Raw genomic sequence first — 55,894 nt, 5'->3', positions numbered from 1 at the left:
GATATCAGGACTTTCGATCTTCGACTTTCATTTTTCGATCTCGAGCAGCAACCCGCCATCAAGGAAATTTGTGCCAGTTTTCTATCCGAACACGGGTCGCTGACGGTGTCGTGATTGGAAGTGATGTAAAAATCGTTTAGGTTGTTCGTATGAGCGAGATCTTGGGGCTGGCTAATCGGTATTTCTAAACATATATATTTGTCAGGCAAAATCGCTGCTTTGCTCATTTGCCTGATTAGGTGGTTCGGCAAAACCGGGAACGAAGAATGACTGCTAGAAAAATACTGCTCGTTGATGATGATTCCGAATTGCGGGAAGCGTTGATTGAACAGCTCTCCCTTTATGAAGAATTTGAAATTGTTTGGGAAGAATGTGCCGCCAAGGCCATTCAAACCGCTCGATCAGATCATTTTGACTTGCTGATCATGGATGTCGGATTGCCGGATATGGATGGCCGCGAAGCGGTGAAACTGCTGCGCAAGGGTGACTTCAAGGTGCCGATCATCATGCTGACCGGTCATGATACAGACTCAGACACCATTCTGGGACTGGAGGCGGGCGCGAATGACTATGTTTCCAAACCCTTTCGCTTTGCTGTGTTGCTCGCGCGTATCAGGGCGCAATTGCGCCAGCATGAAAATAGCGAGGATGCGACCTTTTCCATCGGACGTTTCACCTTCAAGCCGGCTTCGAAGCTTCTTTCCGATGAGGAGGGCGGCAAGGTTCGCCTGACGGAGAAGGAAACCTCGATTCTCAAATATCTGTATCGCTCTGGCGACAAGCCGGTCAGCCGGGACGTGCTTCTGCATGAGGTTTGGGGCTACAATTCCGGGGTGACAACCCATACGCTGGAAACCCATATCTATCGGTTGCGACAGAAGATCGAGAAAAATCCCTCCAATGCCGAATTGCTGATCACCGAGGCAGGCGGTTACAAGCTTGTTCCCTGAGGGATCGCATGAACGGCTTTGCGCCAGATCTGATCTCCTGCCAGGGGTGATGCGGCTTGACATGGCATATGTTTCAGCGGCTATAGTGACGATGCCCTCAAGCATTGATTTGCTAAATGAGTGTATGGGCTCGCAAGGTCTTTATTTCTCTTTTGCATAAGTCTTTGCGACACTGGTCGATAGGGTTTCATCGGCCTAATATGGGCCAGTTTCACGCTTGATGTGTTTATACGGTGTGAGAACTCTTTCGAAAACAAGCCCGGGATTGGTGCCTATCCATGAGTCTGACAACCGACATCGATCTTCTCAGAAAAGTGTCCTTTTTTTCCGAATTCAATGATGATCAGCTGCGCTTGCTGGCATTCGGAGCCGAATCCCGGATGTATCGTGCCAAGCAGGTGATATTTCGCCAGGGTGATCTGGCTGATTCGGGTTTTGTCATCACTCAAGGGCAAGTGCGCATGACAATCTCGGAAAACGGATTTGATCAGCATAGCCAGATATTGGGCGTGGGGAGCCTCATGGGCGAAATGGCGCTCATGGCGGAAATCCGCCGCTCAGCGATGGCAACCGCAATTGAAGATGTCAAGGTCATCCAGATTCGTCGGGTGACCTTTCGGCGGGTCATGGATGAATATCCCGACCTTGCTGTCAGGATTCATGACCGTTTGGCCGTTCGGCTAACGGCTCTGGTTGAGGATCTCGATTCCATTCAGAGCCGTCTGGACAAGGTTCCTTCAGAACCGCTGTCTCTGGAAGAGATTGCCGAATTCATCAAGCGTGAGGGTTAGGCTGATTGGGTAGGAAGGGCCGTTATGGCAATGTCTTTTTGCTTAAGATCTGCAACTGTTCGCGATATGGATGCCTTGACCGAGCTTAGCAGGCTTTCCTTTGCTGCCGGACTTGTGGCGGATTATGACCCCCATATCCTTGCGGAAGCTCTGCCTTTTGTGAGCCAGATCTCTGAAAGCCTCGTTCAGTCCGGACAACTTTATGTGGCTGAAGGTGAAAAAGGGCGTCTTGTCGGAGCTGGAGGCTGGAGCCGGGATTATCATGGCTTGCCACCGGTTCCGGGTGTCGGTCACATTCGGCAATTTGTGGTGCATCCCGATCATATGAGACAGGGAATCGGGCGCGTCCTGTTTCAGCGCTGTCTTGAAGAAGCGGATGATATTCTTCAGTTTGATAGTCAGGCCTCTCTTTCCGCCATCGCCTTTTATAGCTCTCTTGGCTTTGAAAGCATCAAGGAGGACAAGGTTATCCTGCCAAATGGAATTGAATTCCCAACCTGTTTGATGCGTTTTGACAGGTATTGATATTTCCTTGTTTTGATTGAATGCATGGTGGGATAGGTGACTTGGTCACATGGACCGGGTGGCTCATTTGTAAAGGATCGGGCAAATATTCAGGATTGTCAAAGATGCCTGACCGCATTTTGCTCGTAACCCGCTTGATCGTCAGACTTTTTCTGCTCTGGCCATACTGTTGTTTGATCTGCCTTTCTGTTTTGGCTATGGCAATCCCCTGTCTTTTATCAATCCAGGCTATAGCTGGATCGAGAATATCTGGCTGTCATTGTTGCCCCTGATGTTTGTCGGGCTGCTGATTGGTTGGCGCTTTGAAAAATTCGGGGGCTATTTGGCGGTCATACCAGCGCTATGGGAGCATCGGGGGGCTGAGATTTTGCCGCATGACTCCCTTTTGGTTTTTGCTGGAAATGCCATTTGCCTTGCGTCATAGCTTTTCCAATCTCGGGTCAGTTTTGTTGCAAGGTTCAAAAAATGTACTCAGTTTCAGATGTTGCATCGCTGGTGCAGAGGCATCCAAAGACGGTTTTGCGGCATATTCATACCGGTCAACTCAAAGCGGATCGAGTTGGGCGCACCTGGCAGATTTCTCGCGATGCGTTGCGTTCCTATACCCATGCAGAATTGGCAGGCGCATCTCAAGATCGTTTTGATGCTGCACTGGATGAAAAAATGCAGACATCAGCGCAGATTGTTCTTCGGAAAGGCGATTGCCCCGATGGTGAGAGGCTGATTGCCAGTATTACTGCGTTGCTTAATAGCCATCGGGAAGAGGAAAACCGGTCTGACATGCGTGTTGATTTTGAGCAGGGGTCTGGAGATTGCCGCATATTACTCCATGGAAGCCCGTCTTTCTTGGCAGTGGTTTTTGCTTCACTAGATGCCTTTGTGAAAGGGCGAGACGTATGAGTGTTTTTCGGTCCGAAGAGTCCGCGGCAAAAATCAGCCAATTTGTTGAAATGCGCTATGAGCAATCGGGTTTGGCTCGTCGAGTAGTGAAGACGTCTTTTGGCCCGACCCATTTGCTTGAGGCGGGACGTGAGACCGCGCCTGTGGTGATTTTGTTGCATGGGTCTTCGAGCAACGGTATGGCCTGGTTGGGCGATATCGCCCTCCTATCTGCGCAATTCAGGGTGATTGTGCCTGATATGCCCGGCGAGCCTGGTTTGTCTGTCGATCGAAGGCTGTCTTTTGCGAGAGGCGAGCCACAGGATTGGCTCGCTGAGGTCATGGCAACATGCGAGGTTCATCGTGCTGCGCTGGTGGGGAATTCGCTCGGTGGCTGGCTGGCTTTGCATTTTGCAGCCCGAAATTCTGAACGCGTATCGGCCTTGGCTCTAATTGCACCTTCGGGGCTTTGTCCACCGCGTGCAGGCTTTCTGTTCAAGGCCATGTTCTGGATGCTATTTGGCGCCTTCGGGATTGACCGGATTAACAAGTTGGTTTTCGGTGATGTTGCTATCCCGAAAGATGTTACGCTGTTCTCCCATTTGGTTGCCCGTGGTTTCAAGCCGATGATGGAGGCATTGCCATTATTGGGTGATGAGGATCTGGAACAGATAAAAAAGCTACCGACGTTATATATCGCCGGATTGCATGATGCGTTGTTGAATAGTGAGCTTTCAGCCAAGCGGCTTGAGGGACAAGCTGTTATCGATGTTCGTCCCGATCAGGGGCATGTCATTATGGATGCTGGCAGGCAAGTTGAGGAATTTCTGTTAGGGGCTTTGATCAAGTAGTTAAAATGTAAGACCTTTTCGTGCCCTCGCTTGAGGTACAAGCGAGGGCAGTTTTGGTTTGGTTTCTGGGTTCTTATCGATTCTGACGATTGTCAATCAGATCTTCCACCACGGTTGGGTCCGCAAGGGTGGAGGTGTCGCCAAGTGAAGCGAAATCATCTTCTGCGATCTTGCGCAGAATACGGCGCATGATCTTGCCGGAGCGGGTTTTTGGCAGGCCCGGCGCAAACTGGATGAGGTCCGGTGAGGCAATAGGGCCAATTTCATGGCGAACCCAATCGCGCAACTCCTTGCGCAATTCTTCAGATTCCTCTTCGCCTTCCATCAGGGTGACATAGACATAGATGCCCTGACCCTTGATGTCATGGGGATAGCCCACCACAGCAGCTTCGGAGACCTTTTCATGCGCGACAAGAGCGCTTTCAACTTCGGCGGTGCCCATTCGGTGGCCGGAGACGTTGATCACGTCATCGACGCGGCCAGTGATCCAGTAATAGCCGTCGGCATCGCGACGAGCACCGTCACCGGTGAAGTAGTAGCCCTTGAAGGTCTCGAAATAGGTTGAGACGAAACGATCATGGTCGCCATAGACGGTGCGCATCTGGCCCGGCCAGCTGTCGGCGATGCAGAGCACGCCTTCACATTGGGTCTCAAGGATTTCATTGCCCATATTGTCGAGCATGACCGGCTGGACGCCAAAGAAGGGGCGCGTTGCCGAGCCGGGCTTGAGGTTTGTTGCACCGGGCAATGGGGTGATCAGAATGCCGCCGGTTTCCGTCTGCCACCAGGTGTCGACGATCGGGCAGCGTTTGTTGCCGACCACTTCGTAATACCATTTCCAGGCTTCCGGGTTGATGGGCTCACCAACCGAACCCAGAATGCGCAGCGAAGAAAGATCAGCTTTTTCAACATGCTCGGTACCGGCGCCCATCAGAGAGCGGATCGCTGTCGGAGCCGTGTAGAAGATATTGACCTTGTGCTTTTCGCACACATCCCAGAAGCGGGACGGGGATGGATAGGTCGGTACACCCTCGAACATCAGCGTTGTTGCACCGTTGGCAAGGGGGCCATAAACGATATAGGAATGGCCCGTGACCCAACCCACATCGGCGGTGCACCAGTAGACATCGCCATCATGATAGTCAAAGACATATTGATGGGTCATGGAGGCGTAAACCAGATAACCACCTGTGGTGTGAACCACTCCCTTGGGCTTGCCGGTCGAGCCGGAGGTGTAAAGGATGAAAAGGGGATCTTCCGCATTCATCGCTTCTGGCTGGCAGTCGGTGGCTGCCTGTTCGATCATGTCGTGATACCAGTAATCACGGCCCTCGATGATTGGAATGTCGCCACCGGTCCGGCGGACCACCAGAGTCTTGATGTCATGCTCAACTTTTTCCAGCGCCGCATCCACGTTGGTCTTGAGCGGAACCTTGCGGCCGCCGCGCAGGCCCTGATCTGCGGTAACCACCAGTTTGGCTTCCGAGCCATTGATACGGTCTGCCAGAGCGTCTGGCGAAAAACCGCCGAAAACGATGGAATGGATTGCGCCAATCCGGGCACAGGCCAGCATGGCATAAGCTGCTTCCGGAATCATCGGAAGATAAAGAATGACCCGATCACCCTTGCTGACACCCATGTCCTTATAGGCATTTGCCAGTTTGCAAACCCGTTCGTAGAGCTGGCGGTAGGTGATATGTTCATGCTCGGACGGATCATCGCCTTCCCAGATGATGGCGGTCTGGTCGCCGCGGCTTTCCAGATGGCGGTCGATGCAATTGGCGGCGACATTGAGCTCGCCATCTTCAAACCATTTGATGGAAACATTGTGATAATCGTAGGATGTATCTTTTACCTTGGTGAAAGGTTTGATCCAGTCAACGCGTTTGCCGTGTTCTGCCCAGAAGCCTTCCGGATCCTCCACGGATTGCTTGTACATGGCAAGATATTTGTCATTGTCGATCAAGGCATGTGATGCCACATCCGTCGGCACGGGATAGACGTTCTCCGACATGCGTTCCTCCCAGAACTAGTGCAATTCAAATGCACATCCCCCTCATGGTCGCTTTGCGGCGCAGCGATGTGCACTAAGTATTTTCGCGCCTATTATGCTTAGCGGATAGCAAAGCGTCTAGCGGAGCGATATTGCTCTTTGGTATGTAATAAGAAGATAAAAGGGATAAAACGCGGTGGTTTAGTGATGCTACATTACACTAACGAATTAGAAATCGGAAATTGATCCCTATATGCTGGTACAATTTCGTGTAACAGTGTTTTTCTATTTCCTTTAATTCTTGGTAGGTTTCTATGGCTTTCGATTATTATTTATACGAAGGAATGAGTATTTAGGCTTTTGTCTAAATTACGGATTGCTGATGGAACACAAAAAAAAACCCAGATATCTGGCGGGAATCTCACCAAATATCAGGGTTTTCTCGTGTTACTCGGATCTTCGGAAAATCGTCAGGACAGTATATCAGAGGCTTGGCTGTTTGGCGGCGCGGCGCACCATGCCATAAAGATCCCGTGGCTCATCAGGGTCCGCGAGCATGTCGAGATTCTCAAAAAAGTCCGTGTCCTTGATGACGTCATAGATATAGCGCAGGGCTGAAAAATCCTCGATGGCGAAGCCGACGGAATCAAAGAGCGTAATCTGACTATCGGAGGTGCGGCCCTGTTCCTGTCCGGTTATGACGTGCCAGAGCTCCTTGACCGGATGATTTTCATCGAGCTGCTGAATTTCACCTTCGATGCGGGTTTGTGGTGGATATTCGACAAAGATGTCAGAGCGCAGGAGAATGTCCTTGTGCAATTCTGTCTTGCCGGGGCAGTCGCCGCCAATGGCGTTGATATGCTGGCCCGTTCCAACCATATTGTCTGTCAGAATCGTGGCATATTGCTTGTCGGCCGTGCAGGTGGTGATGATGTCCGCGCCGGATACGCATTCCTGATGGCTGTTTGTCCTGATGACCTTCAGGCCGGAATCCTGCAAGTTGAACACGGCCTTGTCGGTGGCTATCGGGTCGATGTCGAACAGACGCACCGTGTCGATGTTGCAAATGCGCTTGAAGGCCAGAGCCTGAAATTCACATTGCGCTCCGTTACCGATCATTGCCATGGTGCGGGCATGTTTCGGTGCGAGATATTTGGCGGCAAGGGCTGATGTGGCAGCCGTGCGCAGGGCGGTCAGAATCGTCATCTCTGTCAAGAGTGCAGGATATCCGGTATCGACATCGGCCAGAAGTCCGAAAGCGGTAACGGTCTGCAAACCGTCCTTGGTGTTTTTGGGATGGCCGTTGACATATTTGAAGCCATAGGTTTCGCCGTCACTTGTCGGCATCAGCTCGATCACCCCTTCTTTGGAGTGAGAGGCAAGGCGTGGGGTCTTGTCAAAGCTCTCCCATCGCTTGAAGTCGCTTTCGATCTGCGCAGCGATACCTTCAATGGCGTCTTCCACGCCAATGGACAGGATCAGCTTCATCATGTTGTCGACGCTGACAAAAGGGACGAGATTGAGATGTTCTTTTCTGGGTGCGGGCATGATGAACAATCCTGATAGGCTTCTGGTCTTTTGTGATCGCGTTGTTTCATTCACCGTGATCAGTCGGATTGGAATCAGAATATAGGTGAGAAGAACCAGACAAAATGGCAAAAGTCTTCAAGTTTGAGCAAGATTTTGATAAATTTTGAAGTGGAGATTGTACAAATCGCCAAATAGCAAGGATTTTTCAGGAAGGGCGGACATGCAGCAAGGCAAACATGTTTTTGATCAGCTGGATCGGGATTTGATTTCCCTTTTGAGAAATGACGGGCGAGCGCCCTTGTCAAAACTGGCCGATATCCTGCGTGTTTCGCGCGGAACGGTGCAGAACAGGCTTGATCGGCTGCTTGAATCCGGTGCGATTCTTGGATTTACGGTTCGCGTTCGCGAGGATTATGAACTGGATGGCATCAAGGCGATCATGCTGGTCGAGGTTGTCGGCAAATCGACATCGCAGGTGATCCGCAAGCTCAGAGGGATACCCGAATTGCACACCGTTCACACGACAAATGGGGCCTGGGATCTGGTTGCCGAGATTCAGGCCGCCTCCTTGTCCGATTTTGATCGGGTCTTGAGAGAGGTTCGCCTGATCGACGGGGTTCTGAACAGTGAGACAAGCCTTCTGCTCAGTACCATTTGATTTCCTTGCAACAGGGAAATCTCCAATTGTCTCCCGTCTGCTTTTTGTCCAATCGCAGCAGAGGCCCGGAGAGGCCTGCCTTTAATTTGGGGCTCGGCTTTGCTGCGATCGGACCATGCCGGTTCTTGCCTCAGATCGTGGCGAGAGAAAATGGCCCTTCGGAATAGACCGGTTTGCCTTCAACAAAGGTTGCTTTGACATGGCCTACGCCACTGTCATCGGCGATGACAAGATCGGCGCGCTTGTCGATGGCGATTTCGCCGCGGTCTGTCAGGCCCATTGCAATGGCCGGATTGACGGACGCCAGGCGGGTTGCTCCGGGCAGGCCTTCAGGGTTGCTTTTGGCAAGGATCAGGATGGCGGGCAGCATCGAGGAGGGGTGATAGTCGGCCATGAGAATGTCAAGCAAGCCTTCGTCATGGGCTTGGCGGACGGAAAGATTCCCAGAATAGCTCTGTCCCCTCAGTGCGTTGGGCGCACCCATGGCGTTCATCAGCCCAAGCGCATGGGCGGCGTGGGCAGCGTCGGTCGTAACCGGGAATTCGCTGATGGACGCGCCGACCTCATTCATCAGTTCCACTTTCTCGATGGTATCATCGTCATGACTCGCAAGGGGAATGGCCGCCTTGTGGCAGGTTTGGGCGATGGAGCGAATGGTCGCCAAGGTGTCACCGGCCCCTTCGGTATAGGAGCGGATCCGTTCGGTCACATAGGCTTCGGCTTCTTCTCTGTCCATGCCCTTTTTTTGCCCAGACTTGATCAGGCGTTCGATATCGCGAAACTGGCCCTGACCCGGTGTGTGGTCTGTGAGGGAGACAAGATCGATGGTGCCATCAGCAATGAGCTCTTCGATAACCGACATGGCGTTGGGAAAATTGACCTCAAATCGGGCATGCACCCTGTGATCAACGGCCAGCTTGTTCCGCATTTCTCTGAGAGCATGCAGCATGCGTTTGGAATGTTCGTAGCTGCGCAAGCGGCCATCAGACATGGCGGGATTAAAGGCGACGGAAGCATAGGCGGTGGTGATGCCAGACATCTTGAGTCGGCGATCCAGATCCCGGATTCCAAGTTCAAATGGCATGGTGACCTGAGGGCGCGGTTCCACTTCCTGTTCGATCATGTCGCCGTGCAGATCGATCAAGCCGGGCATGAGCAAGAGGCCATGGCCATCGATATCGGGATTGGAAACCGGGCTTCTTGAAATCTCGAGAATCTTTCCATCCATGATTTTAATGGCGCCATGGTCGAGAATTTCATTGGCCAATATAACGCGAAAATTACTAAGCCACATAACGGTTTGTTCCTTTATAGCAGCAGGGAGGGCAAAGTGTTTGGCAGGCTCCTTTGCAAGGAGCCGATAAAATGAGGAAGGTGAGTTTTGTTATTTGGAAGGTTGAAGGCGTTCAGCTTTCGGTATTCTCAAAGCTGAAACGAACGCGTCTGGCAGCCCAGATATGTTCGGCATAGCCAATCGGTTCGCCATCGGAGGTGCCGTCGATTTTTTCCTGTTCAATGACAGGGCTGTCCATGGTTTGGTTCAGAAGGCGCGCTTCCCATTTTTCCGGCATTCTGGCCGAAAGCGTGGTTTCGCGCCTCACATAATCCTCTATGCCATAGCTGCGATAGATTTCAGTGATTGACTGGCCGTGCTGGCGTTTTTCACTCATGGCCGGGAAGCGCACTGCGCAATACCAGCCACAACTGATGCTGATTGGAACGTCATTGGCCAAACCGCGGTGGATGTGTCGGGTTACCGGCATTCCGCTCTCGATTTTGAGAATGTTTGCCACATGCTCAGGTGCCGGTATGATTTCAGCCTTTATCGTTTCGTTGCGGGGCGCAAGGCCCTGAGATCTCAAAATGTCGCTGAAACGGGTGCGACGCCCGATCTGATAGATGACGTGTGGTGGTTCGGTAACAAGGGCCTCGCGCCCCTGAGCGATGGAGACTCTGCCTTCGGCAGACAGGGCGGAGAGGGCTTTTCTCACCGAATGGCGTCCCACACCGACAATTTGAGACAGCTCAGGTTCGCTTGGCAAGGCGTCACCAATGGATAACTCGCCTTTGTTGATGCGCTCGATCAGCCAATTGCGCGCCACTTCCCAGTTTCTGTTACCATTTTTCAAAGTGTTTGCCTTTTCTTCGATTGAGATCAACTCATTCGGATGAGTGAGTGAGCCCAAGAATTTGGATCGCAAAGAGTCCTTTAAAGTTGACGCGAGCATAGAATGGGAGTGTCTCAGATTTGTGACATTCGAATAAAAGAAACTCATTCGAATGAGTGTTGAGCAGTTCAGAGTCGGGAAAAGAGGGGGGCGGGAGAAGACAGGGTAGCGAAAAGGCGGCAGATGAGGAGGAGAAGAGAAAGGTGTCCGGTCAAGGCATCGGATGTGAAAAGGCCCCGAATTCGTGCTGTGTGCAAAGAGCCGGGGCCTGTTGGCGGCAAGTCGATAGTGTTGGCTGAAACGGAGACGGTCAGGCCTTGTCTGACTTTTTGACCCATTTCCAACCGGTGATCATGGGCGTGATCAGGTTTTCACGTTTCCAGACCTTGTAGAAGGCAATGGCCGCGATATGAATGACAACCATCAGCAGGATCAGTTTTGCGACAATGGCATGGATGCGGTTGGCCATGACCGAATTGTCATAACCGACATAGCTTGCCAAGGGGCCAACATTGACAAAGTCGTCCGGATCAGCGGTGAGCCCTGTTGCAACTTGGGCTATGAGCAGGCCGAGCAAGGCAAAGGCGGCAAGCGCCCCAACAGGATTGTGGCCGCGCCAGTAGCTTGGTTCGCGACGGAACATTTTCGCAGCATAGCCGAGCGTCGTTTTCGGGCCATAGATGAAGTGAATGAAACGTGCCGCTTTTGGGCCTACCAGGCCCCAGACAAGCCGGAAAACAAGCAAGGCACAAATGGCATAACCGAAATAGAAATGAAGCGTCATGATATCCGGGCCGAATTCACCCAGGCCCCAGGCCGCAACGACACAGAGGAACAACAACCAGTGAAAGGCTCGTAGAGCCGGGTCCCACAGACGGACATGTTCGAGTGTCTTATCCTCTTCAGGGTCTTGCGAGATTGGGGATCTGTCAGTCATGGCAAAAACTCGTTTTCAAGAGAAAATCCAGGGGGGAGAAAGGCAACTTTGAAAAAAACGGAGAGCCGGGACAGGAAAACCCGGCTCTCTTTTCTAGATTATTTGGTGCGATAGCTGTCGTGACAGCCTTTGCAAGACATGCCAACCATGCCAAGGGCTTTGCCCAATTCAGCAGCGCCTTTGCCAGCTTCTGCCTGAATGGTCATGGCGGCTTCAGCAAATTTGGCACCAGCAGCACCAACGCCCGGGAAATCTTCCCAGATTTTGGCGCTCGCCCGAGTCACGCCGGGCATGTCGCTTGAAGAGGTGCCTTCAAGGAACAGGAAGCCGATATTGTTTTTGGAAAGCGTAGCCAGGTTGTCGGCATGCATCTGGGCTGTCTTGGCATCATAGTCAATCTGACCCTTTGCCATTGCTGACAGGGCGCCCATATTGGCACCAAGCAGTTTGTAGTGGCCCTGACGAGCCGCGATTGCATCTTCTTTTGGTCCCGCAAGGGACGGGGCTGCGAGCAGTGACAAAGCGATTGTTGCTAAAGCAAGTTTGCGCATGATCTGGTCCTCATAAACATGGTTGATCTGGTTTCCAAGAGATTTTCAACGTCCAACGATACTAGCATCAGATATAATACGTATTGGATGAAATTTGTTCATCTGTGCAATGAATTTTCCGTGAGCATCGCCGGAAATTGCGTCGTCGTCTTATGAGTAAAAGGGTAATTTCTATTTTGCGAAAGTAAAGGCGGAGGGGATTGGACATTAGTTTGTTGGAGCCGTTCTAGAATACAAAAAGGGCGCGGTTTTTTGCCGCGCCCTGTGAAATCTACGATGTATTTCGGCTTATGAGCTGATGCTACAGCCCCGCCTTTTCACGAATTGTCGTGAACTTGGCTTCGGCGTTTTTCCATGCCACGCCATTGGGGAATGCCAAAAGAGGCTTAATGAACTGATCAGAGAATTCTTCCGCGGCCTGCATTGGCAACAGGGAAGGCAAATTGTCGATGCTTGTCACTTCCACCGCGTCTCCTGAGCCATTTTGACAAACTTCAATCACCGGCTCCGTCCAGCTTGTCGGTTCGCTATAGATTGGCAGTGGATTGAAATCGGAAAATGGATCGCAGGAAACGTCCGAGATCACTTTCATTTGGCTGCCTTGTGCCGCGAGGTGGCTTTTATTTGCCAGCAATAAGCCAGGGCCAAACATCAACACGCAATTGACCATCAGATCATGGGCGAGCAAAGCCTGCCTGTCCAGAAGTCTGGTTTCCTCGATATCCCACTTGGTGACCTGCATGCCGATGGCTTCAAGGCATTCGGTGGCCCCTGTTCCAGAGCGACCCTTTGCGCCGATCACGATTGCTGTTGGCAGAGCACCTTCCTTTTCCGCAGCAAGGGCCTTGAGTTTGTCGATGATTACCTGCTGGCTTTCGAACGGTGAAACCCCCTTGGTGATTTCATCGCGGCCAGCTCTGCGTTCGAGCAAGCGATGTGCCCCCAAGGCAGCACCCATCCAACCAGCCCAGTAGCCGAATGCTGCAACGCGGCGGCCCTGCTCATTGGTAAGGAACTCGATGTCGTAGAGCATTCCGCCACCATTGACAAAGCGGGCCATCTCCTTTTGCCAACCCGTCTGGTCCTTGTAGATATGCGCGAAATGAATCATGCGGTGACGCAGTTCGGTCGGTGTTTCAGCGAGTTCCTTGAGCCCCAGAATGACGGTTTGTTCAGGAGCATCAACCCAGGATCGGGACTCGGCCAGCGCGCAGCCAACGGCCTCATAGGCAGAATCTTCGAACACGCGTTTGTTGCTTTTTTCAACGGTAACGGAGAAACCCGCATCAATCAGCACTTTGGCATTTTTAGGCGTAAGGGCGGTGCGGCGTTCTGTGCCGCGGTCTTCATCGCGCAGCCAGATATGCTCTTTTTGTGTTGTCGGATTGGGTGACATCCATGGTCTCCGTAGTTTTGGGCTTGATGCTTGTTATTTCAACTTGCTGCACCACATCGATCTTGTTGAGTGCCAGATTAGCGTTTTGTGTAGAAAAAGATAGGGGCGTCATGGCGATGAAATGTCAAATGTCCATGCCAATTTTTCATGGTAGGGGAATCTGTGTGAGGTTTGATCCCGTCTTACAGAAACGGACAGTAATTGTTATATTTAACTAGTATAAAAGAAAGGTTTTTGAATGATTTAGCCCATTTTATGGCTATCTATTATGACTCTTTTCATGCTTTGTCGGTAACCTTCTTTTTGGCGAGGAATGGTTATGCTTAATGCTCTGGACATCACTACAATTTATTTTTGTCTGTTCTTGTCAATGTTCATTTCAGCAGTGACCATGATTTTCGTCTGGTTGGGCAATTTCAAGGAAAAAGCCGCCGGTTACTGGTCGTTGACCTATGTTCTGGCCGTTATCGCGTCTGTCATTTTGGCGAATCTGGACGCCCTGGGTCCGCAGGCCGTGGCGATCAGCACCACATTTTCGATCAGTGCCTATATGTTCAGCTGGGCCGGATTTCGCGCTTTCAATGGCCAATCGGTTTCCATAAAAAGTGTTATTGTCGTTCCCACTCTTTATCTGATTGTTGTGGTTCCTGTTTTGGACTACTACGCCCATTATAATCTGAATGTCGCCATGCAATCTCTTGTGGTTGCTGCGATCGCTCTTGTCAGCGCGTTCTATCTTGTTACCAATCCGCGCAATCGCGGTCTTTCAATGGTCTATCCGGCGGCTGTCATGCTGGTTGTCCATGGTGCTTTTCGCCTGACGCTGATCTATTTCATCTTTTCAATGCCGGCTACCATGGTGGATGGCCGGTTGGAAGTGGGTTGGTGGAAATTCTATCTGCTCGAGAGTTTCCTGAGCACGATCATGATCATGATCGGCATGATCGTCTTGATCAAGGATCGGGTGGAACAAAGATATAAAATCGCTTCCGAAACGGATATGTTGACCGGAATTGCCAATCGCCGTGCTTTTGTGAATAAGGCCGAGCAAAGGCTGAACGATGCCTCCGAGGAGACGACACTGGCGATTTTCGACATTGATTTCTTCAAGAAGATCAATGATACGTTCGGCCATGCCGGAGGCGACCAAATCCTGATCGACTTTGCAAAACTGGTGCGCAAGGCGTTGCCTCGTGATGCGTTGTTCGGGCGGATGGGTGGCGAGGAATTTGCAGTTCTGTTGTCTGGCCGATGTGCCGATCATGAGAGCATCCTTGAGAGAGTAAGACATACAATCGCCGTGACATCCTTTTCCTATAACGACATGCCCATCACTCTGACAACGAGTGCGGGTTTCGCGTCTGTGAAAATCGCAGGCGATACGTTTGACCAGCTGTTTACGGCGGCCGATTGTGCGCTGTATCTTGCCAAGAGGAACGGGCGCAACAAAGTCATGGTGTTTGTCCCAAGCCTGCGGATCAGAGAATTGCTTGATGAAGAGAGACTTCTTTATGGCGATCTGCCCGATCCACGTCTTGCGGTCAGCGCTGTTTGAGTCGCCTTTGATTTATCAACTGTGATCAGGATCTTCTGATGACTTCGATCTTTTTCGATCTCGATGGGACGTTGACCGATCCCAAAACCGGCATTGTCGGATCCGTGCAATATGCCTTGAACAAACTGGGAATCGACGATATCCCCGAGGATCTTGACTGGGTGATCGGTCCTCCCTTGCAGGAAAGTGCCGCAAAGCTGGCAGGGGACGCGCGCAAGGATGAGCTGGTTGCTGCTTATCGCGAGCGTTATTCAAGGGATGGGCTTTTTGAAAACTCGGTCTATAACGGTATTCCCGACATGCTGGAAGAGCTGCAAAAAGCCGGGAATGCTCTTTTTGTCGCAACATCCAAGCCTCATCCGTTTGCCAACCAGATTCTGGAGCATTTCGATCTGTCCCGATATTTCGTGAAGGTTTTTGGAGCCGAGCTTGATGGCACGCGTTCGAACAAGGCCGAGCTTTTGGCCCACGCTCTTGATGTCAGCGGATCCGATGCCCGCTCTTCGATCATGGTTGGGGATCGCAAGCATGACATTTTGGGAGCCAAGGCGAACGGAATGAAGAGCGTCGGAGTGCTCTGGGGCTATGGCGGTGAGGACGAATTGCGCGAAGCCGGGGCAGATGAAATAGCCAGTATTATCGGGTCGCTGCCGTCGCTTTTTTCTTCCATGTGATCTGCTTCTGATCGATGACAGTCTGAAAAATGTCGAGCAGGTCAGGGCACTGGGTTGGGAGGTTTTTCATTTCACGCAAGGCACACGGTCTCATCTTGTGGCGTTTCTTGCCGATTGTTGCAGCTCGATTCTTTATAATCTGCCTGAATTCGGCCAATAGTGAGTCAAACCCGGTTGACGAAAGGCCGATTTCCGCGTAAATACCGCCCATTCTCATCTTGCAGAATGAAAATTTGAGCCACTGACCCGGTCCCGCAAAGGTGTAAAGAGAACCGGGAAGTCCACATCCGACAGCGCGTTGCGCCCTCGGGTGATTTTCTGCTATGCGGCCTTTTGCGGTTGCTCTGGTTGGCAGATCGGTTGGAAAGGCCCAAATTGAGTTTTGCAGCTCGATGGGAAGAAACGAAGGAGCAATGGATGTTTGAATCGCTATCAGATCGCTTAAGCGGCATTTTTGACAAGCTCTCCAAGCGTGGTGCGCTATCGGAGGCTGATGTCAATTCTGCGCTGCGCGAGGTCAGACGCGCACTGATCGAGGCCGATGTTGCTCTGGATGTGGTCAGGACCTTTACGGAAAAAGTGAAGGAAAAGGCTGTTGGCGTTGAAGTCATCAAGTCGGTCAGTCCGGCGCAGATGGTGGTCAAGCTGGTGCATGACCAGTTGGTCGAAATGCTGGGCTCCAATGCTCAGGTGATCGATCTGAATGCGGCAGCGCCTGTCCCCATCATGATGGTTGGTCTTCAGGGCTCCGGTAAAACCACCTCGACAGCCAAGATTTCTCTTCGCCTTCAAAACCGGGATCGCAAAAAGGTCTTGATGGCGTCTCTTGATACCCGCCGCCCGGCGGCGCAGGAACAGCTGCGCGTTCTGGGTGAGCAGAACGGGATCGAGACCCTGCCAATCGTTGCCGGACAAAGCCCGACCCAGATTGCCAAACGCGCGATCACTGCCGCAAAGCTTGGCGGCTTTGATGTTGTCATGCTCGATACCGCTGGCCGTACCCATGTGGATGAGCCGCTGATGGTCGAGATGGAAGAGATCCGCAAGGTGACCAACCCGCACGAGATCCTTCTGGTTGCTGACAGCCTGACCGGTCAGGATGCGGTGAATGTGGCCAAGAGTTTCGATGAGCGCTGCGATGTCACCGGTATCGTTCTCACCCGAGTTGACGGGGATGGCCGTGGTGGTGCTGCGCTTTCGATGCGCGCGGTAACGGGCAAGCCGATCAAGTTGATGGGTGTTGGCGAGAAGGCCGATGCGCTGGAAGAATTTCATCCCGAGCGTATTGCTGGCCGTATTCTGGGCATGGGCGACATTGTCTCGCTGGTAGAAAAAGCCGCAGAGACGATTGACGCTGAAAAAGCGGCGCTTGCAGCAGAGAAAATGCGCAAGGGCAAGTTTGATCTTGAGGATTTGAAAGATCAGCTTGGCCAGATGGCAAAACTTGGCGGCATGAGCGGCATCATGGGATTGATGCCCGGTGTCGGCAAGCTCAAGAAGCAGATGTCTGCGGCCAATCTGGATGATTCCATCGTCAATCGTCAGGTGGCCATTATCAATTCCATGACCCGCAAAGAACGTCGTAATCCCGAAATCTTGAAAGCCAGCCGCAAGAAGCGTGTGGCAGCAGGTGCCGGGGTAGAAGTGTCCGAGGTCAACAAGCTTTTGAAAATGCATCGCCAGATGGCGGACATGATGAAAAAGCTTGGCAAACAGAAGGGCGGCCTTGGTGGTCTGTTCGGTGGCGGAATGCCAAAGATCGATCCGGCAGAGCTCGAGGCGATGCAGAAATCCGGCCAAATGCCTGATATGGGCGATTTGGCAAAAGGAATGGGTGGCGGAATGCCCGGTGGCTTCCCCAACTCGCTTTCCGGGGGTCTTCCAGGAGGATTGCCAGGCGGTATGCCGGGTCTTCCGGGACTGGGTGGCCCAAAACTTCCCGGCATGGGTGGAATGCCCGGCGGGAAAGGGAAAAAGAAGAAACGCTAGACCGGTCCTTCCGGACTGGTTGAAGAATAAGGAACAAGGCCAAGGGCTGAGCGCAGCCGTCAAAAAGTTGGCCGTTTGAAACAATAAAGCCGAATTTGGAAAGGAAACTCCATGGCTCTGAAACTTCGTTTGGCCCGCGGTGGCTCCAAAAAACGTCCTTACTATCGTATCGTTGTTGCTGATGTTCGCTCTCCACGCGATGGCCGCTTCATCGAGAAAGTTGGTTCTTATAGCCCACTGCTGCCAAAAGATTCCGAAGATCGCGTGCAGCTCGATGTTGAGCGCATTCAGCATTGGATTGCTCAGGGTGCAAAACCAACCGACCGTGTTTTGCGCTTCCTTGATGCCGCCGGTCTGGCAAAACGTCCTGCTCGCAACAACCCGAACAAAGCAAAACCGGGCGCGAAAGCTCAGGAACGTCTTGAAGAACAGCGCATGAAAGAAGAAGAAGCTGCTGCCGCTGCCGCCGAGGCTGCTGCCGCACCTGCTGAAGAAAGCGCCGAGTAATCTGGCCTTTTTAAAGGGGAGTTTGGGCCATCCGCCCGGACTCCCTTTTTTTATTGAACTCGGATTAAGGGGAAGATCGGAATGGCCAAACAAGGCTCTGAGCCAAAGGACAAGATCTGCATCGCCCAGATCGGGGCAGCTCATGGTGTGCGGGGCGAGGTGCGGCTGAAACTGTTTTCCGATGATCCCGATGCCTTTTTTCAATATGGTCCGTTGGAAAATGCGGATGGCTCGCGCCGTTTTGAAATCCAGTCTGCCCGTCTTTCAAAAACTGTTTACGTCTGCCGGATCAAGGGTCTGAATGATCGCAATGAAGCGGAATCGCTCAATGGCGTGCGGCTCTATGTCGATCGGGACAAATTGCCCGAGCTTGAGGAAGAAGAGTTTTACCATTCCGATCTGATTGGACTTGAGGCGCGGCTTGAAGATGGCACGTCTCTCGGTTCGATTGTCGCCATTCAGGACTTTGGTGCCGGAGATATGCTTGATGTCATGCCCGCACGGGGCAAGGGCTATTATATTCCTTTCACACGGGAAGCCGTGCCCGAGATTCATGTCTCTGAAGGCTATGTTCTGATTGTGCCACCCGAAGGGCTGCTTGATGAAGTCGATGAGGCGGAAAAGGCTCTGGAAGGTGAGGGCGTTGATTTCAGTCAAACGCCGGAATTGCTTGAAGGGCTCAAAAAGGATCAGGATTAAGATCAATCATGTCGGATGTGAATCCAATCGATGAAGGTCAGAATGAAGCGCAGATTGCACCCTGGCGGGCGACGGTCCTGACCCTTTTTCCGGACATGTTTCCCGGACCCCTGGGTACGACGCTTGCAGGTCGAGCGCTTGAAAATGGTCTCTGGTCGCTTGATACGCTGCATATTCGTGATTTCGCGGAAGGAAAGCATCGCAATGTCGATGACACACCAGCCGGTGGTGGTGCCGGTATGGTTTTGCGGCCCGACGTGCTGGCCCGCGCCATTGATCATGCCACCGGCGAGGGTGATCAAAGGCCGCGCATTCTGCTTTCACCGCGCGGCAAGCCCCTGACGCAGGAAAAGGTGCGGGAGCTCAAAGATGCTGATGGCGTCATTCTTCTTTGCGGTCGCTTCGAAGGGGTCGATCAGCGGGTGATCGACGGGCGGCAACTGGAAGAGATTTCCATTGGCGACTATATCCTGTCCGGTGGCGAATTGGGGGCGATGGTGCTGATGGATGCGGTGGTGCGATTGTTGCCCGGCGTCATGGGCAAGGTTGCCTCCGGCGAAGACGAGAGCTTTGAAAGCGGTCTTCTGGAATATCCTCATTATACCCGTCCAACCGAGTGGGAGGGACGGGACATTCCCGAAATCTTGACATCGGGGCATCATGGCAACATAGCGAAATGGCGCCATGAGCAATCGGTGGCTCTCACGAAAGAGCGCCGACCAGACCTGTATGAGGCCTGGGAACGGGAGAAGGAGTGAGGAGGTGTTGATTTGAGCAACTTTACTCTATCCACGGCGCGCTTGAAGATCCGCTCATGGAGACAATCGGACAGCGAACCTTACGCCAGTATCAATGCTGATCCACGTGTGAGGGAATTCTTGGGCGACCCACTGACGCGATTACAAAGTGATGCGCAGATCCGCGAATTTGACAGGCATGAGCGCCGACATGGTTTCACATTTTGGGCAATGGAGATCCCCAATGTAAAGCCTTGCATTGGCTTTGTTGGTCTTCAGAGAACCGATTACGAATCACATTTCACCCCAGCAATAGAAATTGGATGGCGACTTGATCCGTCTTGCTGGGGGCATGGATACGCCACTGAAGGCGCATCGGCGGTCCTGAGGCATGCTTTTGAAAAGCTGGGATTGGAAGAGGTCGTCGCTGTGACGGTGCCTCAAAATGTCAAGTCGCAATCGGTCATGAAGCGGCTTGGTATGACATATTCGCCGGAAGACGATTTTGATCATCCCGAAGAAGAGACGGGTCATCCGCTCCAGAGGAGTGTTCTTTATCGCATCCGGCGCGACCAGTTTGTGACAAAAATAGTCCGATCTCGTTAGCGGCCTTGTCAGATTCCCTTTTTTACGTACCTCAAACCGGCGCATGGCATTGAACGTCTTGACGGCCCGGATGGGTGTCATTTGGTTTGGCCATTGGCCCGGCCACATTTTTCTTGTTCGCTCCATGTTAATGCGCCAAATCCCAAAAAACCTTCATTTTGAATCACTTTTAGGGGTGACAAACGGACATATATTGGGTATTACGCCCCACAATCTGATTTCCAACAAGTACGGCGAAACCGGCCCTTGTGGCATGTCGGGTGGTCAATGACCCGGCGGGACTGCATTGGACGCTCTGGTCGTAGTGATACAACAAGAGTGAACATCATGAATATCATTGAAGAGCTCGAACAAGAGCAAATGGCTGAAATCAAAGCTCAGCGCGAGATTCCTGAATTTTCTCCCGGTGACACCGTTCGTGTGAATGTGCGTGTGACCGAAGGCACCCGTAACCGTGTTCAGGCCTATGAAGGCGTTTGCATTGCGCGTACCGGCGGTGGCCTGAATGAAAGCTTCACCGTTCGCAAGATTTCCTATGGCGAAGGTGTTGAGCGTGTTTTCCCGATCTATTCTCCGATGCTTGACAGCGTGGAAGTGGTTCGCCGCGGTAAAGTTCGTCGTGCGAAACTCTACTATCTGCGCGGTCGTCGCGGTAAATCTGCCCGTATCGTTGAAGCAACCAACTCGCGCGCCCGTCGTCTTAACGATGTGGCAAAAGCAAAAGCTGCTGAAGAGCGCGCAGCGAAAAAAGCCGAAGCCAAAGCCGCTTCCGAAGGCAACGCCGAATAGGGGCAGACCGGTTTTACCGTATTTGCCAGAAATTGCCCGGTGCGATTGCGCATCGGGCTTTTTTGTATCGAAATTGCGGTAGATCGAGTCTTTTCATAAGATTCTTGCTTGACCTTGACCAAGGAACTATCGCAATTAAAAGCAAAAGAAAGCTGATCTCGCGTTTTGATCACCGGCGGGATCTGCGCTTGATGAATTTACTCTAAGAGGACTGGTACCAAGCATGTGCGCAGCAAAGACCCTTTACGATAAAATCTGGGATTCCCATGTGGCCGATCAACAGGAAGACGGTACCTGCCTGCTCTATATTGATCGTCACCTCGTTCATGAAGTGACTTCTCCGCAGGCGTTTGAAGGTTTGCGCATGACCGGTCGCAAAGTGAGATCACCCCAGCGGACCCTGGCTGTGGTTGACCACAATGTTCCGACAACCGACCGGACCAAGGGCATTGATGATCCTGAATCCAAATTGCAGGTGGAAACTCTGGCTGCCAATGCGAATGAGTTCGGCGTCGAGTATTTCAATGAGCTGGACAAGCGTCAGGGCGTTGTTCATATCGTAGGCCCGGAACAGGGGTTCACCTTGCCCGGTATGACCATTGTCTGTGGTGATTCTCATACCTCGACCCATGGTGCGTTCGGTTCGCTGGCGCACGGTATCGGCACCTCCGAAGTCGAGCATGTTCTGGCGACCCAGACTCTGGTTCAGAAAAAAGCCAAAAACATGAAGGTGGAAGTCACCGGCAAGCTTGGCGAAGGGGTTACGGCGAAAGACATCGTGCTGGCTATCATCGGTAAGATCGGTACCGGTGGTGGTACTGGCCATGTGATCGAATTCTGCGGTGAAGCGATTCGCGACCTGTCGATGGAAGGGCGCATGACCATTTGCAACATGACCATCGAGGCTGGCGCTCGTGCCGGTCTGATCGCACCGGACGAAAAAACCTTTGCCTATATCAAGGGTCGCCCGAAAGCTCCGACCGGGGCTGACTGGGACAAGGCGCTGGAATTCTGGAAAACCCTCTATACCGATGAGGGTGCCGAATTCGATACCATCGTGACGCTTGATGCCGCTTCCCTGCCACCAATCGTTTCTTGGGGCACCAGCCCGGAAAATGTCACCACAATTGACGGAACGACACCGGATCCGGAAAAAATCGAGGACGAAGCTCGCAAAGCAGCGGTCATTCGTGCGCTCGACTATATGGGTCTTGCGCCCAACACCAAGATGACCGACATCGCTGTCGATCGCATTTTCATCGGTTCCTGCACCAACGGTCGCATCGAAGATTTGCGCGCCGCTGCCGATATTTTCAAGGGCCGCAAGGTGAAAGACGGTATCAATGCGATGATCGTGCCGGGCTCTGGTCTGGTCAAGGAACAGGCTGAAGCCGAAGGTCTGGACAAGATCTTCGTTGAAGCCGGTTGCGAGTGGCGTGAGCCGGGCTGCTCCATGTGTCTTGCAATGAATGCGGACAAGCTGGAGCCGGGTGAACGGTGTGCGTCCACTTCGAACCGCAACTTCGAAGGCCGTCAGGGTTTCAAGGGCCGCACGCATCTGGTCTCGCCAGCAATGGCTGCGGCTGCCGCGGTGGCTGGTCACTTCATTGACGTGCGTGATCTCGACTAGGACTATTCTCCTCAATTCATGGACAAAAAGCCGGGTTTTACGATCCGGCTTTTTTTGTTCTTATTCTTTGGGCGAGGAAGCTATTGGATAAATGGGGAAGGTGCGACAGTATGGATTGAGTAATTTGTCGCGCGTTCTACGATAGCTCTCTTAAGCAATGCATGCTGTCGAGGCGCGAGAGCTGCTTGATATTGGTCACGGCGGGTTTGAATGCCATAGCAAGAGAAGAGATGGGAGTGAGAATGAGCGAGTTTGACATCAAGAAATTGGAACTGGATGCTGCCCTTGAGTTGGCTCCCCTGATTTCCGCTTATGCGCAAGAGCGTAAACGTGGTGCACCACGTCAGCCTGACATGTTTTATGCCGAGATTTTGCTAACGGACCGCACGGCAGAGGTCATGGGGGCTTATGTGGGTGGAAAGCTCAGTGCTTTCTGCACTTTCTTTGATCTGCCGGAAACCATTTCGGGCAAACGGGTCGGTCATGTCGATATTCTTTATGTCGATTATGAAGCCCGGGGCATTGGGGTGACCAAGGCCATGATCGAAGCGCTGATCCAGATTGGGGATGAACGCAATTGGCTTGAATTGCAGTGGAATGATCCCAATGAAGTGCAGCAGGAGAAAATCGCCGAGATCTCGCGTCTCTCAACGACCGAATCCACGCGTTTGTCCATCGGTATTCACGAAGAGCATACCAAGGTGAAGTAATTGTTCCGACTGTGAATGAGCGTCTTGAGGGGAAGGCATCTTGGGCGGATGTCTTCCCTTTTTGCTTTCTGATTGTCTTGTTCGATCAGGCTTTGACGCCAGCCATTTGGCAGACGATCATCCATTCCTCATCGGTTACCGGCTGAACCGACAGACGGGAATTGTTGATCAGCATCATCTTGCCCAGTTCCGGATGGGCCTTGCAATCCTCAAGCGTGACAGGCGTCTTGACCGGTTCGATGGCCTTGATGTCAACGCATTCCCATTTGCCGCTGTCGTCTGTGCTGTCGGGATGGATTTCCTTGCAGACCTCGACAATGCCGACGATGCGTTTCTCTTTGACCGAATGATAAAAGAAACCACGGTCACCAAGGGCCATTTTCCGCATATTGTTGCGGGCCTGATAGTTGCGCACGCCGTTCCATTCTTCGCCCGCTTCCCCTTTGGCGACCTGGTCGTCCCAGCTCCATGTGTTGGGTTCAGATTTGAAAAGCCAGTAAGCCATATGCCTCTCCGGGTGCCTTATTCTGGTTTGCCAAGGACCCATTTCCAGGGCAGGATGGTGACAGAGCTGAAGAGGCCCGCCTTGGCATATGGGTCTTGGGCGAGGAAGGCTTCGAGAGCTTGTTTGTCATCGGCTTCGCAGATCAGGCAGGAGCCGATCATATCGCCGCTGTCAGACAGCAACGGGCCGCCCACTTGCAGGGTTGCAGCATTTTCCTTTGCGAAGGCAAGATGGGCATCACGGTTTGCCTTGCGAATGTCGAGGGCACCTTCCTTGTCTGTACAGGTGACGATGAAATGCATGGGGCTGCTCCTTTTTCTGTTTGATTGCTATTGGATGTGATCACTTTCCGCTCTTAATGGGCGGCTCATGAGTTTGGTGACGGCTTCGTCTATGGTGGTGTTTTGTTCGAGCACATCGGCGACCGCCTGGGCGATCGGCAATTCGATGCCGTTCCGGTTGGCCAGTTCCACCGCTACTCGTGCGGTATAGGCGCCTTCGGACAGTTTGGCAGTTGGTGCCATCAGGTTACTCAAGTCGTGTCCTTCACCGAGGGCGTAGCCAAAGGAGAAATTGCGGCTTTGTCTGCTCGAACAGGAAAGGGCAACATCGCCAAACCCGGACAGGCCCATCAAGGTGTCGGGACGGGCACCAAGCTTGAGGGCAAGACGCTGGATTTCAGCAAAGCCTCTGGTCATCAGCGCTGCATGGGCACTGGCGCCCAATTGCTTGCCCATGACGATACCACAGGCTATGGCCAGGATGTTTTTCAGGGCACCACCGAGCTGAACGCCAACAAGATCGGTGCTGGCATAGGGGCGAAAAGACCGGCTCGAAAGGCTGGCGCAGAGCTCTTCGGCTAGCGTCATCCGGGGGGCTGCAATGGTGACGGCCGTTGGCAAACCGCGCGCCACGTCGGCGGCAAAGGATGGACCGGACAGAATGGCCGGAACAGCCTGAGGCAGATAGTCTGACAGCACCTCGCTCATCATGCGTTGGGTACCCTTCTCCAGTCCCTTTGCGGCCAGAATGATCGGTGTGCCTTTTGCAACATAAAGGCCGATCGTCTCGGCAATCTTGGCCGTTGTCTGGGCCGGAGCGACCAGCAAGATACAATCGGCGTCTGCCGCTTCGGTGATGTCGGTTGTCGTTTCAATCGGCTTGTCGAAGGTGATGCCCGGCAGATAGGCTGGCAAGGCGTGTCTGCAACTGATTGACTCAAGGTTTTCGCTGTTGCGACCCCAGAGTAGGACGTCACGTCCGGCCCGCACCGCAGTAAGAGCAAGGGCAGTGCCCCAGGCCCCTGCACCCAGTACCGAGATGCGTTGAAACCGTTTTTTATCCGATCCGGTTGTCATGCCTTGGCTCCTTTGCGTCCGGCGCCGATTTTGGCTTGGGCATTCTTGTCGAGCGGCCAGCGTGGACGGGCGGGTGTGTTGAGCGGGCTCGTCAAGCCAAGGGCCAGTCTTTCGGCTCCGGCCCAGGCGATCATGACGCCATTATCCGTGCAAAGTCTGATCGGTGGCGCAACCAATTCGGCCTGTTGTTCCGACAGGGTTTGTTCGAGCATGGCACGAATCGCCTTATTGGCAGCCACACCGCCAGCCACGATCAATTGCGGATTGGCAATGTCGGGAAAGCGCTCCTTGAAAGTTGAAATGGCCTTGCCGATGCGGTCCGCAAGGATTTCACAAATTGCTGCCTGGAAGGAGGCACAGAGGTCGCAAACATCCTGCTCACTGAGTGGCGCGATCTTTTCCGCTTCCCGTCGTACCGCGCTTTTAAGACCGGAAAACGAGAAGTCAAAGCCATCTCGACCTTTCATCGAGCGTGGCAGGGCAAAGCGTTTGGGATCACCCGAGGCCGCAGCCTTTTCCACTTCCGGCCCTCCGGGATAGGGCAGGCCAAGCAATTTTGCCGTCTTGTCAAAGGCTTCGCCAAGCGCGTCGTCAATGGTGGTGCCCCAGCGTTCATACTCACCGACATTCCTGACAAGCAGAATCTGGCTGTGTCCGCCTGATACCAGCAGAAGCAGATGCGGGAAGGGGGCATTGTTGGTCAGGCGCGCGGTGAGGGCGTGGCCCTCGAGATGGTTCACCGCGATGAGCGGCAGATTATGGGCGGCCGCGATGGCTTTGGCACTCATAAGCCCGACCAGGACCCCGCCGATCAGGCCCGGACCGGCTGTCGCTGCCACGCCGTCGAGCTGATCAAAGCCAAGGCCTGCTTCCTGCATGGCCTTTTTGATGATTCCATCGAGCATGTCGACATGGGCGCGGGCAGCAATTTCTGGCACCACACCGCCGTAGATTGCATGATCCTCGATCTGGCTCAACACAATGTTTGAGAGAATTTCTCCCTGTGCGGTTCCAGTTTGCTGCGGGTCATTATCAAATCGTCTAATGATTGCCGCAGCAGTTTCATCACAACTTGTTTCTATGCCTAAAACGATCATTGCACGGATTGCTTGCTTGCCTTTATTGTGAGGATCCAGATCGGGTCGCGAATGTGAAAGTTTGATTGGCCTGACTATTAGAACAATCGAGGAAAAATGGCATCCCCTTTTTTCGAGCAGGCCCCAAAGGGGCATCTTGCAAAATGGAATGAGGGCAACAAGAGCATGAAGGCCTGATCAATGCAATCCAAACTCATAAAAATCGGCACCCGGGGCAGCAAGTTGGCGCTCGCTCAAGCCTACGAGACACGAAAGCGTTTGATGGATGCGCATGGTCTTGAAGAGGATGCGTTCGAAATCATGGTCATCAAGACGACCGGCGATCAGATTCTTGACAAGCCCCTCTCGGAAGCTGGCGGCAAGGGGCTGTTCACCAAGGAAATCGAGGAAGCCTTGCTCGATGGGCGGATTGATCTTGCCGTGCATTCGTCAAAAGACATGCCGACCTATTTGCCCGATGGCCTGGAGCTTTCGGTCTTCTTGCCACGGGAGGATGTGCGAGACGCCTTCATTTCCCGCAAATATGGATCGCTTGCGGAGATGCCCGCAGGGGCCATTGTCGGAACTTCGTCTTTGCGGCGGCAGGCGATGGTCAGGAAATTGCGCCCTGATCTTGAGGTTGTCATGTATCGCGGCAATGTGCAGCGTCGGCTTGAAAAGCTGGAGGAAGGCGTGGCCGATGCGACCTTGCTGGCCTGTGCCGGTTTGAAACGGCTTGGTGACGAGGATGTCATTACATCGGCGATCGAGGTCACCGATTTCCTGCCAGCGGTTGGCCAGGGTGCAATTGGTATTGAATCGCGGGTGGGTGATGATGCGATCAATCAGTTGCTTGCGCCCATTCATCATGAACCAACGGCAAGGGCGCTTGTTTGCGAACGGGCATTTCTTCGGGTTCTTGACGGATCTTGCCGGACACCGATTGCCGGTTTTGCCAAGGTCGATGGGGATCGTCTATCCTTTGCCGGGCTTGTCCTGATGCCTGATGGCAGCGCCTTTTATGATATTTCAGATATGGGGGCCGCTTCAGATGCCGAGGCTATCGGGGAGCGGGCTGCCTATTCTTTGCGCGAGAAGGCGGGTGCAGCGTTTTTTGCCGCAGTTCTGGCCGCAAGCCAATAGGGCGAGAGCGTCGTTGATCATCGTTTCCATTGTCAAACTGAGCGTCATCCGGGGGAGCTGTCGTTGAAACTGTTGGTAACCCGACCGGAGATTGATCAGCAGCAAACCGTGCAAGCTCTGAAGGATCTTGGCGTTGTTGCGATATCTTCACCGCTGATGGATATCGTACCGCTGGATTTTTCATTGCCGGTCAAAGATTGGCAAGCCGTGATTGTCACGTCGCGAAATAGCCTTCGGTTGCTCGACCCGGCTGATCTTGAGGGGTTGATTCACCGTCCCCTCTTTTGCGTTGGATCTCGAACTGCACAATTGGCACGGACACTCGGCTTTACCGATATTCGGACTCATGGGCAAAATAGCGATGCTCTGATTGACATGATTCTGGAAAGTCTTCACGCCGATAATGGGCCCCTTCTCTATCTGGCGGGCAAATTCAGGGCGGGTCGGTTGCAAGATGTGTTGCAGACGCATGCTTTTGAAATATCGCTCTTGGAAGTCTATGAAGCGCGGGCAAGAAACAGGCTGACAGAAGACGCAGCAAATGCACTCAGGGAGCGTTCGCTTGACGGGGTCTTGCTCTATTCGGAGAGAAGTTGCCGATTGCTGCTTTCCTTGCTTGAGAGGGAAGAGCTTGCCGAGTTTGCAAAAACCATAATTTACTATTGCCTTTCGGAAGCTGTTGCGTTTCCATTGCGTCAGCTAGGCTATCCTTTGGTCGTGGCGAAGGTAGCAAATGAGACTTCTTTGCTTGATTGTGTGAGGCTTAGCCATAACTAATTAATCTATTGATGCATAATTTGGTGATGACGCTGTTGCTCTCGGAAACAAGACTATAGGCTTGTCTGAGATTCTGAAAAACTGTTATTGCGTATGAGTGATAGGGGCTTGCAAGAATCCCTTGTTCGGCATTCAAATAGGTCTCAGAGTTGCATTTTCTGATCCGCCCGGTCTGTGACCAGAAAAAGCCACTCGATGTGATTGGGAGTTCGGCTGTGATCATCGGGTCGAAGCCGTGAAATGATCGTCCCGCCCGGCGGGAATTGAGGAATGGTATGACAGTTCGCAAATCTACCACCGGCTTCGATGCCGAAGGAAATCCGGTTAAAACCATTGAATTGACCGCAGAAGACATAACCAAGAGCGAGCCCGAAGAGCCGCAAGCGGACACCGTTGCCGATCAGGATCAGATACCTCCGTCTGAGGAGCAAACGGCAACAGATGGTTTCGGGGACGAGGAAAAACACACCGAAGCCATGGACGCCACCCAAACCGAGGGCGAGGTGAATGACACCGACAGGTCCGAGGAGACAGAACAGGAAAAGGCAGAGGAAGCGGTAAGCGAGGCTGGCTCTTCATCGGATGACTATGAGAGCGGACTATCGGAAGCTCCCCAGGAGGACCAGGCGGATCGGGAGACGGAGAGTGGCGAACCCACAAGCCCAGAGAAAGCGCTGCCCGCTTCCGGGATGCAAGCGGACACGATCGCCGTGAGTGATACGCCAAGACAGAAGGGTGGATTTTTCCCCGGCCTTGTCGGTGGTTTGCTCGGTGGCGCTGCAATTCTGGCGTTGGCCTATGGTGGTCTGCAACAGGGATATGTTCAGTTGCCGTCTTCTGATGTCCAATCCTCTGAGCAGGCAACACAGATCGCCCAGTTGCAAAGCGAATTATCCTCGATCAAATCAGAGTTGGTTGAAGTGTCTGGTCCGGATATCGGATCGCTTGTCAATCGTCTTTCCGAATTGGAAAGCAAGGTGGACAATCTTGGCACCGAGCTGATCGAACAACCCACAGACGGTCCGCAAGTCGAGGCCGATGCAACACAGGATGCAGGCGCTGAGGAAGCGGCCGGGTTGCCATTGGCGGGGACGTCTCTGGCCTTGCAGTTTGAAGGGCTGACAGCGCGGATTGACGAACTCAAGGGAAGGCTTGATACTGTCGAGACCTTGAGAACCGACCTGATCGCAACCAATGCAAAGGTTGCAGCTCTGGAGTTGGGTCTGGTCGAGCAGGCAAAAGATATCGAAACCAAAGCGGCTGAGCAAACTGCAAAACTCAATGAAGCTCTGAAGGCCAGCAAGAATGACATTCTGTCGTCTTCTGATCGGCGTTTCAATGATGTGGTGGTTGATCTGACCAAGCTTGATGAAAAGGTGACCACGGAGGCCAAGGCGCTTCGCGAGCGTGTAACCTCGCTCGAGGAAAACAATCTCTCCGAAGAAATGCAGAATTCGGCGCGGACCATCGCCCTTGCCAGCCTTGAAAATGCGGTGGCGTCCGGTTCCAGCTTCCAAATGGCTCTCAATACTTTCTCCGAAGTCGTCGGTGAGCATGAGGCGGTGGCAAGCCTTGCGCCATATGCCGATGGTGCGCCAACCAGCAAGCAACTGGTGGATGGCTATCGCGCCATTTATGATGACATTTTGCGGCAAGCAGAAGATGCAGGGGCAACGACCATGCTCGACAAGTTTCTGCTGAGCGCCCAGAGCCTTGTGAAGGTTCGCTCCTTGAGTGGCGAGAAAAAGGGCGAGAGCCTCACTAGCCGTCTCGGGGTCATCGACTATTTTGTCGGAAAAGGCGATTTGACGAAAGCGGCTGAAGAATGGGATGGTTTGCCAGACGCCGCCAAAGAGTCCGAGGCCGCCAAGCAGTGGATCAACGGATTGAAGGCACGCATCGCAGTCGATGCCGCCATGGACACCATTCGCGCTGAGTTTGGCAAAGGCGCCAGCAATTCTGCGAGTTAAGGTGGGGAATGGAATGTTATGATTAAAACGCTCATCTTTTTTGCTTTTTTGCTGGCCATTGCATTTGGTGGTGCCTGGCTTGCGGACCGGCCAGGTGAAATCGTCATCAACTGGCCATGGCTCGATATGGGGTTTGAGATTTCCCTGCTTATGGGATTCCTTCTTGTTGTGGCTGCGATGGCTTTGGCCGTCATCCTTTGGGTCTTTGTCAAGGGGATCTGGAATTCTCCGAAGTCGGTGGCGGGTTTCTTTTCGGGTCGTCGTCGTGACAAAGGTTACAAGGCACTGTCTACCGGCATGATTGCTGTCGGTGTGGGGGATCTTGCCCTTGCCCGCAAACAGGCAATCAAGGCTCGCAAGCTGATCGGTGAAGAACCGATGACGCTGATGCTCGAAGCGCAGACCGCGCAGTTGGCTGGAGACGTGACCAAGGCACGGCAAAGCTTCGAATCGATGCTTGAACTTGATGAAACCCGCGCCCTCGGTCACAGGGGCCTTTACATTGAAGCGCAGCGGCGCGGAGATGTGGAGGAAGCCATGGAGATGGCAAAGGCAGCGACGGGCGAGGGGCAGAAATCTCCTGGATGGGCGGGCACCGCACTCTTTGATATGCAGACGGCATCAGAAGACTGGCAAGGGGCGCTGATTACCCTGTCGCAGAATTTCACCAACAAGCATATTTCCCGCGTTGACTTCCGCCGCAAACGTGCGGTCATTCTTACCGCTCAGGCGCAGGCTCTGGAGGGTGAAGACAATGGCGACGCGTCCATGCGGTCGCTTTTGCAGGAAGCCTGCAAACTGGCTCCCAACCTTGTTCCCGCCGTTTCCCGCTACGCCCAGCTTCTCAATGATGTCAAAGACTATCGCAAGGCTTCCAAACTTGTTGAAGCCGCTTGGCGAGCTTCTCCCCATCCAGATCTTGCTCGCGTCTATGCATATATCAAGGATGGAGAAACGGCGGTTGATCGCCTTAAACGCATACGGGTTCTCTATGGCCTGATGCCTGATCATGTCGAATCCAAGCTTGCCATGGCGCGTGCTTTCATTGATGCCCGTGAATGGGCCGAAGCCAGAAATGTCCTTGGCGATCTGGCCAGAGATAATCTCACTCCGCGTGTTTGCATGTTGATGGCCGAGCTGGAAGAAGGCGAAAATAATGATTTCGGTAGAGTGCGGCAGTGGCTGGCGCGGTCTGTTGGCGCTCATCGTGATCCTGTCTGGACCGCTGATGGTCAGGTTAGCAATGTCTGGAAACCGATCTCGCCAGTGACGGGCAAAATTGATGCCTTTGAATGGAAAGTGCCAGTTCGCGAGCTGGCGCAGTCCGAGCAGCCGGTTCTGGATAGCCGCGATATTCCTGCTTCAGAAGATGAGCTATCCGATGAGGACATGGTTTTGTTGCCTCTGGCAAGAGATGCAGAAAAGAAGGCCGCTGATGAGGCGGGGGCTGCATCCAAGGCATCCTTTGCAAAGGATGAAGAGCCCGAGGACATTGTGGTCGAGCCGGTCGCCGAGACAGACGTCAAGGATACCGTTTCAACGGGCGACGAGGTAAAGGTTGCTGCCAAGGATGCGTCGGCGGTTGAGGTCGGGGAAGCCGAACTCTCCGAGCCTGATTCAGAGGAAGAAGGTCAAGTTTCCGAGCCAACATCTCAAGAAGACGAGGTCGTGGCAGAGGCTGACGCCGAACCGGTGCAAAAGGGCGATGACAAAGCGATTGAGGCGGAAGCCTTGCGCTCGAGGATCGAAGCCAAGAAGCCGCATGAGGTTGAATTTCCGTTGCCAAGTCCACCCGATGATCCGGGCCCGAGGCAAGATCCATTGCCAGGCTCTCCGGAAAAGCGTTTCCGCCTGTTCTAGGAAATGGTTTTCGCCGATACCAGTCTGGTAACAGGGTGGGCAAGGCCTGTCACAGGACATGGGAATTGGGATGCAGAATTGTTGTTGTGTTTTCCCAATTCTCACCAAAATGAGGGATTGCCTCTTGCTCTTCTCAGTGGAATTGGCTAAGAGAGGCCACCCAAATTCTTATGGTTCGATCAAGTGTGCTTTCAGAAAGCTGACTTGATCCATAAGATCCTGATTCATCTTGGTTGCTTGCCTGGCAAGTCGATTATTCAGGATATGGCAAGCTGCTGTAGCTCAGTTGGTAGAGCAACGCATTCGTAATGCGTGGGTCGTAGGTTCAAGTCCTATCAGCAGCACCATTTACTCATCCCTTTCTGCCTGCCAGCCCAAAGGATAGAGGTTGGGTTCAAGGGGTCTCCTCTCACCAGTCCGATAGTTGCAATCTCACGAAATGCTTGGTCGATGGCCTCGGCGCGGCTTATCGAGCCTTTGTCGCCATGATTTTTTCTCAGCTGCGTTATTTGCCCTGTGGTCTGCTTACCATATGGAGATAAAGGGATTGCATGGTTGAAGCGAAGTATCGTAGTTAGTTGGAAATTCCATGAAAGGGCCCATTTACTCCGGCCTTCCTTCTTGCTGGACAAGTAGTTTCAAAATGACCTTTACGGACCAGAACAAGACCAGCGTTTCTGCGAACATTCAAAATATCCTCAATCGGGATCGCAGCGGCAGGATTTGCATTTCGCTCGTGGTGCCTGTTTATAATGAAGAAGCTGGTATTGAGCCATTTCTGGATGCTGTTCTACCGATCTTGATTGCAACGGGTCAGGCTTACGAAATCGTGTTTGTCAATGATGGCAGCCGGGATCAGACGGCCTCGGCGCTTCATTCCGCAGTGCTCTCGCATGATCATGTGCGGATGGTCGATCTGTCGCGGAATTTTGGCAAGGAAGCCGCGCTGTCTGCCGGGCTTGATTTTTCCGAAGGGGATGTCGTCATTCCCATGGATGTCGATTTGCAAGACCCTCCGGAACTTGTTCCGCAGTTTCTGGAAAAATGGCGTGAGGGCTATGATGTCGTCAATGGCGTTCGGGTGGACCGTTCGACCGACACGACCATGAAACGGAATAGCGCCGGTCTTTTCTATTGGTTGTTCAACAAGTTGTCACCGACCGATTTACCCAGCAATGTTGGCGACTATCGTCTGCTGGATCGCGGGGTGGTTGAAGCCATCAAGCAAATGCCGGAGCGTAATCGCTTTCTGAAGGGCATTTTCGCATGGGTCGGATTCCGCACAACGGAGATTCCCTTCACGCGGCCGGAAAGACATGTCGGCACGTCGAGCTGGAACTACTGGAAGCTCTGGAATTTTGCCCTTGATGGCGTGATCGGATATTCAACGGTTCCCTTGCGGGTCTGGACTTATGCCGGTTTTGCGCTGGCCCTTTTGTCATTTCTCTATGGGGTATTGACGGTGCTCAAGACCCTTGTCATGGGCGTTGATGTTCCCGGTTATGCCTCGTTGATAACCGTGATCCTGTTTCTGAGCGGCATTCAGATCATTTCGCTTGGCATCATCGGGGAGTATATCAGCCGCATTTTCATCGAGGTCAAACAACGTCCGCTCTATCTGGTACGTGAGGTGTTTGCGAAAAATGATCTGCGTGCTCCCGAGATTGATTCGGAAGATGCGGGAGATGAAGGTTGAAGCCCTCCTTTTTCTCCCTGCATGAAATCTGGATGATCCTGCGGTTTGGAATTGTCGGTGTCATGGCAACCCTTATTCACATGTCGGTTGCCTCGGGTTTGGTGCATTTCGCCTCGGTGAATGTTTTCACCGCCAATCTTGCCGCTTATCTGATTGCTTTCATTTTTGCCTTTTCCGGCCATTTCTTCTGGACCTTCCAGACCGGCGGTGCCTTGCGACAAGCGCTTTGGCGCTATTTCGTGATTTCCGCCAGCGCCTTTGCCGTCAACAATCTGGTTTTGCTGGCGCTTGTGAAGAGCGGGGTGCTGAGCAAGGTGATGAGTGTGCTGATCGCGGCAGCGATTGTCCCGGCGATTTCCTATTTTGCCAGTCGCTTCTGGGGATTCAAGCAGGCTCAAACAGATCATGGGGTCGTTTGATGTCCGAGACCGCGACTGAAACAGGCTTTGGTTCTTCTGTTTCACTTTATGATTTTTTTGCGCTCAGGGCGGCACGCGTTTTCTGGCTTTTTTGTGCGTTTCATCTGGTGCTCTGGAGTCTTGTACCTGCGCTCGTCTATGGCAATCTGCCGCTTGATGTCATCGAACTGGCAACCTGGGGGCATGCCTGGCAACTGGGCTATTTCAAACATCCCCCGCTTCCTTCCTGGATCCTTGAAGCTGCAACCCTTTTGTTCGGATCGGCAGACTGGCCAGCCTATCTGATCAGCCAGACTTGCATTCTGCTGTCATTTGCGGCTGTGTGGCGACTGGGGCGACAATTGCTCGGCTCGGTTCCGGCGCTGGTTGCGGTCTTTCTTACATCGCTCATCTATTTCTACAATTATCCGACACCGGAATTTAATCACAATGTCCTGCAAATTCCGGTTTGGGGCTGGATGGCGGTTTTTGCCTGGCAGGCGCTCAAAAAGGATCGGATTGCCGATTGGCTGCTGCTGGGTGGTCTGGTCGGGATTTCGGTCTATATCAAATATTCGATGGCGATCTTCGTGTTCGTGCTTCTGGCTTTTCTGATCATCGAACCGACAGCACGGCCGAGGTTGCGGTCTCGTGGTTTGTGGCTGTCGGCGTTTCTGGCCTTTCTGATTGGAATGCCGCATCTCTATTGGCTTTTTGCCAATGATTTTATCACGCTTACCTATGCAACGGGGCGCTCATCGGCGCTTGAGGGGATCGCATCCCGCTTTGTGGCGCCTCTGGTCTTTTTGGCCACACAAATTGCGCACCATGGGGGGATGCTTCTGGTCGTGGCGCTGGGGTGTGTCACATGGCCGATTTCGATGCAAAAACAGAATTTGCATCCTGTTTCCTTTCAGCTCACTGACAAGGTGAAGCGCCGCTATCTGTTGTGGATCGCCTTGGCTCCGGTTTTGATGACAGCGCTTTTGTCGGTTGTCGCGGGGATGGAAATGCGCCCGATGTGGGCTGCGCCGATGTTTTCCTTCAGCGCACTTGCTCTTTTGGCCGTGATGAAAACCGCTCTTTACAAGGCCCGTTTCAGAGTGATGGTTTTGGGGTGGGCGCTGCTCTATTTCGGCGTGCTGGCAGCTGTTGCCGGATCAGGGCTGTTTGGCTCCTATTTCATTCGCAAGCCATTGCGGATGGATTGGCCGGGACGAGCCATGGCGATGCGGTTTGAAAAATTGTGGGAGGACAAGACCGGGGTTCCCTTTCGGTTTGTCGGGGGTGATGCGTGGATTGCCGGCAATGTGTCCTATTACTCGAAAGAGCGGCCCTTTCTCGTTCATCTTGAAGATTTTACGAAAAGTCCGTGGGCAAAGGAAAGTGATTTTGCCTGTGCCGGTGGGTTGATTGTGTGGGATCAGAAGAAGAGCGGTGCTCCGGTGCTGCCCTCTCGTTATCAGCTCGACAAGACAAGAATCAGCGCCAAGGGTCTGGAAAGCTTTGTCTGGAAGGTGAAAGACCGTCCCTTCCATATTGGTTGGGCTCTCCAGGAACCGGACCCGCAAAGCTGCCGCTAGCGGTAGTTTTTCATGCGAGACATTTGCCCGATACCGGGGTTGAGGCTATTGGTCGGATCGCTCTGACGGTAAAAGGCCTTGAGGGCGTCTTTTGCCTCATAGAGATGCCCCACATTATGCTCGGCTGGAAATTCCGCTCCCTTTTGTTCCAGGATTGCAAGGATTTCCTTTTTGATCGCTTCGGGGCTTTCGCCCTTTTTGACCAGATAGTCGTGATGCATGACAAGGCACATGAAATGCCCATATGAGAGTTGGTGCGTCAGTTTTGCTGCAATCTCCTTTGGCAGCCTCTCATGCCAGTTTTCATTGTTGCGAGGCAAGGCGACATCAAGAGCCAGAATGCTTTCTACTTCCTCTTCATGCAGATGCTGGTAGCGGATGGCTGCCGCCGCTGTTGCAAAGCGATGCAAGGCTGCAATGCTGGCCTCCTTTTCCGTGCATTGGAAGAAATTCAGATGGCCTTCCGCCTTCATTCTTTCAAGCAGCTTTTCGACTTCACTGACGCCCTCGTCATGCATGCGCAAAAGCAGGTGATGCTCGTAATTCCGGCGAAAGTCCATGATCCGATTGGGCAGCGCTTGCGGCCAGAGCGCCGAAAGCGTTTGCATGATCCGGTCGGGCAGTTTCCGCAAGGCAGGCCTGGTTTCAAGCCATTGTTTGAGTTTGAACAGGCTCTGAAGACATCCGGTGCCCAGTTTGTCGATGAGAATAACCGTGTCCTTGCCATAGTCGCGCGTGATGTCGAACGTGTCCTTGTGCATATATTCGGCAAATACAGGCAACGTTTCACAACTGGCGAGAATGACGCGCCGCAGTTTTGTCAGCGCATCAGGGTCGTTTGTCCCGATGTAGAAACTTCTTTCGAGCTGGTGTTTGGGGAAGGTATCCAGCCTGACAGCAAAAACGGCGAGTTTGCCAGCAGAACCCGATGCTTCATAAAGGCGTCTTGGGTCTGCATTGAAGCGGGCTGGGGTATCTGCGTCTATGTCGCGCACATGATCGGCATAGTCCGTGTCGGATGCTTTGCGCTGCGATGGCAGGATGTCGATGGCATTGAAGTCACCGTCGTCAAGACGTGTCAGTATTTCTCTTGGCGTGGTGCCCAATTCGATATCGAGATGATTGACCAGCTCAAGAGTGCCCTCTTGAGTAATGCGCGCAAAAAGCGCCTGTTCGGTATAGGCCGGGCCACGCTCCACAAGGGCACCACCGGAATTGTTGCAAATGCCGCCGATGATCGTGGCGCCCACATGTGTGGAGCCGAGCACCGAGTGGGGGAGGCGGTCGTGTCGAGCCAGTCGTTTTTCAAGTTCCAGTAGGGTTGCGCCTGGCAGGGCAAGCACCTGTTCGGCATCATTGAGGAGGCGGAGTTTGTTCAAACGTAACGTATTGATCAGCAACACGTCTCTGTCATATTGACCGTTGGGTGTCGAACCTTCTGTCAGGCCAGTATTGGCCGCCTGGATGACGATGATTTTGTCAGCCTCGACAGCTGCCTTCAGACATTGCCAGAATTCATAGAGGCTTCCTGGCTGGACAACAGCAAATGCATTGCCTGAACCGGACCGGTAGCCGCGGATGAATCGCCTGATCGCATTTTGACTTGTCCAGATATGGCTCGAGCCGACTATAGCGGTTAGCGCAGTAATGAGATCGCCGTTGCTTTGCATTTCCTTCTCCCGTTGAGGCAAAGTATAGATATTTGTCCGGGAGGGCGGAACTGCGCCATTTGATCTTCGAAATGCTCAAAAAGGCTGGGTTTTGACCTTCATTCAACCCTTTCGTATCGGCAGGGACAGCTTTTCTGACAGAAGGGGAGGCTGGCTGTTGGAAGACAATCTTCTTTTTCGGGGCCATATGAGAATGCCCCTGTCTGAAGAGAACAGGGGCATTGTCTTTATTTGATATCAGCTGGTCTGTCGGATCGAGAACAGGCCAGACAGAACAGGGCTGATCAATAGGCGCCACGGACATGGGCCGCGACTTTTTCCTCATAGAAGGTGATCAGCGCCTTGTGAAGGTCATCTGACAATGCGGGCAGATCGGAGATCTTGGCGTTTCTGCCAATCTGATCCGGGCGGCTGGCACCGGGAATGATGGTTGATACGGCTTCATGGTCAAGGATCCAGCGCTGTGCCATATCTGCCATCGAAACGCCCTCGGGAAGCATGCTTTTCAACTCTTCGACCAATTCAAGGCCTTTTTCATAAGGCAGCCCTGCAAAGGTCTCACCCACGTTGAAGCATTGGCCGTCCCGGTTGAAATTGCGATGGTCATCTTCGGCAAAGGTTGTCTGGGCGGTGAACTTGCCTGAGAGCATGCCGCTGGCAAGTGGCAGCCGGACAATGATGCCAACGCCCTTTTCCTGCGCCTGTGGCAACAATTGTGTTGTCAGCTTCTGACGGAAGATGTTGTAAATGACTTGCAGGCTCAGCAGGCCTTCCTGCTGGATGCACATCAGGCCTTCTTCTACCGTTTCAACGCTGGCGCCAAAATGGCGAATGACGCCCTCAGACTTGAGGGTGCGCAGCCAGTCGAATATTGCACCGTCACGCATCACTTCAGTCGGGACACAGTGCAGCTGTACAAGATCAAGGCAATCCATGCCCAGTCTTTTCCTCGATGCATCAATTCCTTCGCGCAAGGATTGTTCGCTGTAGCCATCGGGATAGATTCCATCGCCACGTCCGAATTTGGTTGCGACGCGAATATCCGAGCGATTCTTGTTGGCGAGGAGCTTGCCAATCAGGCTCTCGCTCTTCCCGCTGCCATAGACATTTGCCGTATCGAAAAAGGTAACGCCGTTTTCAAGAGCAGTTTCCAGAATTTCAAGACCTGACTCTTCGGCCAAAGGCGCGCCCCAGTCCGCACCCAATTGCCAGCAGCCAAGTCCAATTTCGCTCACCGAAAAACCGGCTTTCCCCAAATGGCGACTTTTCATTCTTCCTCTCCCTTGAGTAGTCTTGCAATAAAAACAGGATGATTCTCGTGCATTCTTCTCTTGCAATACTGTTTTGCGCGTTAAGGTATTCTTATTGCTTGGAAAGGGAAAGGGGGAGCGCTATTTAATTCGGCAGCGATCTTTGAAAGATTATCATTTGTCCATATAATTGACTGAAAAACCGGCAAGATTATATGTTCTTAAAAGAGAACAGGAAATGGATTTCACTATGTTTGACAGCTTGATGCGGTTGTTTCGCGATATTTCGGGTGCTTCGGAAGATCGGCAGGCCCTTTCCGAGGGTGATTTACGCGTGGCGACCGCAGCACTTCTTGTTCATTTGATGTCGATTGACGGGATTGTCGATGAAAATGAAACCGAGAAAATCCGCAAGGTTCTTCAGAAGCATTTTTCACTCACAAAATCAGAAACGTCCGATCTTATCAAATTCGCGAGCAAACAGGATGAGGAAGCCGTCGACCTTTTCAAGTTCACATCCGTGATCAAGCGGGAGCTTGATGAAGAGGGTCGGATCGAACTGATAGAAATGATGTGGCAGCTTGTTTATGCCGATGGTCATGTGCATGAGTTCGAGGACAATCTGGTTTGGCGCGTTTCCGAGTTGTTGGGCGTTTCGGGGCGTGATCGCATAAGAATGCGCAAACATGTGCAGGCACAGATAAACGTCGAACCGGATGAGTGACTTTTTGCGCAAGATTCTAGTCATTCTGCATCAGGAAAACTCGACTCCGGGACGTGTTGGTTCTTTGCTGGAACAACGCGGGTTTGAACTCGATATCCGCAAACCGCGTTTTGGCGAGACTTTGCCTTCTCATATGGATGAGCATGCGGGAGCCATCATCTTTGGTGGTCCGATGAGTGCCAACGACGGAGATGATTTCGTAAAGAGGGAAATCGACTGGATTTCAGTGCCTCTGAAAGAGAAAAAACCGTTTGTTGGCATTTGTCTGGGCGCGCAGATGATGACCAAACAACTCGGTGGCGAGGTGAAGCTGCATGCTGATGGTCTGGTGGAGCGCGGATATTATGAGATAACGCCAACAGAATGCGGGAAGGGCATGTTCCAGTGGCCGGGCAAGGTTTATCAGTGGCACAAGGAAGGCTTCAGCCTTCCCAAAGGGGCTGATCTGCTGGCGACCGGGCACTATTTTGCAAATCAGGCGATGCGTTATGGTGATCATGCCTATGCGATTCAATTTCATCCCGAAGTAACCGCGCAAATGATGTTGCACTGGACCACGGTCGCAGCAGACATGCTGAAAACAGCCGGTGCCCGGCCGAAGGGAGATCATTTTCGCGAGCGCAGTGCTTACGATCCTGATGTTGAGCGTTGGCTCAATCAGTTTCTGGATGTCTGGATTGGCAAGGGTCTGGTTTAGTTTCAGGTTTCCGCGTTGTTGCAAATTGCGAATGAAGATTTGCAGATTGCAGAGCCAAAAGTTAGGAAATCGTTTCATGCCTGGTGCCCGTTACAATATTTTGTGTCCACTTCCAGAGAAAGACCACAATATCTGTGTTTGAGAGAATGGCTGCCGGTTGGCACGGTGCTTGCTCATAGTCCGATGAGCTGGCATTTGGTGACTTGCGTAGCCAGCTATGGTTTTCAAAGCTCTGATGCGGATTTGTGTTGCGTGCGTCAGAGCTTTTTCTTTGGTGATCTGTCGGGAAACAGCTTCAGACCCTTGCAGGCTGGCCCGGTGATCGCTACATGGGAAGGGTATCGGAGACCAAGACGGATCTCGGACTTTGGCAGAAATTTTGGAGAGCCTTGTCACTTGGAGGTTTTCTCTGAATGATAGGGGTGGATATGGTAGCTCTCATTCTTTTAATTGATCAGATATTGTCGATCTACACATTCATTGTGATTGCGTCTGCGGTCTTTTCGTGGCTGTTTGCCTTCAATATCGTCAATCCGCGCAATCAGATTGTTTCTTCCATTTATGAGATCTGCTGGAAGTTGACCGAGCCTGTTCTGTCACGCATCCGTGCCTTCATTCCTGCAATGGGAGGGCTTGATCTGTCTCCTGTCGTGCTTTTGCTGGCTATTTTCTTTATTCGCAATTTGCTCAGAAGTGCCGCTTACGGAGGACTGTAGGGTTTACCTCCTCGCGTTTGAGACAATCAGATCACAACAGAAAAAGCGCAGGACCGTTTGGAGATCCTGCGCTTCGTTTTTCAAGGCTTGGCCTCGATCCTATTTTTTCACGTTGTCGATGGAAATCTGGATCATTTCCTTGGCTTTTTCAGGGCCTGCCCAATCTTCGATCTTGACCCATTTGCCTGGTTCCAGATCCTTGTAATGCTCGAAGAAATGCTTGATCTGTTCGACGAGATTCTTGGGCAGGTCTTCATAGGTTTTGATGTGATCATAGTGGCTGGTCAGTTTGGAATGCGGAACCGCCACGACTTTCTCGTCCTTGCCGCCATCGTCTTCCATTATCAATACGCCGATCGGGCGGGCGCGCATGACGACGCCCGGAGAAAGCTGCGCTTCACCCAGAACCAGAACGTCAATCGGATCGCCATCATCTGCGAGTGTGTTGGGAATGAAACCGTAATCGCAAGGATAGGCCATCGGAGTGAAGAGAAAACGGTCGACGAAAACAGCGCCAGAGTCTTTGTCGACTTCATATTTGACGGAAGAGCCTTTTGGTACCTCGATCACGACATAAATGTCTTCAGGTGCGTTTTTGCCAGCAGGAATTTCGCTAATATTCATGGGTGCAACTCCGATTTGGACTGTCTCCCTTTGTTCCTGGCAATCCAGGGGAAGGAGACCGCTTTGATATAATGGTTTGCAGCAAGCCCCGGATGTCAGAATCGAGCAGCTTGCCTTTGTTCATGTGTTGATAGGGGTTTAGGTGGTCTTTGTGAGGATGGCAAGACAAACATTTGGTTTATTGGTCCGCTCTTTGCGCTCATTTCAAGATTTCGGAGAATGTGCCGTAAGGCTGTCTGCTGCCCTGCTGCCCTGCTGTCCGATATCTTCATGCTCCCTTAAGCCTGTTGCAAAATTTGTGCCCTCGAACCGGATTTTTGCCTGACTGGGCGAGGGAGTTTTTAGAAATCCGTGAGAAGCTCTTTTCATGAAGTGCAGTAGGTGCGGTTGGCGCTGGCAGGTTGGGTTTTTGTTGGGCTGATCGTTGGGTTTGATCCTTACAGAGGGTTGGTAATGATAACGTTTGATCCGATGAAATTCATGGGCTTTGTCGCCGGATTTTCTCTTGTTGCAAGCCTTGTCACGTTTGGCTGGGTGATCTGATCTTCCATTTTTGCGACTGGTATATCTCAGGCAATTGTTGAGAGTTCGAAATTGGGAAAAGGCAGTGGGCCCGATGAGCTCACTGCCTTTTTGCTTGCAAGGGAGCCTTGTATCCCGGGGCAAAAAAAGAAACCCGCCGGTGGTTCCGGCGGGTTTCCCCTCTGGGCCTGTGCAAGTAGGCCATTGGGCTTTTAGGCGGAGTAGGAGGTGATCAGGAGTGCTCCGCCTTGCCCTTTTGTGATTATACGCGCTGACTGCCAGTGCCGAATTCGGGATAAGCTTCAACGCCAACTTCTGCTTTGTCGAGGCCCATCGCTTCTTCTTCCTCGGTGACGCGGATACCGACGGTGTATTTCAGGATTGCCCAAACGATGAAGGAGCAAACCAGAGTGAAGACGCCGTAGGAAACAACACCGATGAACTGGGTGACGTAAGAGGTGTCGGCGTTGGTGAATGGAACGATCATTGTGCCCCAGATACCGCAGACAAGGTGAACCGGAATGGCGCCAACCACGTCGTCGATTTTCAGTTTGTCAAGAAGCGGAACTGCGAAGACGACCAGAATTGCGCCGATGGCACCGATGATGATGGATTCGCCAATGGTTGGTGCGAGTGGTTCTGCGGTGATGGAAACCAGACCGGCAAGAGCGCCGTTGAGAACCATCGTGACGTCGACCTTCTTGTAGAGAATTTGCAGAAGGAGCATCGCTGCTACGACACCACCGGCTGCTGCCATGTTGGTGTTGGCAAAGATACGGGAAACGTCAGACACATCGCCGATGGTGCCCATGGCAAGCTGGGAAGCGCCGTTGAAGCCGAACCAGCCGAGCCACAGGATGAAGGTACCAAGAGTTGCCATCGGAATGTTGGAAGCAGGCATCGGGTAGACTTCACCATTTGCGCCATATTTGCCTTTACGAGCACCAAGCAGAAAGACACCGGCAAGAGCTGCCCAACCGCCAACAGAGTGAACGAGGGTGGAACCGGCGAAATCGGAGAAGCCCATTACGGACAACCAGCCGCCGCCCCACTGCCAGGAACCGGCGATTGGGTAGATGAAGGCTGTCAGAACAACGGTGAAGATCATAAATGGCCACAGTTTGATGCGCTCGGCAAGGGTGCCGGAGACAACGGATGCTGCGGTTGCAACAAACACCATCTGGAAGAACCAGTCAGATGCCGTTGAGTAGCCGGTGTCCAGAGCGTCGCCGCCTACAGGGTCAAGCACATAAAAGAGTGAGAAAGACCCGATATATCCACCATCAACACCGGTATACATCAGGTTGTAGCCGATCAGGTAGTACATGATACCAGCAACAGCATAAAGAGAGATGTTCTTCATGCTCTGCATGGAAACGTTCTTGGTGCGGACCAGACCAGCTTCAAGCATTGCAAAGCCGGCTGCCATCCACATGACGAGGAAACCACCGATCAGGAAGAGAAGGGTGTTCAGAATATATTGGGTATGTGCAGCGGCTTCACCGGAGGCTGCGGCTTCTTGTGCAAGGGCCGGGCCTGCCACAAGGCTTGCTGCGCCAACAAGAAGGGCAAGGGTTACTTTTGACATTGGATTGTCCTTGTTTTTCACTTCTGTTTGATTGGAATTTGCCTTAGAGCGCGTCTGTGTCGGTTTCGCCTGTGCGGATACGCATGACATGCTCGAGGGAGGTAACGAAAATTTTGCCGTCGCCAATCTGGCCAGTGGCCGCTGCCTTGGAAATGGCTTCGATTGTCTTTTCGGCTTTGTCGGCGGTGACCGCGACTTCGATTTTCAGCTTAGGCAGGAAGCTGACGGAATATTCTGTTCCGCGATAGATTTCTGTGTGGCCGCGCTGGCGACCAAAGCCTTTAACCTCAGTGACGGTCAGGCCTTCAATTCCTTCGGCAGACAATGCTTCACGCACAGCTTCCAATTTGAAGGGCTTGATAATGGCGATAATGAACTTCATGGCACTCTCTCATGTCCCTCTGATGGGTTAGTGTCCCTCTGACGGGTTTGATTGTTTTGCCCCGGTTTGCAAATTGACCGCGGCCAAACTTCTTGTTTTGTGTCCTTTCTCTTTCAAAAGCCGTGCCAGTTTCGTAACTTTTTGTTAAGTTGTTGAATCTGTGTCTAAAATTCATGTTCGCAACAAATATTGATGAGTGCTGCATATTTGTGCATTTGAGGGATTTGAGCAAAATTTGATCAATAATTGAAAATTGCACATTATTTGTGCATATATTGTGGCCGATTTTTGGCGACACAAAAGCAATGAGTCATTTCAAGGATATAGGCTGCACATTGATTGGGCTTCAGTCCTAAATAATCCGCATTTCAAAGGCTTTGGACCATTATCTATCGTTTTTTATACGGATCAGTCCTTCCTGGGCCGCGGAGGCGACAAGCGTTCCGTCGCGTTTGAACAGGCTTCCCCGATTGAACCCCCTGGCGCTGCCTGTCCAGGGGCTGTCTTGCGAATAGAGAAGCCATTCATCGGCTCTGAAATCGTCATGGAACCACATGGCATGGTCAAGGCTGGCTGCGCTGATAGTTTTGCTGAAGACAGACAAGCCGTGGGCAAAGAGCGAGGTATCAAGCAATGTCATGTCCGAGGCATAGGCCAGGGCGCATTTGTGGATCGCCGGATCGTCAGGCAGCTTGGAGGTTGTTCGCACCCAGACATACTGGACCGGCTCCAGTTTCTTGCGCATGACGTAATGTTCCATGTTGGCCGGGCGGATTTCGATCGGACGATTGCGACGGAAATAGGCCTTGATATTTTCCGGGGCCATTTCGGTATATTTCTCGAACAATTCCGTCTCGGTCGGCAGATCTTCAGGTGCGGGGATATCGGGCATGGTTATCTGATGGGAAAAACCCTCTTCCTTGGTGTGGAAGGAGGCTTCCATCGTGAAAATGGCTTTGCCATGCTGAATTGCCAAAACACTTCGAGTGGAGAAGGAGCGACCGTCTCTCAAGGGATTGACCTGATAGATGATGGGAACCTTGGGATCGCCGGGGCGCATGAAATAGCAATGCAGCGAATGGGCTGCCCGCGAGGCATCAATGGTACGAGACGCTGCCACAAGCGCCTGTCCGATGACCTGACCGCCAAAAACCCTTTGCCAGCCACTTTGTGGGCTGTTTGCACGAAACAGGTTGGTTTCGAGCGTTTCCAGATCGAGAATGGAAAGAAGGGTATCTATGGCTGAAGTCATTGCGCTTTCCTGAGTTGGGTTTTTTGGGAAACAATTGGTCTGAAACGACCAGAAAACCAGTAAATGCCGAGACTGACGCGATTTGAGCGGCAAAGCAATCCGTAATGTAGATAATTCAGAAGTGCTACAGATTTTGAAGATCTTCTTTTTTCTCTTTCTTGTATAAAGGGCTAAAACCAGACAATGACAATGGCGGGATCCATGCTGGCGCATTAAACAAGAGGGCAGAGGCCGTGTTTGAGTTCCGGGTGGGTTTGTTTTCCGCACGTCAGAAGCGATCAGATTGTTGAAGGATGAAGAGATGAAAGAGCGTTATGACCTTGTCGTTGCCGGTGGTGGCTATGTTGGTTTGTCTCTGGCCCTTGCCGTGCGAAGGCAAAGCGCGCTCTCCGTTCTGGTCGTGGAGCCACAAACAATTGCCCATTTGCGACGGGATGAAAGGGCTTCAGCGGTGGCCGCGGCAGCAACCAGAATGCTTAATGTGCTGGGTATCTGGGACAAGATTTGCCATGAGGCAGAGCCAATTAAAAAGATGGTGGTCACAGACAGCAAGCTTGGCGATGTGGTTCGACCGGCCTTGTTGACCTTTGATGACAATTGCAAGGATGGGACGTCCTTTGCCCATATGGTTCCCAACGGTGTGATGGTCGGAGCGCTTGCGGATGCTGCGCAAACGGCCGGAGTGGAAATCGTTGAAGAAGATGCGGTCAGGGATTTTGACGTTCACGGCGCCAAAGTGACCGTGCGTTTGCGTTCAGGCAAGAGTGTGGAAACCAGCCTTCTTGTTGCTGCTGATGGCGTGCGGTCGTCATTGCGCGATCTTGCCGGCATTTCAACGGTTCGGTTTGACTATGACCAGGTCGGGATCGTGACGACGGTGGCCCATGAACGGCCTCATGAGGGCTGTGCGGTTGAGCATTTTCTGCCAGCTGGCCCCTTCGCGATCTTGCCGCTCAAGGGCAACCGGTCTTCGCTGGTCTGGAACGAGCGCTCTGACGATGCCAAGCGTCTGCTGGCCATGGATGACTTCACATTCGGTCTGGAGCTTGAAAGGCGTTTTGGCAAGCAGCTTGGTGCGCTCGAGGAGTTGGGGCCGCGCAAGGGATTTCCGCTCGGCATGGTGTTGGCGCGGAATTATGTTGCGTCGCGGTTTGCCTTGCTGGGCGATTCCGCTCACGGTATTCACCCGATTGCCGGGCAGGGTCTCAATCTGGGTTTCAAGGATGTGGCTGCACTGGCTGAAGTGCTGGTTGATGCCAGCCGTCTCGGGCAGGATATCGGTGCGTTTGACGTGCTGGAGCGGTACCAGCGCTGGAGGCGCTTTGATACGGTCCAGATGGGCATGACCTGCGATATTCTCAATCGCCTCTTTTCCAACAAGAGTTTCCTGCTGCGTCATGTGCGCGATTTCGGGCTGGGTGTGGTTGATCGCCTGCCTGGCCTCAAGCGTGCTTTCATCGAGGAAGCCGCTGGCAATCAGGGCGATGTGCCGAAACTGCTCAAGGGAGAGGCTCTGTAAGGGGCTAGTCTTCGAGCTTGCGAGCCTCATCAGGTAACATGATCGGAACACCGTCTCTGATGGGGTAGGCAAGATTGGCGGCGTTGCTGATCAACTCCTGGGCTTCGGCGTCATATCTGAGCGTTGTTTTCGTGACAGGGCATACCAGAATTTCGAGCAGCTTTTTGTCAATAGAGCAGGTCTTTTCAGGCAATGCCTGCTTGATTTCCTCATGTTCGCTCATGGCTTTTCTCTCTGCGCGCAGCCGGTCTATTGCAAGGTTGTCATAGACCCGTCGTGGTTTTTGCTGACCAGATACATTTCTGTTATTGCGACCAGGGTTTCTGCCCGCTGGGCGAGCGTTTCAGCTTCCAGCAGGGCCTGCTTTTCCTCGTTGCCGTAAGGGCTGAGCATGGAAAGGGAATTGACGAGAATTTCATTGCTGGACTTGTTGATGCTGTCCCAGTCCGCTTCCATGTCGTTGGCATCAAGGAAGCTGCTGAATGTATCGAGCAATTCCTGACGGTTTACCTCACCTTCGCCGTGGCCTTCGATCAGATCTTCGACGAAGGGTTCGCAATCGATCTCAGCGAGGCGGAATGGAAGGTCGGTGAAAATCTCCTTGACCAGCTTGAAACGACAAATGCCAGACAGGGTAATGAGAACCCGTCCGTCTCCGGTTTCGCCATAGGCTGAAATGCGGCCGAGGCATCCGACCTGCTGAAGTTCGGGCGCATAGAGTTTGTCAGGGGCGTCCGACTCTTCCTCGATGTCCTGATCTCTTTTCGGTGTTGGCTGAATGATGCCGATAATCCGATCCTTGTGGATGGCATAATCGGTCATCATCAGATAGCGTTCTTCGAACACGTTGAGCGGCATCTGGGTGCGCGGCAGCAACAGGGCCTCATCGAGAGGGAAGACCGGAATGATTGCCGGAATATCTCTCGGACTGTCGTAAAATGCGTTGCCTGCCTGAGCCATTTCTTTTCCCTGTGCTGCCTTTTCATGTTGCCGCTTGCAATTGTCATCGTCTCTCCCGTTCAGGGGGGAGAAGCCACATCCTATGAAAAAAGGATCGAGGACAGCTTGCGGCGGCCATAAACGCTGGCTTTGTCCATGACGCCCCAGCTTTCGAAAAATTGCAGAAGCTGCTTGCGGGCCGCTTCTTCATTCCATTCGCGATCGCGCTTGATGACGGCGATGAGATGATCGACGGCCTCTTCGCGCCTGTTGCTGCCATTGAGCGCAATGGCCAGATCAAATTCTGCCTGATTGTCTTCCGGATTGGCTTGCAGCTTGGCTTCCAGTTCGCCAAGATCGCCAAGATCGGCGCTCTGTTCGGCCAGCTCCAGGCGAGCCTTGAGAGCCGCCATGGCCTTTTCCTTGTGAGCTTCTTCGGGCAACCGGTCGAACAATGCGCGCGCGCGCTCGACTTCATCGTTGGCCAACAGGCAATTGGCCAAGCCGATTGCAGCCGGGAGATATTCCGGATCCTGCTGCATGATGGAGCCAAAAATCTGTGCTGCCTCAACTGGGTTGCCCGCTTTCAGCAGCTCATCAGCCTGTTTGCAGGCCTCTTCGATTGGATCGGCTTCCGGTTCACTGCCATTTTTCTCGATGAAAGCCTTGATCTGACTCATCGGCTGGGCACCCATAAAGCCATCAACGGGCCGTCCATCCTTGAAGGCGACAACTGCGGGAACCGACTGGATTCCCATTTGCTGCGGAATGGCAGGGTGATCATCGATATTGAGCTTGACCAGCTTGACCCGGCCCTTGGCCTCGGTGACAGCCTTTTCCAGATTTGGCATCAGCTGTTTGCACGGACCACACCATGGAGCCCAGAAATCCACGAGAATCGTGGTGGTCTTGGAGGCTTCGATGACATCGCTCATGAAGGTTTCGGTGCTGGTGTCCCTGATCAGCGGGCCAGTATCCTTGGCCGGTTTTCCAGCCGTCTTGGGCGCTGGTTTGTCGAACGACTGCGATCCGTTGCCTGCCGTCGTCGTGTAATTGGCGGACATGCCGCTGCCATAACCATAGGTGTTGTTGCTCATCGGGACGGGCCTTCTCGTTTAGGGCTGTGCCTGATCATCTGCCTTTGGTGTGCACCAGGACAGACAGTCTTCAAGAGGCATATCATTGATATTGTATGCCTTGCGATTTGTTGGCCTCAATATGGGACAGGCTCGAGCTTTGTTCAATGCCCAATTGGGGCGAATGCCATGATGTTATTTGGCGTTTTTGCAGGAAAAGGATGAAGGATCAGGAAATGTCCTCTGCCTCTTGCGGTTTTTCCAGCTTGAGGATGGTGGGCTGATGGCCCGTCGCTTCAAAGAATGACAAAAGATCTTCGCGGTTGATGGCTGTTGTTGCGGTATTTTCCAGCGGATGGAAATTCAGAAGCGCGTGGGTCATCATGTTGGCGTCCAGCACCAGGTTGACTGCATGCTCGTCCTTGTCGTTGATGAGCGCAAAGGGTGTGACAGATCCGGGTCGAACACCCAGATGTTGCCAAAGCAGATCAGCGTTGCCGAAACTGACGCGACCACAATCATATTTCTTGTGAAAACTCTTGAGATCAACCTCTGTGTCATTGAGACAGACAACCAGCATTATCTTGCCTTTTTTGTCTTTCAGAAAGAGGTTTTTCGAATGACCTCCGGGCAGATCCTGCTTAATTTTATGACTTTCCTGCACCGTGAAAACAGCGTCGTGATCATGGGTCGTCGTCTCGATTCCAAGGTCCGAGAGAAAGTTGAGAAAGTCCTGTCGGCCAAATTTCGGCGTTGCTGTCATGGCGGGGTCTCAAAGGGTGGGAACGGGCAACCTAGCGGAGGAACGGAATGTGCCCATCATCTTGTGGAATTGTTGAATGCGTCTTTTTACCTCTCCTAATAGGGTGTTCGGAGAGGTGGTGCAAGTCGAAGCGGGATATGAGATGGTTTCGTGCAAACGAAGTTTTTCACCGTTTGTGAAAAAAATGCACAGCGATTGGGAAAAAAGCATTTTTTTGTAATTTCCTTGTTGCAATTGCCCCTCAGGTCGTACATATAAGCTCGCACGGACGGCGAGGAGCGCTGTTCTGAAAGCGAATGCTTGTCGCTAAGGGTTTGAGAAACCTGAATAAGTTTCGCGGGTGTAGCTCAGGGGTAGAGCACAACCTTGCCAAGGTTGGGGTCGTGGGTTCGAATCCCATCGCCCGCTCCATTTTAAAAGAAGGCTGTTCACGCAAGTGAGCGGCCTTTCTTTTTGGCTTGGACGTTTCTGCCGCTTCCCTCCATGTTTTTCCCTCTTGGCAATTGTCGAACCAGCCTCCACGGAGCGGGAATGTGGCTGGTTTTGCCTAGAGAACCGAACGGAAATTTAAGAATACAATACTATACTGTTCAGCAAACGTGAGTTTGTCTGAGATGGTCATGAAGTCGGATCGGTTTGATGTTCTGGATAGTTGGCGTGGCATTTGCGCTTGTATGGTTGCACTTTATCACTTCAGAGTCGTTAGCCACATAAGTGATATCGGGCTGATCAATGCTTCCTATCTGTTTGTTGATTTTTTCTTTGTCCTGAGCGGTTTTGTCATTGCAGCAAATTATCAACATCGCCTGGCTGATGGGTTCGGAGCAGGGCGTTTCCTTATTTTGCGTCTGGGCCGGATTTATCCTTTGCACTTTGCCATGATGCTGCCATTTCTGGCAATTGATGCGGTCAAGGACGGTGTGGGTTCTCAGTTTTGGCAGGCGCTTACAACCAATGTGTTGTTGATCCATGGTTTTGGCGTCAACCTTGGTTTATGGCTGAATTTTCCGAGTTGGTCGATCAGCACCGAGTTTGCGGCCTATTTGGTGTTTGCATTGATCATTCCCTTTGCCGGACGATCAATCTTGCCTTGGCTGGTGCCGATTTTCGCAGGGCCTGTCATTCTTGGAAAAGTCAGTGCATTTGGAATGGCCTCTACTTTCGATTTGGGGGTTATCCGGTGTCTCGAAGGATTTGCACTTGGGATCATATGCTTCAGATTGCGAGAGATATTTCCCGGCTTGACCCGGCGTTCCTCTCCGGTCCTCGATAGTTTTTTGGAGATTGTCGCAATAGGCGGCACTGCCCTTTACCTGACCGTTTTTTGGGATCAGGTCCGTTCCTATCTGCTTGTCGTTCCGTTCTTGTTTGCTGTGGTCGTTCTGGTTTTTGCAAGACAAGCGGGGGTTGTCAGCAAATTGTTGTCTGCCAGACCATTTCTGTTTGTCGGGACGCTTTCCTATTCAATCTATCTGGTCCATGCGCTCGTTCGCTCTGTTAGCCGAGCGGCAGCTAAGGTTTTCGAACATTTCGCTGGCGTTGAACTCTTTACGATGGACTATTCTCAATGGTGGAGCGAACCGGGGCTCATTCTGACATTTGGTGGTAATCTCTGGCTGGGGGATCTGTCGCAGCTTGTCATGCTTGGTGTGACAATTGTGCTGGCCTATTTCACCTATCGCTATATTGAGGAACCTGGTCGCATATGGAGCAGGAATCTGGCGAAAAAGAAAGGTCCGGTCATTGCGCAAGCTTGATGCTCAAAAGTCACTTGTGAGCGCGCTCTCAATAAGTGCGGTCCGCCGCGACCGGTTTGACAGGTCCGATCTGGTCTGATGTCTGGCTTTGGCTCTGTTCCTGGACATGACCCTCGACGGGGCCCTGACTCTGGGGCAGTGGGGGGCTCAGTGCCGGACTGCTCGGTTTCATGGCCTGTTGCATCTGGCCGTTTGACGAAGAGCCGATTTCGTTGCCATTCTCATCGATAGGCATCACATCCACCGAAACATCAATGATGTGGTTGCCACCACCCAGAATGATGCCCGAGATCGGGCTGACGTCGCCGAAGTCGCGTCCGATTGTCAGCGTTATGTGCTCGTCGGAAATCACCTTGTTGTTGGTGGGATCAAAATCAATCCAACCGGCTTCGGGACACCAGGCCGATATCCAGGCATGGGACGCGTCCGCTCCCACAAGTCTTGGCTGGCCTTCCGGCGGATAGGTGCGCAAATAGCCCGAAACATAGCGGGCCGGGAGTCCCAAGGCCCGCAGGCAGGTGAGTTCGAAATGGGCAAAGTCCTGACAGACCCCGCTTTTCTGCTTGAAGACCTGTGTCACCGGGGTGAAGACGTCGGTTGCGGTGGCGTCATAGTCGAAATCTTCGTGAATGCGCCGGGTGAGATCGAGAACGGCGTCCATCATCGCGCGTCCGGGCGCGAAGGACTGAGCCCCGTAGGCGGCGATCTCGGCGGTTGGCTGGGTAAAGTTGGAATAGCAGGTAAATTCCGCTTCTGCGACATGGTCTGCATCAGACATCGCATCCCGCACGGATTCCCAGGGCAATTGTGACAGTTTCAGAAGTTCGGTCTGATCCCGCTCGACAGTGACGATGGTACAGGCGTGGATGGAGAGAAGCTTGTGATATTCCTCGATTGTCAGGTGAATGACCGGATTGTTGAAATAGTCGCTGAAATCATGCCTGTTGGCCGGTGTTGGCGAAATGACGATTTCGTGCTTCTCGATGGTCTGGCCTTCAATGGTGCAGGGGCTGAGATGAAGCAGATGATTTGACTGGGCGACAGGGGTCGAATAGCCATAATCCGTCTTGTGAGCAATCCGATAGCGCATGACAAGTTTGTACCTTTCGTCCGATCAAATCCGTTGGGGTTGCTCTTCGGTATGGGTGAAATAGCGGCGCGTCAGGATTTCACTTAATTGCGGTAGCTTGGTGATCTGATTGTTCAGCATCTTTTCAAGGGGGCATTGTTCGCTGATGATCTGTTCCAGATCCTTGTTCTGATCCAGATGCGGGATATGCGCCAGCGTGTTTCCTTCCGACAATTGCAATTCGGTCAACAGTTCCAGAACCAGACGATTTTCCTCGCTTCGCAGCCCCACTTCAGGTTCTTTGGGAAGAGAGTTCACATGGTCGTAAAGCGCTGATATCTGGAAGGCGACAGACCGGGGGTTGGTTTCATCAAGCAGCAGCAGATCGATCACGGCAGCCAATGTGGGTGATATGCGATAGCGCGAGCGATAGGTGATGAAACTGTCGGCAACCTCAAGAATGAACATCAGGCGGCGCGGTGCATCCGATGACATGCCGGATGAAAAGATCAGACGATTGAGCAGGCCGCTCAAATTTTCCGCTCTTTCGATGCGTCGGCCGATGTCCAGAAAACGCCAGCCATAGTTGCGCGTCATGTTTTCCATTGTCATGCCCGAGAAAGCGGCAAGAATCATCAAGCCCTTGTCGAGCAGATCCACGACGTGACCGGTATGCATGAAGCCCGGTTCCTTGTGCCAACGATTGTCGGCAAAAAATTCGTTGAGAATGCGCCAGGCTTCCGATGACATGCGGTCTCTGGCAAGCCCGGCCAGTCGATGCATGTGGGAAAGGCTCTCCTGAAATCCGTAAGCTCTGTCCTTGCCGTAAAGGATCGTGCGGACCAACCGTTCCACTTCGTTCATGCCACCAAAACCGGCATCGAAAACGGCTGCTTTTGGTGCCCGCAGGATGAGCGTGTTGAGGGCCGAAATGATCGTGCGCTGATCCTCTTCCGGTCCGCTGTCTTCATTGAGGCGGCTCAGAGCCTGCCGACAGAGCCGGAATTGCCATTCTACCCGTTCCACATTGCGTCCCAGCCAATATAGATTATCTGCAATGCGGCTTTGCAAAGACCGGCCCGCGCGTGAATGGGTTCCCTGCCTTTCAAGACTTGCCCATATGCTTTCGAAGGGTTCAAGCTTGGTGTCCGAAGTGACCCAGACATCTCTTGTCAATCCTTCAGGAGAATGAAGGCCGATTGCCTGTTCGGCGCTGACCGACATCGAAAGGCCACCGGGTAGCACGTCATAGCCCTGTTCCTTGCGGGATGCGAAGAAGCGGATCGCAAAGGGGCGAGGCACCAGTTTGTCGCCGGTCCAGCTTGGCGTCGTGGCATAGTTCATCTTCTGACCGGCAACCATGCTGTTGCCAAACAGGGCGATCTTGTCGATCAGCTCCGTCTTTTCTGACGGAGACAGCGCCGCACCATCTATTGCGGCGCGCGCTTCGCCGGGGCGTCCAGATCCTTCATGGGCGTCCGAAATGAGCATGTTTGACAGATTGGACAGCACAAAGTCCCTGGACTGCCTGTCTCCCAGCCACCAACGCGGGGCTTCACGCAGCATCAGCTCTTCGCCGAGCAGATATTTGCAGATCTCCGGCAGATAGGGTGCAAAGCCCCGGTTCTCGACGATGGATGTGCCGAGTTGGTTGGCGATGATGATTCCCTTATTCCTGATGGCCTGAAGCATGGAAGTCGTGCCGTCGAAACCTGCGGGATTGAGTTCCAGCGGATCCGCATTGGCCCCTTCAATGGAGCGGATGATCAGGTCGATGGGTTTGAGGCCAGCAAGGGTCTTGAGGCAAATCTGATTGTTCTGATTTACCAGATCGCCCCCCTCGACCAGAAGATAGCCGAGATAGCGGGCAAGATAGGCATGAGCAAAATAGTCCGGATGTTCCGGGCCCGGTGACAGTATGGCGATATAGGGATCATCAAGACCTGTGCGCTTGTTCAGCGTCGCCTGCAATTGCTGAAAATAGGAGGCAAGACGGATCGCGTTGCTTTTGCGAAACAGGTTGCCCTCGCAATGGGTGAGTGTGATCCTGTTGGCCAGCGCAAAGCCAAGACCTGCGGGTGTCTCGGTATGGTTATCCAGCACATGCCAGGTACCGTCGGCGGATTTTGCCAGATCGGCGGCATAGAACTGAACGCCGTTATAGGCGCTCTGATGCCATCGCATGGGGCGCAAATAGGACTGATCGCTCAAGACCAGTGCTGCTGGCAGATAGCCCTCATGCAACAGGCGTCGATGGCCGTAAATGTCATTATGGATGGCATTGAATAGGCGCGCGCGTTGTGCCAGAGCCGTTTTCAACCATTGCCATTCGGTCGGCGCAAGAATGAGCGGGGCAAGATCGATCGACCAAGGCTGTGCTGTTTCGTTGGGATCTGCAAAGAGGTCATAGGCGATGCCGGTTTCGCGTACGACTTCATTCAGTTCATCGGAATGGGCGCTGCGTTCGGCCGGGGACCAACTGGAAAAGGCTTCAAACCAATGCTGCCAATGGGACATGATGGAACCGGACGAATCCATCATTTCATCATGGACGCCCGGAATGGTCTGATAGGGGATCGGTCCCGCCAAAGAATTGGCTTTTGCTGTTGCGGCATTGCCAGATTCTGAATTGTCCGGCTTTGTTGCCTTGTCCAACTCCATTCTCGCTCCATGAGATTTGTTCAATAAGACAAGTTGATCCGTTGATTTCCCATTTTGAACAGTCTCTTGTCGAAACCGGGTCGGTTGGAAATCAGTCCCTGTTTTTACCACCGGTTTTGTGAAAATTCAAAGACGATGATAATGCGGTCAAGGGTCGAGATATCATGTTAGCGACAATTGAAAAGGAGTCCACATGACAATTTCACTTTTTCGGCTTTCAAACAGATGAAGCTCTTACACCTTTGTAGCCCCGATCTCCAATCTCATGTAGCTGGTTCTGTCTCCGGGCAAGCTCTGACATGATCCAGATGCTTCCCTCGAGTGGTGTTCGGATGCCACATGGTCTGTTCGCAAAGACCGGCCTGAATTCGGGAATGGATTGGGAAGGGCGGTTTTGCCGCGGCGGAGGTCTTTCCCTTGCGTGAAAACACAAGGTTTTGTGCAATCGGCAGACATGATGTCATGCAAGCCGATTGCAGGAAGAGACGTTGGTTTTCTGTATATGCTACCGAATAACGGACGCGAGGCGAAGATCGAGTGTGAATGGGAACTCGTTATTGTCCTCAAGTCGGATGGGCTGGGTATTGCCCGGGGTATGTCCCATCATTTCAAAGCGCGAGAGCCGTCGGCTTTCCGCCTCATAGGCGTTGACCGGGAAGATTTCATAGCCACGACCACCGGGATGGGCGACATGATAGCGACATCCGCCGAGAGAACGACCATTCCATTTGTCCAGAAGGTCGAAGGTGAGCGGTGTGTGGACGCCGATCATCGGATGCAGGCAGGATGGTGGTTGCCATGCACGATAACGGATGCCCGCAACGGCTTCGTCTTTGCGTCCTGTTGTTTGCAGCGGGACGGCAACCTGATTGACGGCGAGCACGTGACGCTCGGGGTTGAGACCGCTGACCTTGACCTGGACGCGCTCAAGGGAGCTGTCCACATATCGGGCCGTGCCGCCGATGGCTCCTTCCTCGCCAAGGACGTTCCAGGGTTCGAGCGCCTGGCGCAATTCGATTTCGACGCCTTCGTAATTGACCGCACCATATCGGGGGAAGCGGAATTCAAAGTGGGGGGCAAACCAGCCTTCATCCAGTTTGAGCCCATGCAGTTCCAGATCGAGAAGGATATCGCGGAAATCCTCGCGGACATAATGGGGAAGCATGAATTTGTCATGCAGTTGCGTTCCCCAGC

At 52.7% G+C, this 55,894-nt stretch carries 53 protein-coding genes and 2 tRNA genes (1 of these 55 only partly in view); 31 read left to right on the top strand and 24 right to left on the bottom strand.

The features are described from left to right. The first annotated feature begins 266 nt into the window (after positions 1–266). The 6 genes from ACHZB8_RS02025 (at position 267) to ACHZB8_RS02000 (ending at position 3,996) form a co-directional block, all read left to right on the top strand. On the top strand, positions 267–950 hold the full coding sequence (locus ACHZB8_RS02025; protein ID WP_316858371.1) for a response regulator transcription factor: 684 nt from the start codon (positions 267–269) through the stop codon (positions 948–950). Between the two features lie 278 nt (positions 951–1,228). Next, positions 1,229–1,741, top strand: coding sequence for a cyclic nucleotide-binding domain-containing protein (locus ACHZB8_RS02020; RefSeq protein ID WP_316858370.1), 513 nt, complete (start codon positions 1,229–1,231; stop codon positions 1,739–1,741). Between the two features lie 24 nt (positions 1,742–1,765). Then, complete coding sequence (locus ACHZB8_RS02015; protein ID WP_316858369.1) at positions 1,766–2,266, top strand: GNAT family N-acetyltransferase; 501 nt, start codon at positions 1,766–1,768, stop codon at positions 2,264–2,266. Between the two features lie 169 nt (positions 2,267–2,435). After that, on the top strand, positions 2,436–2,690 hold the full coding sequence (locus tag ACHZB8_RS02010) for a hypothetical protein (protein ID WP_316858367.1): 255 nt from the start codon (positions 2,436–2,438) through the stop codon (positions 2,688–2,690). Beyond that, a complete protein-coding gene (locus ACHZB8_RS02005; protein WP_316858366.1) occupies positions 2,675–3,166 on the top strand; it encodes a helix-turn-helix domain-containing protein in 492 nt (163 codons plus the stop codon). The genes ACHZB8_RS02010 and ACHZB8_RS02005 overlap by 16 nt, the downstream gene beginning before the upstream one ends. Beyond that, a complete protein-coding gene (locus ACHZB8_RS02000; RefSeq protein ID WP_316858364.1) occupies positions 3,163–3,996 on the top strand; it encodes an alpha/beta hydrolase in 834 nt (277 codons plus the stop codon). Before ACHZB8_RS02005 ends, ACHZB8_RS02000 begins: the two co-directional genes overlap by 4 nt. Before the next feature lie 73 nt (positions 3,997–4,069). Here the strand turns inward: ACHZB8_RS02000 and acs are convergent, their stop codons facing one another. Together acs and ACHZB8_RS01990 are read right to left on the bottom strand one after the other, a co-directional pair. Next, entirely contained in the window at positions 4,070–6,010 is a 1,941-nt protein-coding gene (acs, locus tag ACHZB8_RS01995) for an acetate--CoA ligase (RefSeq protein ID WP_316858363.1), read from the bottom strand. A 462-nt stretch (positions 6,011–6,472) separates the two neighbouring features. Then, positions 6,473–7,537, bottom strand: a complete 1,065-nt coding sequence (locus ACHZB8_RS01990) for an ornithine cyclodeaminase (RefSeq protein ID WP_316858360.1) — start codon at positions 7,535–7,537, stop codon at positions 6,473–6,475. 202 nt (positions 7,538–7,739) lie between these two features. Between ACHZB8_RS01990 and ACHZB8_RS01985 the strand changes: the two genes are divergently transcribed. Beyond that, positions 7,740–8,177 carry an Lrp/AsnC family transcriptional regulator gene (locus ACHZB8_RS01985; protein ID WP_316858358.1) on the top strand — a complete coding sequence of 146 codons (438 nt, stop codon included), beginning with the start codon at positions 7,740–7,742 and terminating at the stop codon, positions 8,175–8,177. Positions 8,178–8,307: 130 nt separating this feature from the next. Here the strand turns inward: ACHZB8_RS01985 and ACHZB8_RS01980 are convergent, their stop codons facing one another. The 5 genes from ACHZB8_RS01980 to ACHZB8_RS01960 form a co-directional block, all read right to left on the bottom strand. Then, positions 8,308–9,471 (bottom strand): alpha-D-ribose 1-methylphosphonate 5-triphosphate diphosphatase, encoded by a 1,164-nt coding sequence (locus ACHZB8_RS01980; protein ID WP_316858357.1) that lies wholly within the window; start codon positions 9,469–9,471, stop codon positions 8,308–8,310. Between the two features lie 112 nt (positions 9,472–9,583). Beyond that, complete coding sequence (locus ACHZB8_RS01975; protein ID WP_316858356.1) at positions 9,584–10,306, bottom strand: GntR family transcriptional regulator; 723 nt, start codon at positions 10,304–10,306, stop codon at positions 9,584–9,586. A gap of 349 nt (positions 10,307–10,655) precedes the next feature. Further along, complete coding sequence (locus tag ACHZB8_RS01970) at positions 10,656–11,282, bottom strand: cytochrome b/b6 domain-containing protein (protein ID WP_316858354.1); 627 nt, start codon at positions 11,280–11,282, stop codon at positions 10,656–10,658. Positions 11,283–11,380: 98 nt separating this feature from the next. Beyond that, positions 11,381–11,833, bottom strand: coding sequence for a cytochrome c (locus ACHZB8_RS01965; RefSeq protein ID WP_316858352.1), 453 nt, complete (start codon positions 11,831–11,833; stop codon positions 11,381–11,383). A gap of 301 nt (positions 11,834–12,134) precedes the next feature. Beyond that, positions 12,135–13,229: a saccharopine dehydrogenase gene (locus ACHZB8_RS01960; protein WP_316858351.1), complete on the bottom strand. Its 1,095-nt coding sequence runs from the start codon at positions 13,227–13,229 to the stop codon at positions 12,135–12,137. A gap of 370 nt (positions 13,230–13,599) precedes the next feature. Between ACHZB8_RS01960 and ACHZB8_RS01955 the strand changes: the two genes are divergently transcribed. From ACHZB8_RS01955 to ACHZB8_RS01910, 10 genes are all read left to right on the top strand, one after another. Further along, positions 13,600–14,784: a GGDEF domain-containing protein gene (locus ACHZB8_RS01955; protein WP_316858350.1), complete on the top strand. Its 1,185-nt coding sequence runs from the start codon at positions 13,600–13,602 to the stop codon at positions 14,782–14,784. Between the two features lie 38 nt (positions 14,785–14,822). Beyond that, entirely contained in the window at positions 14,823–15,458 is a 636-nt protein-coding gene (locus ACHZB8_RS01950) for an HAD family hydrolase (protein ID WP_316858349.1), read from the top strand. A 417-nt stretch (positions 15,459–15,875) separates the two neighbouring features. Further along, positions 15,876–17,447 carry a signal recognition particle protein gene (ffh, locus tag ACHZB8_RS01945; RefSeq protein WP_316858348.1) on the top strand — a complete coding sequence of 524 codons (1,572 nt, stop codon included), beginning with the start codon at positions 15,876–15,878 and terminating at the stop codon, positions 17,445–17,447. A 111-nt stretch (positions 17,448–17,558) separates the two neighbouring features. Next, positions 17,559–17,954, top strand: a complete 396-nt coding sequence (gene rpsP, locus ACHZB8_RS01940) for a 30S ribosomal protein S16 (RefSeq protein WP_316858347.1) — start codon at positions 17,559–17,561, stop codon at positions 17,952–17,954. Between the two features lie 81 nt (positions 17,955–18,035). Beyond that, positions 18,036–18,653, top strand: a complete 618-nt coding sequence (rimM, locus tag ACHZB8_RS01935) for a ribosome maturation factor RimM (RefSeq protein ID WP_316858346.1) — start codon at positions 18,036–18,038, stop codon at positions 18,651–18,653. 8 nt (positions 18,654–18,661) lie between these two features. Then, positions 18,662–19,411 (top strand): tRNA (guanosine(37)-N1)-methyltransferase TrmD, encoded by a 750-nt coding sequence (gene trmD, locus ACHZB8_RS01930; protein WP_316858344.1) that lies wholly within the window; start codon positions 18,662–18,664, stop codon positions 19,409–19,411. A gap of 12 nt (positions 19,412–19,423) precedes the next feature. Beyond that, a complete protein-coding gene (locus ACHZB8_RS01925) occupies positions 19,424–19,996 on the top strand; it encodes a GNAT family N-acetyltransferase (protein ID WP_316858343.1) in 573 nt (190 codons plus the stop codon). Between the two features lie 327 nt (positions 19,997–20,323). Continuing rightward, complete coding sequence (rplS, locus tag ACHZB8_RS01920; RefSeq protein ID WP_316858342.1) at positions 20,324–20,785, top strand: 50S ribosomal protein L19; 462 nt, start codon at positions 20,324–20,326, stop codon at positions 20,783–20,785. Between the two features lie 223 nt (positions 20,786–21,008). Next, positions 21,009–22,415 carry a 3-isopropylmalate dehydratase large subunit gene (leuC, locus tag ACHZB8_RS01915; protein WP_316858341.1) on the top strand — a complete coding sequence of 469 codons (1,407 nt, stop codon included), beginning with the start codon at positions 21,009–21,011 and terminating at the stop codon, positions 22,413–22,415. Positions 22,416–22,657: 242 nt separating this feature from the next. Next, complete coding sequence (locus ACHZB8_RS01910; protein WP_316858339.1) at positions 22,658–23,125, top strand: GNAT family N-acetyltransferase; 468 nt, start codon at positions 22,658–22,660, stop codon at positions 23,123–23,125. Positions 23,126–23,210: 85 nt separating this feature from the next. On the opposite strand, the gene ACHZB8_RS01905 is transcribed toward ACHZB8_RS01910, so the two are convergent. Genes ACHZB8_RS01905 through tsaD form a run of 4 tightly spaced genes read right to left on the bottom strand, consistent with a single transcriptional unit; the run spans position 23,211 to position 26,085 of the window. Continuing rightward, a complete protein-coding gene (locus tag ACHZB8_RS01905; RefSeq protein WP_316858337.1) occupies positions 23,211–23,630 on the bottom strand; it encodes an EVE domain-containing protein in 420 nt (139 codons plus the stop codon). 17 nt (positions 23,631–23,647) lie between these two features. Further along, on the bottom strand, positions 23,648–23,932 hold the full coding sequence (locus tag ACHZB8_RS01900) for a YciI family protein (RefSeq protein WP_316858335.1): 285 nt from the start codon (positions 23,930–23,932) through the stop codon (positions 23,648–23,650). 27 nt (positions 23,933–23,959) lie between these two features. Further along, a complete protein-coding gene (locus ACHZB8_RS01895; protein ID WP_316858334.1) occupies positions 23,960–24,988 on the bottom strand; it encodes an NAD(P)H-dependent glycerol-3-phosphate dehydrogenase in 1,029 nt (342 codons plus the stop codon). Further along, positions 24,985–26,085: a tRNA (adenosine(37)-N6)-threonylcarbamoyltransferase complex transferase subunit TsaD gene (gene tsaD, locus ACHZB8_RS01890; protein WP_316858333.1), complete on the bottom strand. Its 1,101-nt coding sequence runs from the start codon at positions 26,083–26,085 to the stop codon at positions 24,985–24,987. The genes ACHZB8_RS01895 and tsaD overlap by 4 nt, the downstream gene beginning before the upstream one ends. A 180-nt stretch (positions 26,086–26,265) precedes the next feature. Here tsaD and hemC point away from each other — a divergent pair, with 180 nt between their 5' ends. The 8 genes from hemC (at position 26,266) to ACHZB8_RS01850 (ending at position 35,491) form a co-directional block, all read left to right on the top strand. Next, positions 26,266–27,207 carry a hydroxymethylbilane synthase gene (gene hemC / locus ACHZB8_RS01885; RefSeq protein ID WP_316858332.1) on the top strand — a complete coding sequence of 314 codons (942 nt, stop codon included), beginning with the start codon at positions 26,266–26,268 and terminating at the stop codon, positions 27,205–27,207. Positions 27,208–27,270: 63 nt separating this feature from the next. Then, on the top strand, positions 27,271–27,984 hold the full coding sequence (locus ACHZB8_RS01880; protein WP_316858331.1) for a uroporphyrinogen-III synthase: 714 nt from the start codon (positions 27,271–27,273) through the stop codon (positions 27,982–27,984). 275 nt (positions 27,985–28,259) lie between these two features. After that, on the top strand, positions 28,260–29,954 hold the full coding sequence (locus ACHZB8_RS01875; RefSeq protein WP_316858330.1) for a hypothetical protein: 1,695 nt from the start codon (positions 28,260–28,262) through the stop codon (positions 29,952–29,954). Positions 29,955–29,972: 18 nt separating this feature from the next. Then, positions 29,973–31,814: a heme biosynthesis HemY N-terminal domain-containing protein gene (locus ACHZB8_RS01870; RefSeq protein WP_316858328.1), complete on the top strand. Its 1,842-nt coding sequence runs from the start codon at positions 29,973–29,975 to the stop codon at positions 31,812–31,814. A gap of 271 nt (positions 31,815–32,085) precedes the next feature. After that, positions 32,086–32,161 (top strand) — tRNA-Thr (locus ACHZB8_RS01865). Between the two features lie 296 nt (positions 32,162–32,457). Further along, positions 32,458–33,510 (top strand): glycosyltransferase family 2 protein, encoded by a 1,053-nt coding sequence (locus ACHZB8_RS01860; protein WP_316858327.1) that lies wholly within the window; start codon positions 32,458–32,460, stop codon positions 33,508–33,510. Beyond that, positions 33,507–33,929: a GtrA family protein gene (locus ACHZB8_RS01855; protein WP_316858326.1), complete on the top strand. Its 423-nt coding sequence runs from the start codon at positions 33,507–33,509 to the stop codon at positions 33,927–33,929. The genes ACHZB8_RS01860 and ACHZB8_RS01855 overlap by 4 nt, the downstream gene beginning before the upstream one ends. Beyond that, a complete protein-coding gene (locus ACHZB8_RS01850; RefSeq protein WP_316858325.1) occupies positions 33,929–35,491 on the top strand; it encodes a glycosyltransferase family 39 protein in 1,563 nt (520 codons plus the stop codon). Before ACHZB8_RS01855 ends, ACHZB8_RS01850 begins: the two co-directional genes overlap by 1 nt. On the opposite strand, the gene dld is transcribed toward ACHZB8_RS01850, so the two are convergent. Continuing rightward, a complete protein-coding gene (gene dld / locus ACHZB8_RS01845) occupies positions 35,488–37,161 on the bottom strand; it encodes a D-lactate dehydrogenase (RefSeq protein ID WP_316858324.1) in 1,674 nt (557 codons plus the stop codon). The genes ACHZB8_RS01850 and dld overlap by 4 nt on opposite strands. A 284-nt stretch (positions 37,162–37,445) precedes the next feature. Continuing rightward, positions 37,446–38,432, bottom strand: a complete 987-nt coding sequence (locus ACHZB8_RS01840) for an aldo/keto reductase (RefSeq protein WP_316858323.1) — start codon at positions 38,430–38,432, stop codon at positions 37,446–37,448. A 217-nt stretch (positions 38,433–38,649) separates the two neighbouring features. On the opposite strand from ACHZB8_RS01840, the gene ACHZB8_RS01835 reads away from it, so the two are divergent. From ACHZB8_RS01835 to ACHZB8_RS01825, 3 genes are all read left to right on the top strand, one after another. Then, the gene (locus tag ACHZB8_RS01835) at positions 38,650–39,135 is read left to right on the top strand and encodes a TerB family tellurite resistance protein (protein WP_316858322.1); all 486 of its coding nucleotides are present in this window, start codon (positions 38,650–38,652) and stop codon (positions 39,133–39,135) included. Positions 39,136–39,139: 4 nt separating this feature from the next. Continuing rightward, a complete protein-coding gene (locus tag ACHZB8_RS01830) occupies positions 39,140–39,832 on the top strand; it encodes a glutamine amidotransferase (RefSeq protein ID WP_316858321.1) in 693 nt (230 codons plus the stop codon). A 428-nt stretch (positions 39,833–40,260) separates the two neighbouring features. Beyond that, positions 40,261–40,548, top strand: coding sequence for a YggT family protein (locus ACHZB8_RS01825; RefSeq protein WP_316858430.1), 288 nt, complete (start codon positions 40,261–40,263; stop codon positions 40,546–40,548). Positions 40,549–40,647: 99 nt separating this feature from the next. Here ACHZB8_RS01825 and ppa read toward each other — a convergent pair whose 3' ends face one another. The 4 genes from ppa to tesB form a co-directional block, all read right to left on the bottom strand. Beyond that, the gene (gene ppa, locus ACHZB8_RS01820; RefSeq protein WP_316858320.1) at positions 40,648–41,172 is read right to left on the bottom strand and encodes an inorganic diphosphatase; all 525 of its coding nucleotides are present in this window, start codon (positions 41,170–41,172) and stop codon (positions 40,648–40,650) included. A gap of 784 nt (positions 41,173–41,956) precedes the next feature. Next, on the bottom strand, positions 41,957–43,282 hold the full coding sequence (locus tag ACHZB8_RS01815; protein WP_316858319.1) for an ammonium transporter: 1,326 nt from the start codon (positions 43,280–43,282) through the stop codon (positions 41,957–41,959). Positions 43,283–43,325: 43 nt separating this feature from the next. After that, positions 43,326–43,664: a P-II family nitrogen regulator gene (locus ACHZB8_RS01810; protein WP_316858318.1), complete on the bottom strand. Its 339-nt coding sequence runs from the start codon at positions 43,662–43,664 to the stop codon at positions 43,326–43,328. 385 nt (positions 43,665–44,049) lie between these two features. Next, positions 44,050–44,916 (bottom strand): acyl-CoA thioesterase II, encoded by an 867-nt coding sequence (tesB, locus tag ACHZB8_RS01805; RefSeq protein WP_316858316.1) that lies wholly within the window; start codon positions 44,914–44,916, stop codon positions 44,050–44,052. A gap of 301 nt (positions 44,917–45,217) precedes the next feature. Between tesB and ACHZB8_RS01800 the strand changes: the two genes are divergently transcribed. After that, positions 45,218–46,435: a ubiquinone biosynthesis hydroxylase gene (locus ACHZB8_RS01800; RefSeq protein WP_316858314.1), complete on the top strand. Its 1,218-nt coding sequence runs from the start codon at positions 45,218–45,220 to the stop codon at positions 46,433–46,435. Between the two features lie 4 nt (positions 46,436–46,439). Here ACHZB8_RS01800 and ACHZB8_RS01795 read toward each other — a convergent pair whose 3' ends face one another. The 4 genes from ACHZB8_RS01795 to ACHZB8_RS01780 form a co-directional block, all read right to left on the bottom strand. Next, positions 46,440–46,658 carry a Trm112 family protein gene (locus ACHZB8_RS01795; RefSeq protein WP_316858313.1) on the bottom strand — a complete coding sequence of 73 codons (219 nt, stop codon included), beginning with the start codon at positions 46,656–46,658 and terminating at the stop codon, positions 46,440–46,442. A gap of 26 nt (positions 46,659–46,684) precedes the next feature. Further along, positions 46,685–47,395: an LON peptidase substrate-binding domain-containing protein gene (locus ACHZB8_RS01790; protein ID WP_316858312.1), complete on the bottom strand. Its 711-nt coding sequence runs from the start codon at positions 47,393–47,395 to the stop codon at positions 46,685–46,687. An 80-nt stretch (positions 47,396–47,475) separates the two neighbouring features. After that, on the bottom strand, positions 47,476–48,471 hold the full coding sequence (gene trxA, locus ACHZB8_RS01785) for a thioredoxin (protein WP_316858311.1): 996 nt from the start codon (positions 48,469–48,471) through the stop codon (positions 47,476–47,478). A 208-nt stretch (positions 48,472–48,679) separates the two neighbouring features. After that, positions 48,680–49,213 (bottom strand): prolyl-tRNA synthetase associated domain-containing protein, encoded by a 534-nt coding sequence (locus ACHZB8_RS01780; protein ID WP_316858309.1) that lies wholly within the window; start codon positions 49,211–49,213, stop codon positions 48,680–48,682. A 336-nt stretch (positions 49,214–49,549) separates the two neighbouring features. Between ACHZB8_RS01780 and ACHZB8_RS01775 the strand changes: the two genes are divergently transcribed. Both ACHZB8_RS01775 and ACHZB8_RS01770 read left to right on the top strand, forming a co-directional pair. Further along, positions 49,550–49,624, top strand: a tRNA-Gly gene (locus ACHZB8_RS01775). 209 nt (positions 49,625–49,833) lie between these two features. Next, positions 49,834–50,970 carry an acyltransferase gene (locus ACHZB8_RS01770; protein WP_316858307.1) on the top strand — a complete coding sequence of 379 codons (1,137 nt, stop codon included), beginning with the start codon at positions 49,834–49,836 and terminating at the stop codon, positions 50,968–50,970. Positions 50,971–50,998: 28 nt separating this feature from the next. Here the strand turns inward: ACHZB8_RS01770 and ACHZB8_RS01765 are convergent, their stop codons facing one another. From ACHZB8_RS01765 to ACHZB8_RS01755, 3 genes are all read right to left on the bottom strand, one after another. Continuing rightward, on the bottom strand, positions 50,999–52,060 hold the full coding sequence (locus ACHZB8_RS01765; protein WP_316858306.1) for a transglutaminase family protein: 1,062 nt from the start codon (positions 52,058–52,060) through the stop codon (positions 50,999–51,001). A 24-nt stretch (positions 52,061–52,084) separates the two neighbouring features. Continuing rightward, on the bottom strand, positions 52,085–54,700 hold the full coding sequence (locus ACHZB8_RS01760) for a circularly permuted type 2 ATP-grasp protein (RefSeq protein ID WP_316858305.1): 2,616 nt from the start codon (positions 54,698–54,700) through the stop codon (positions 52,085–52,087). Positions 54,701–55,205: 505 nt separating this feature from the next. Continuing rightward, positions 55,206–55,894: the 3' end of a transglutaminase family protein gene (locus tag ACHZB8_RS01755; protein WP_316858304.1), read on the bottom strand. 2,692 nt of this gene lie beyond the right edge of the window; only the last 689 of its 3,381 coding nucleotides appear in the window; the start codon falls outside the window, past its right edge — the gene reads right to left on this strand; it ends in the stop codon at positions 55,206–55,208.

The sequence above is a fragment of the uncultured Cohaesibacter sp. genome, from assembly GCF_963556055.3.
Lineage (GTDB): Bacteria > Pseudomonadota > Alphaproteobacteria > Rhizobiales > Cohaesibacteraceae > Cohaesibacter.
The sequence above is the reverse complement of the archived record's forward strand: the minus strand, read 5'-3'. Positions and strand labels throughout refer to the sequence as shown.

What these genes read in the sequence shown, in the direction of transcription:
- ACHZB8_RS02025 (WP_316858371.1), top strand. Translation starts at nt 267, where the DNA reads ATGACTGCTAGAAAAATACTGCTCGTTGATGATGATTCCGAATTGCGG.
- ACHZB8_RS02020 (WP_316858370.1), top strand. Translation starts at nt 1,229, where the DNA reads ATGAGTCTGACAACCGACATCGATCTTCTCAGAAAAGTGTCCTTTTTT.
- ACHZB8_RS02015 (WP_316858369.1), top strand. Translation starts at nt 1,766, where the DNA reads ATGGCAATGTCTTTTTGCTTAAGATCTGCAACTGTTCGCGATATGGAT.
- ACHZB8_RS02000 (WP_316858364.1), top strand. Translation starts at nt 3,163, where the DNA reads ATGAGTGTTTTTCGGTCCGAAGAGTCCGCGGCAAAAATCAGCCAATTT.
- acs (WP_316858363.1), bottom strand. Translation starts at nt 6,010, where the DNA reads ATGTCGGAGAACGTCTATCCCGTGCCGACGGATGTGGCATCACATGCC.
- ACHZB8_RS01990 (WP_316858360.1), bottom strand. Translation starts at nt 7,537, where the DNA reads ATGCCCGCACCCAGAAAAGAACATCTCAATCTCGTCCCTTTTGTCAGC.
- ACHZB8_RS01985 (WP_316858358.1), top strand. Translation starts at nt 7,740, where the DNA reads ATGCAGCAAGGCAAACATGTTTTTGATCAGCTGGATCGGGATTTGATT.
- ACHZB8_RS01980 (WP_316858357.1), bottom strand. Translation starts at nt 9,471, where the DNA reads ATGTGGCTTAGTAATTTTCGCGTTATATTGGCCAATGAAATTCTCGAC.
- ACHZB8_RS01970 (WP_316858354.1), bottom strand. Translation starts at nt 11,282, where the DNA reads ATGACTGACAGATCCCCAATCTCGCAAGACCCTGAAGAGGATAAGACA.
- ACHZB8_RS01965 (WP_316858352.1), bottom strand. Translation starts at nt 11,833, where the DNA reads ATGCGCAAACTTGCTTTAGCAACAATCGCTTTGTCACTGCTCGCAGCC.
- ACHZB8_RS01960 (WP_316858351.1), bottom strand. Translation starts at nt 13,229, where the DNA reads ATGTCACCCAATCCGACAACACAAAAAGAGCATATCTGGCTGCGCGAT.
- ACHZB8_RS01955 (WP_316858350.1), top strand. Translation starts at nt 13,600, where the DNA reads ATGTTCATTTCAGCAGTGACCATGATTTTCGTCTGGTTGGGCAATTTC.
- ACHZB8_RS01950 (WP_316858349.1), top strand. Translation starts at nt 14,823, where the DNA reads ATGACTTCGATCTTTTTCGATCTCGATGGGACGTTGACCGATCCCAAA.
- ffh (WP_316858348.1), top strand. Translation starts at nt 15,876, where the DNA reads ATGTTTGAATCGCTATCAGATCGCTTAAGCGGCATTTTTGACAAGCTC.
- rpsP (WP_316858347.1), top strand. Translation starts at nt 17,559, where the DNA reads ATGGCTCTGAAACTTCGTTTGGCCCGCGGTGGCTCCAAAAAACGTCCT.
- rimM (WP_316858346.1), top strand. Translation starts at nt 18,036, where the DNA reads ATGGCCAAACAAGGCTCTGAGCCAAAGGACAAGATCTGCATCGCCCAG.
- trmD (WP_316858344.1), top strand. Translation starts at nt 18,662, where the DNA reads ATGTCGGATGTGAATCCAATCGATGAAGGTCAGAATGAAGCGCAGATT.
- rplS (WP_316858342.1), top strand. Translation starts at nt 20,324, where the DNA reads ATGAATATCATTGAAGAGCTCGAACAAGAGCAAATGGCTGAAATCAAA.
- leuC (WP_316858341.1), top strand. Translation starts at nt 21,009, where the DNA reads ATGTGCGCAGCAAAGACCCTTTACGATAAAATCTGGGATTCCCATGTG.
- ACHZB8_RS01910 (WP_316858339.1), top strand. Translation starts at nt 22,658, where the DNA reads ATGAGCGAGTTTGACATCAAGAAATTGGAACTGGATGCTGCCCTTGAG.
- ACHZB8_RS01905 (WP_316858337.1), bottom strand. Translation starts at nt 23,630, where the DNA reads ATGGCTTACTGGCTTTTCAAATCTGAACCCAACACATGGAGCTGGGAC.
- ACHZB8_RS01900 (WP_316858335.1), bottom strand. Translation starts at nt 23,932, where the DNA reads ATGCATTTCATCGTCACCTGTACAGACAAGGAAGGTGCCCTCGACATT.
- ACHZB8_RS01895 (WP_316858334.1), bottom strand. Translation starts at nt 24,988, where the DNA reads ATGACAACCGGATCGGATAAAAAACGGTTTCAACGCATCTCGGTACTG.
- tsaD (WP_316858333.1), bottom strand. Translation starts at nt 26,085, where the DNA reads ATGATCGTTTTAGGCATAGAAACAAGTTGTGATGAAACTGCTGCGGCA.
- hemC (WP_316858332.1), top strand. Translation starts at nt 26,266, where the DNA reads ATGCAATCCAAACTCATAAAAATCGGCACCCGGGGCAGCAAGTTGGCG.
- ACHZB8_RS01875 (WP_316858330.1), top strand. Translation starts at nt 28,260, where the DNA reads ATGACAGTTCGCAAATCTACCACCGGCTTCGATGCCGAAGGAAATCCG.
- ACHZB8_RS01870 (WP_316858328.1), top strand. Translation starts at nt 29,973, where the DNA reads ATGATTAAAACGCTCATCTTTTTTGCTTTTTTGCTGGCCATTGCATTT.
- ACHZB8_RS01860 (WP_316858327.1), top strand. Translation starts at nt 32,458, where the DNA reads ATGACCTTTACGGACCAGAACAAGACCAGCGTTTCTGCGAACATTCAA.
- ACHZB8_RS01850 (WP_316858325.1), top strand. Translation starts at nt 33,929, where the DNA reads ATGTCCGAGACCGCGACTGAAACAGGCTTTGGTTCTTCTGTTTCACTT.
- dld (WP_316858324.1), bottom strand. Translation starts at nt 37,161, where the DNA reads ATGCAAAGCAACGGCGATCTCATTACTGCGCTAACCGCTATAGTCGGC.
- ACHZB8_RS01840 (WP_316858323.1), bottom strand. Translation starts at nt 38,432, where the DNA reads ATGAAAAGTCGCCATTTGGGGAAAGCCGGTTTTTCGGTGAGCGAAATT.
- ACHZB8_RS01835 (WP_316858322.1), top strand. Translation starts at nt 38,650, where the DNA reads ATGGATTTCACTATGTTTGACAGCTTGATGCGGTTGTTTCGCGATATT.
- ACHZB8_RS01825 (WP_316858430.1), top strand. Translation starts at nt 40,261, where the DNA reads ATGGTAGCTCTCATTCTTTTAATTGATCAGATATTGTCGATCTACACA.
- ppa (WP_316858320.1), bottom strand. Translation starts at nt 41,172, where the DNA reads ATGAATATTAGCGAAATTCCTGCTGGCAAAAACGCACCTGAAGACATT.
- ACHZB8_RS01815 (WP_316858319.1), bottom strand. Translation starts at nt 43,282, where the DNA reads ATGTCAAAAGTAACCCTTGCCCTTCTTGTTGGCGCAGCAAGCCTTGTG.
- ACHZB8_RS01810 (WP_316858318.1), bottom strand. Translation starts at nt 43,664, where the DNA reads ATGAAGTTCATTATCGCCATTATCAAGCCCTTCAAATTGGAAGCTGTG.
- tesB (WP_316858316.1), bottom strand. Translation starts at nt 44,916, where the DNA reads ATGACTTCAGCCATAGATACCCTTCTTTCCATTCTCGATCTGGAAACG.
- ACHZB8_RS01800 (WP_316858314.1), top strand. Translation starts at nt 45,218, where the DNA reads ATGAAAGAGCGTTATGACCTTGTCGTTGCCGGTGGTGGCTATGTTGGT.
- ACHZB8_RS01795 (WP_316858313.1), bottom strand. Translation starts at nt 46,658, where the DNA reads ATGAGCGAACATGAGGAAATCAAGCAGGCATTGCCTGAAAAGACCTGC.
- ACHZB8_RS01790 (WP_316858312.1), bottom strand. Translation starts at nt 47,395, where the DNA reads ATGGCTCAGGCAGGCAACGCATTTTACGACAGTCCGAGAGATATTCCG.
- trxA (WP_316858311.1), bottom strand. Translation starts at nt 48,471, where the DNA reads ATGAGCAACAACACCTATGGTTATGGCAGCGGCATGTCCGCCAATTAC.
- ACHZB8_RS01780 (WP_316858309.1), bottom strand. Translation starts at nt 49,213, where the DNA reads ATGACAGCAACGCCGAAATTTGGCCGACAGGACTTTCTCAACTTTCTC.
- ACHZB8_RS01770 (WP_316858307.1), top strand. Translation starts at nt 49,834, where the DNA reads ATGAAGTCGGATCGGTTTGATGTTCTGGATAGTTGGCGTGGCATTTGC.
- ACHZB8_RS01765 (WP_316858306.1), bottom strand. Translation starts at nt 52,060, where the DNA reads ATGCGCTATCGGATTGCTCACAAGACGGATTATGGCTATTCGACCCCT.
- ACHZB8_RS01760 (WP_316858305.1), bottom strand. Translation starts at nt 54,700, where the DNA reads ATGGAGTTGGACAAGGCAACAAAGCCGGACAATTCAGAATCTGGCAAT.